At 68.3% G+C, this 57,356-nt stretch carries 49 protein-coding genes and 1 pseudogene (1 of these 50 running past the window's edge); 27 read left to right on the top strand and 23 right to left on the bottom strand.

Going from position 1 to position 57,356, the window contains the following annotated elements:
• Positions 1-302: 302 nt before the first annotated feature.
• From AMYAL_RS0110740 to ald, 4 genes are all read right to left on the bottom strand, one after another.
• Positions 303-4,025: an ABC transporter ATP-binding protein gene (locus AMYAL_RS0110740; RefSeq protein ID WP_425332186.1), complete on the bottom strand. Its 3,723-nt coding sequence runs from the start codon at positions 4,023-4,025 to the stop codon at positions 303-305.
• 249 nt (positions 4,026-4,274) lie between these two features.
• Positions 4,275-5,159 carry an ABC-2 transporter permease gene (locus AMYAL_RS0110735; RefSeq protein WP_020631309.1) on the bottom strand — a complete coding sequence of 295 codons (885 nt, stop codon included), beginning with the start codon at positions 5,157-5,159 and terminating at the stop codon, positions 4,275-4,277.
• Complete coding sequence (locus AMYAL_RS0110730; RefSeq protein ID WP_020631308.1) at positions 5,159-6,325, bottom strand: ABC transporter ATP-binding protein; 1,167 nt, start codon at positions 6,323-6,325, stop codon at positions 5,159-5,161. Before AMYAL_RS0110730 ends, AMYAL_RS0110735 begins: the two co-directional genes overlap by 1 nt.
• Before the next feature lie 556 nt (positions 6,326-6,881).
• Entirely contained in the window at positions 6,882-7,997 is a 1,116-nt protein-coding gene (gene ald, locus AMYAL_RS0110720) for an alanine dehydrogenase (protein ID WP_020631306.1), read from the bottom strand.
• 163 nt (positions 7,998-8,160) lie between these two features.
• On the opposite strand from ald, the gene AMYAL_RS0110715 reads away from it, so the two are divergent.
• The 3 genes from AMYAL_RS0110715 (at position 8,161) to AMYAL_RS0110705 (ending at position 9,866) form a co-directional block, all read left to right on the top strand.
• The gene (locus AMYAL_RS0110715) at positions 8,161-9,102 is read left to right on the top strand and encodes a zinc-binding dehydrogenase (protein ID WP_026466941.1); all 942 of its coding nucleotides are present in this window, start codon (positions 8,161-8,163) and stop codon (positions 9,100-9,102) included.
• On the top strand, positions 9,102-9,521 hold the full coding sequence (locus AMYAL_RS0110710; protein WP_020631304.1) for a pyridoxamine 5'-phosphate oxidase family protein: 420 nt from the start codon (positions 9,102-9,104) through the stop codon (positions 9,519-9,521). Before AMYAL_RS0110715 ends, AMYAL_RS0110710 begins: the two co-directional genes overlap by 1 nt.
• Positions 9,522-9,638: 117 nt before the next feature.
• On the top strand, positions 9,639-9,866 hold the full coding sequence (locus AMYAL_RS0110705; RefSeq protein ID WP_005150660.1) for a hypothetical protein: 228 nt from the start codon (positions 9,639-9,641) through the stop codon (positions 9,864-9,866).
• Between the two features lie 128 nt (positions 9,867-9,994).
• Here the strand turns inward: AMYAL_RS0110705 and AMYAL_RS0110700 are convergent, their stop codons facing one another.
• From AMYAL_RS0110700 to AMYAL_RS0110690, 3 genes are read right to left on the bottom strand one after another with little or no spacing between them, the layout of a single operon-like run.
• Positions 9,995-11,548 carry a PucR family transcriptional regulator gene (locus tag AMYAL_RS0110700; protein ID WP_026466940.1) on the bottom strand — a complete coding sequence of 518 codons (1,554 nt, stop codon included), beginning with the start codon at positions 11,546-11,548 and terminating at the stop codon, positions 9,995-9,997.
• Positions 11,549-11,584: 36 nt separating this feature from the next.
• Positions 11,585-12,022, bottom strand: coding sequence for a VOC family protein (locus tag AMYAL_RS0110695; RefSeq protein ID WP_020631302.1), 438 nt, complete (start codon positions 12,020-12,022; stop codon positions 11,585-11,587).
• Positions 12,019-12,378 (bottom strand): PadR family transcriptional regulator, encoded by a 360-nt coding sequence (locus tag AMYAL_RS0110690; protein ID WP_020631301.1) that lies wholly within the window; start codon positions 12,376-12,378, stop codon positions 12,019-12,021. Before AMYAL_RS0110690 ends, AMYAL_RS0110695 begins: the two co-directional genes overlap by 4 nt.
• Positions 12,379-12,435: 57 nt before the next feature.
• Between AMYAL_RS0110690 and AMYAL_RS0110685 the strand changes: the two genes are divergently transcribed.
• The 3 genes from AMYAL_RS0110685 (at position 12,436) to metX (ending at position 15,333) form a co-directional block, all read left to right on the top strand.
• On the top strand, positions 12,436-12,834 hold the full coding sequence (locus AMYAL_RS0110685; protein ID WP_026466939.1) for a VOC family protein: 399 nt from the start codon (positions 12,436-12,438) through the stop codon (positions 12,832-12,834).
• Positions 12,835-12,913: 79 nt separating this feature from the next.
• Entirely contained in the window at positions 12,914-14,215 is a 1,302-nt protein-coding gene (locus tag AMYAL_RS0110680; protein ID WP_020631299.1) for a bifunctional o-acetylhomoserine/o-acetylserine sulfhydrylase, read from the top strand.
• Complete coding sequence (metX, locus tag AMYAL_RS0110675; protein ID WP_020631298.1) at positions 14,212-15,333, top strand: homoserine O-acetyltransferase MetX; 1,122 nt, start codon at positions 14,212-14,214, stop codon at positions 15,331-15,333. The genes AMYAL_RS0110680 and metX overlap by 4 nt, the downstream gene beginning before the upstream one ends.
• Before the next feature lie 223 nt (positions 15,334-15,556).
• Here the strand turns inward: metX and AMYAL_RS0110670 are convergent, their stop codons facing one another.
• Positions 15,557-16,054, bottom strand: coding sequence for a hypothetical protein (locus AMYAL_RS0110670; RefSeq protein WP_020631297.1), 498 nt, complete (start codon positions 16,052-16,054; stop codon positions 15,557-15,559).
• Between the two features lie 57 nt (positions 16,055-16,111).
• Positions 16,112-16,702, bottom strand: a complete 591-nt coding sequence (locus AMYAL_RS0110665) for an SACE_7040 family transcriptional regulator (protein WP_020631296.1) — start codon at positions 16,700-16,702, stop codon at positions 16,112-16,114.
• A 151-nt stretch (positions 16,703-16,853) separates the two neighbouring features.
• On the opposite strand from AMYAL_RS0110665, the gene AMYAL_RS0110660 reads away from it, so the two are divergent.
• From AMYAL_RS0110660 to AMYAL_RS0110625, 7 genes are all read left to right on the top strand, one after another.
• Positions 16,854-17,663 (top strand): SGNH/GDSL hydrolase family protein, encoded by an 810-nt coding sequence (locus AMYAL_RS0110660; protein ID WP_051137518.1) that lies wholly within the window; start codon positions 16,854-16,856, stop codon positions 17,661-17,663.
• A gap of 152 nt (positions 17,664-17,815) precedes the next feature.
• Complete coding sequence (locus tag AMYAL_RS0110650) at positions 17,816-19,429, top strand: carboxyl transferase domain-containing protein (protein ID WP_020631294.1); 1,614 nt, start codon at positions 17,816-17,818, stop codon at positions 19,427-19,429.
• Positions 19,430-19,523: 94 nt separating this feature from the next.
• Positions 19,524-21,518: an acetyl/propionyl/methylcrotonyl-CoA carboxylase subunit alpha gene (locus tag AMYAL_RS0110645; RefSeq protein WP_020631293.1), complete on the top strand. Its 1,995-nt coding sequence runs from the start codon at positions 19,524-19,526 to the stop codon at positions 21,516-21,518.
• Positions 21,515-22,669 carry an acyl-CoA dehydrogenase family protein gene (locus AMYAL_RS0110640; protein WP_020631292.1) on the top strand — a complete coding sequence of 385 codons (1,155 nt, stop codon included), beginning with the start codon at positions 21,515-21,517 and terminating at the stop codon, positions 22,667-22,669. Before AMYAL_RS0110645 ends, AMYAL_RS0110640 begins: the two co-directional genes overlap by 4 nt.
• Before the next feature lie 107 nt (positions 22,670-22,776).
• Positions 22,777-23,283 (top strand): GNAT family N-acetyltransferase, encoded by a 507-nt coding sequence (locus AMYAL_RS0110635; RefSeq protein ID WP_020631291.1) that lies wholly within the window; start codon positions 22,777-22,779, stop codon positions 23,281-23,283.
• Positions 23,284-23,363: 80 nt separating this feature from the next.
• Positions 23,364-24,227 (top strand): SDR family oxidoreductase, encoded by an 864-nt coding sequence (locus AMYAL_RS0110630; RefSeq protein WP_020631290.1) that lies wholly within the window; start codon positions 23,364-23,366, stop codon positions 24,225-24,227.
• A 117-nt stretch (positions 24,228-24,344) separates the two neighbouring features.
• The gene (locus AMYAL_RS0110625; RefSeq protein WP_020631289.1) at positions 24,345-25,400 is read left to right on the top strand and encodes an alpha/beta fold hydrolase; all 1,056 of its coding nucleotides are present in this window, start codon (positions 24,345-24,347) and stop codon (positions 25,398-25,400) included.
• 3 nt (positions 25,401-25,403) lie between these two features.
• On the opposite strand, the gene AMYAL_RS0110620 is transcribed toward AMYAL_RS0110625, so the two are convergent.
• The 5 genes from AMYAL_RS0110620 to AMYAL_RS0110600 form a co-directional block, all read right to left on the bottom strand.
• Positions 25,404-26,402, bottom strand: a complete 999-nt coding sequence (locus AMYAL_RS0110620) for an MASE1 domain-containing protein (RefSeq protein WP_051137659.1) — start codon at positions 26,400-26,402, stop codon at positions 25,404-25,406.
• A gap of 140 nt (positions 26,403-26,542) precedes the next feature.
• On the bottom strand, positions 26,543-27,751 hold the full coding sequence (locus AMYAL_RS0110615) for an acyl-CoA dehydrogenase family protein (RefSeq protein ID WP_020631287.1): 1,209 nt from the start codon (positions 27,749-27,751) through the stop codon (positions 26,543-26,545).
• 18 nt (positions 27,752-27,769) lie between these two features.
• A complete protein-coding gene (locus AMYAL_RS0110610) occupies positions 27,770-29,065 on the bottom strand; it encodes an acyl-CoA dehydrogenase family protein (protein WP_020631286.1) in 1,296 nt (431 codons plus the stop codon).
• Positions 29,066-29,372: 307 nt separating this feature from the next.
• Positions 29,373-30,575 carry a low temperature requirement protein A gene (locus AMYAL_RS0110605; RefSeq protein ID WP_020631285.1) on the bottom strand — a complete coding sequence of 401 codons (1,203 nt, stop codon included), beginning with the start codon at positions 30,573-30,575 and terminating at the stop codon, positions 29,373-29,375.
• A gap of 35 nt (positions 30,576-30,610) precedes the next feature.
• Positions 30,611-31,804, bottom strand: a complete 1,194-nt coding sequence (locus tag AMYAL_RS0110600) for a TetR/AcrR family transcriptional regulator (protein WP_020631284.1) — start codon at positions 31,802-31,804, stop codon at positions 30,611-30,613.
• A gap of 157 nt (positions 31,805-31,961) precedes the next feature.
• On the opposite strand from AMYAL_RS0110600, the gene AMYAL_RS0110595 reads away from it, so the two are divergent.
• Positions 31,962-33,173 (top strand): acetyl-CoA C-acetyltransferase, encoded by a 1,212-nt coding sequence (locus AMYAL_RS0110595; protein ID WP_020631283.1) that lies wholly within the window; start codon positions 31,962-31,964, stop codon positions 33,171-33,173.
• Between the two features lie 10 nt (positions 33,174-33,183).
• Positions 33,184-35,355 carry a 3-hydroxyacyl-CoA dehydrogenase NAD-binding domain-containing protein gene (locus AMYAL_RS0110590; protein ID WP_020631282.1) on the top strand — a complete coding sequence of 724 codons (2,172 nt, stop codon included), beginning with the start codon at positions 33,184-33,186 and terminating at the stop codon, positions 35,353-35,355.
• A gap of 59 nt (positions 35,356-35,414) precedes the next feature.
• Here the strand turns inward: AMYAL_RS0110590 and AMYAL_RS0110585 are convergent.
• Both AMYAL_RS0110585 and AMYAL_RS51050 read right to left on the bottom strand, forming a co-directional pair.
• A pseudogene (locus AMYAL_RS0110585) lies at positions 35,415-35,978 on the bottom strand (MMPL family transporter); the annotation flags it as partial.
• Positions 35,936-36,565 carry a histidine kinase gene (locus AMYAL_RS51050; protein ID WP_020631280.1) on the bottom strand — a complete coding sequence of 210 codons (630 nt, stop codon included), beginning with the start codon at positions 36,563-36,565 and terminating at the stop codon, positions 35,936-35,938. The gene AMYAL_RS51050 and the pseudogene AMYAL_RS0110585, both read right to left, overlap by 43 nt.
• An 83-nt stretch (positions 36,566-36,648) precedes the next feature.
• Between AMYAL_RS51050 and AMYAL_RS0110575 the strand changes: the two genes are divergently transcribed.
• From AMYAL_RS0110575 to AMYAL_RS0110555, 5 genes are all read left to right on the top strand, one after another.
• On the top strand, positions 36,649-37,206 hold the full coding sequence (locus AMYAL_RS0110575; protein WP_020631279.1) for a winged helix-turn-helix domain-containing protein: 558 nt from the start codon (positions 36,649-36,651) through the stop codon (positions 37,204-37,206).
• Positions 37,199-38,080: an SRPBCC family protein gene (locus AMYAL_RS0110570; RefSeq protein ID WP_026466937.1), complete on the top strand. Its 882-nt coding sequence runs from the start codon at positions 37,199-37,201 to the stop codon at positions 38,078-38,080. Before AMYAL_RS0110575 ends, AMYAL_RS0110570 begins: the two co-directional genes overlap by 8 nt.
• 9 nt (positions 38,081-38,089) lie before the next feature.
• Positions 38,090-38,842 carry an SDR family NAD(P)-dependent oxidoreductase gene (locus tag AMYAL_RS0110565; RefSeq protein WP_020631277.1) on the top strand — a complete coding sequence of 251 codons (753 nt, stop codon included), beginning with the start codon at positions 38,090-38,092 and terminating at the stop codon, positions 38,840-38,842.
• 236 nt (positions 38,843-39,078) lie between these two features.
• A complete protein-coding gene (locus AMYAL_RS0110560; protein ID WP_167336146.1) occupies positions 39,079-39,564 on the top strand; it encodes a DUF3761 domain-containing protein in 486 nt (161 codons plus the stop codon).
• 66 nt (positions 39,565-39,630) lie between these two features.
• Positions 39,631-41,049 carry an MFS transporter gene (locus AMYAL_RS0110555; protein WP_020631275.1) on the top strand — a complete coding sequence of 473 codons (1,419 nt, stop codon included), beginning with the start codon at positions 39,631-39,633 and terminating at the stop codon, positions 41,047-41,049.
• 10 nt (positions 41,050-41,059) lie between these two features.
• Here AMYAL_RS0110555 and AMYAL_RS0110550 read toward each other — a convergent pair whose 3' ends face one another.
• Complete coding sequence (locus tag AMYAL_RS0110550; protein ID WP_020631274.1) at positions 41,060-42,613, bottom strand: acetolactate synthase large subunit; 1,554 nt, start codon at positions 42,611-42,613, stop codon at positions 41,060-41,062.
• 270 nt (positions 42,614-42,883) lie between these two features.
• Between AMYAL_RS0110550 and AMYAL_RS0110545 the strand changes: the two genes are divergently transcribed.
• Positions 42,884-43,672 (top strand): Calx-beta domain-containing protein, encoded by a 789-nt coding sequence (locus AMYAL_RS0110545; RefSeq protein WP_020631273.1) that lies wholly within the window; start codon positions 42,884-42,886, stop codon positions 43,670-43,672.
• On the opposite strand, the gene AMYAL_RS0110540 is transcribed toward AMYAL_RS0110545, so the two are convergent.
• Entirely contained in the window at positions 43,656-46,643 is a 2,988-nt protein-coding gene (locus AMYAL_RS0110540; protein ID WP_245192869.1) for a BTAD domain-containing putative transcriptional regulator, read from the bottom strand. The two genes, AMYAL_RS0110545 and AMYAL_RS0110540, sit on opposite strands and share 17 nt — an antisense overlap.
• A gap of 149 nt (positions 46,644-46,792) precedes the next feature.
• On the opposite strand from AMYAL_RS0110540, the gene AMYAL_RS0110535 reads away from it, so the two are divergent.
• Positions 46,793-47,779 carry a hypothetical protein gene (locus tag AMYAL_RS0110535; RefSeq protein WP_020631271.1) on the top strand — a complete coding sequence of 329 codons (987 nt, stop codon included), beginning with the start codon at positions 46,793-46,795 and terminating at the stop codon, positions 47,777-47,779.
• A gap of 60 nt (positions 47,780-47,839) precedes the next feature.
• Here AMYAL_RS0110535 and AMYAL_RS0110530 read toward each other — a convergent pair whose 3' ends face one another.
• Positions 47,840-48,337, bottom strand: a complete 498-nt coding sequence (locus tag AMYAL_RS0110530; protein ID WP_020631270.1) for a DUF3830 family protein — start codon at positions 48,335-48,337, stop codon at positions 47,840-47,842.
• On the bottom strand, positions 48,337-49,587 hold the full coding sequence (locus AMYAL_RS0110525) for an aspartate aminotransferase family protein (RefSeq protein WP_020631269.1): 1,251 nt from the start codon (positions 49,585-49,587) through the stop codon (positions 48,337-48,339). Before AMYAL_RS0110525 ends, AMYAL_RS0110530 begins: the two co-directional genes overlap by 1 nt.
• Positions 49,588-49,675: 88 nt before the next feature.
• Between AMYAL_RS0110525 and AMYAL_RS0110520 the strand changes: the two genes are divergently transcribed.
• From AMYAL_RS0110520 to AMYAL_RS0110510, 3 genes are all read left to right on the top strand, one after another.
• Positions 49,676-51,139, top strand: coding sequence for an NAD-dependent succinate-semialdehyde dehydrogenase (locus AMYAL_RS0110520; RefSeq protein ID WP_020631268.1), 1,464 nt, complete (start codon positions 49,676-49,678; stop codon positions 51,137-51,139).
• An 11-nt stretch (positions 51,140-51,150) separates the two neighbouring features.
• A complete protein-coding gene (locus AMYAL_RS0110515; protein ID WP_020631267.1) occupies positions 51,151-52,212 on the top strand; it encodes a tartrate dehydrogenase in 1,062 nt (353 codons plus the stop codon).
• A gap of 355 nt (positions 52,213-52,567) precedes the next feature.
• Positions 52,568-53,044, top strand: coding sequence for a DUF4262 domain-containing protein (locus tag AMYAL_RS0110510; protein ID WP_020631266.1), 477 nt, complete (start codon positions 52,568-52,570; stop codon positions 53,042-53,044).
• A gap of 4 nt (positions 53,045-53,048) precedes the next feature.
• On the opposite strand, the gene AMYAL_RS0110505 is transcribed toward AMYAL_RS0110510, so the two are convergent.
• Genes AMYAL_RS0110505 through AMYAL_RS0110495 form a run of 3 tightly spaced genes read right to left on the bottom strand, consistent with a single transcriptional unit; the run spans position 53,049 to position 55,300 of the window.
• Entirely contained in the window at positions 53,049-53,741 is a 693-nt protein-coding gene (locus tag AMYAL_RS0110505) for a GntR family transcriptional regulator (protein WP_020631265.1), read from the bottom strand.
• A gap of 3 nt (positions 53,742-53,744) precedes the next feature.
• A complete protein-coding gene (locus AMYAL_RS0110500) occupies positions 53,745-54,515 on the bottom strand; it encodes a maleate cis-trans isomerase family protein (RefSeq protein WP_020631264.1) in 771 nt (256 codons plus the stop codon).
• Positions 54,516-54,559: 44 nt separating this feature from the next.
• Positions 54,560-55,300, bottom strand: a complete 741-nt coding sequence (locus AMYAL_RS0110495; RefSeq protein WP_020631263.1) for a maleate cis-trans isomerase family protein — start codon at positions 55,298-55,300, stop codon at positions 54,560-54,562.
• Between the two features lie 99 nt (positions 55,301-55,399).
• Between AMYAL_RS0110495 and AMYAL_RS0110490 the strand changes: the two genes are divergently transcribed.
• Together AMYAL_RS0110490 and AMYAL_RS0110485 are read left to right on the top strand one after the other, a co-directional pair.
• Positions 55,400-56,389, top strand: a complete 990-nt coding sequence (locus tag AMYAL_RS0110490) for a D-2-hydroxyacid dehydrogenase (RefSeq protein ID WP_020631262.1) — start codon at positions 55,400-55,402, stop codon at positions 56,387-56,389.
• 7 nt (positions 56,390-56,396) lie between these two features.
• Positions 56,397-57,356: the 5' portion of an amidase gene (locus AMYAL_RS0110485; protein WP_020631261.1), read on the top strand. Its footprint extends 417 nt past the window's final position; only the first 960 of its 1,377 coding nucleotides appear in the window; it begins with the start codon at positions 56,397-56,399; its stop codon lies off the right edge, out of view.

The following is a 57,356-nucleotide window of genomic DNA, read 5'->3' as shown; positions in this document are numbered from 1 at the left end:
GGCATGGCGGCTGCGAACGAGAGTCCCGAGCGCCACGCTCGAGACGATGAGCGTCCCGTGCGGGGCGCTCGGGACACGCGGCACCTTGCCCTTCCCGCCCAAGCGGCGCGAAGGTGGCTTTCGCAATACCAGCTCCACCAGGCCCCAGTGGTCGTGACGCGGCAGCGAACTCGCGTGATCAGGCACGGATCTCGCGTGCTTGGACACGGATCTCGCGTGATCAGACGCCGTACACGTGAGTTCGGCGTCTGATCACGCGAGTCACGTCTCCGTCCTGGCCGCGGACCCGGCGAAAGATCCGTTCAGCCCAAGGACCACAGGCGCGCGTAGTGGCCACCGGCGGCGACCAGTTCCGCGTGGGTGCCCTGTTCGATGATCCGGCCGTGGTCCAGCACGACGATCCGGTCCGCCTTGGCGGCGGTGGCGAGGCGGTGCGCGACCACGAAAGTCGTGCGGCGTCGAGAGAGTTGTTCCGTCGCGCGCAGGACGGCGGCTTCGGTGGACGGGTCGAGTGCCGCGGTCGCCTCGTCGAGCAGGAGGACGTCCGGGTCCACGAGTTCGGCGCGGGCGAGGGCGACGAGTTGCCGCTGCCCGGCCGAAAGCGACCGTCCGCGTTCGCCGACGGGCTGGTGGAAACCGGCCGGGAGCGCGGCGACACCGTCGAGCGCGCCGACGGAACGGACCGCCTCCTCGACCTCCGCGTCGGTCGCGGAAGGCCTGCCGTAGCGCACATTGTCCGCGACGGTTCCCGAGAACAGATGTGCTTCCTGTGGTACCACGCCCATCCGTGTGCGCAAGGCGGCCAGATCGTATTCACGGATGTCGGTTCCGTCGATCCGGACCACACCGCCTGTCGCGTCGTAGAACCGCGCGACGAGCTTCACGGCCGTCGATTTCCCGGCGCCCGTCGCGCCGACCAAGGCGACGGTCTCGCCGGGCGCGACCTCCAGCGACAGTTGGGTCAGAGCGGGCTCATCCGTTGCGGTGTAAGCGAAATCGACATCCTTGAAGGAGACCTCGCCCCGTAGTCGCTCCGGGACCGCGACAGGTTTTTCCGCCTCTGGAACGGAAGTCGGCGTGCGCAGGAGATCGCCGATGCGCGACAGGCCGACCCGAGCCTGCTGGTAGCCGTCGAACACCGAGGACAGCTGCTGGATCGGCGAGAAGAACTGGCCAAGGTACAACAAGAACGCCACCAGCACACCGGCCGACAGTGTGCCAGCCGCGACCCGGTTCGCGCCGACGATCAGCACGACCACCTCGGCCAGCCCGGAAAGCATCGCGGCGAAAGGGAAGTACGTCGCGACAAGACGCTGGGCGCGAAGTCGCGAACGCCGGTACTCGTCGCTGCGGGAGGCGAACTTCTCCGCCGTGCGCTCCTCGCGCGTGTACGCCTGCGCGACCCGCAGCCCGTTCACGTTCTCCTGCATGTCCGCGTTGACGACGCTGACCCGTTCCCGTGCTTCGGTGTACGCCTTGGACGACGCCCGGCGGAAGATCACCGTCGCCACGACGAGGATCGGCAGCACCGCGAGCGCGTACGCCGCCAGCCCGATATCGGTGATCATCAACGCCGCCGCGATCCCGACCAGGGTCAACGCGCTCACCACCGCTTGCGCGACACCGGTCTGCAGGAACGTCGAGAGCGCGTCGACGTCGGTCGTCATCCGGGTCATGATCTTCCCGGACAGTTCGCGTTCGTAGAAGTCGAGCCCGAGCCGTTGCAGATGGGCGTAACTGCGGACGCGCAGCGAATACAGCACCGTCTCGCCGACCCGCGCGGTCATCTTGGTCTGGAGATAGACCACGAGCCAGTCCGCGAGGATCACCAGCGCGCCGATCCCGGCGGCCAGCCAGATCACCGCCTCCGCTCCGGCGCGCACCCCGTTGTCGATGCCGTGCTGGTACAGCGCGGGCATCGCGATGGTGGCCAGCGCGTCCGCCGCGACCAGGCCGATCACCACGGCGAGCGGGCCGCGCACCGGTTTCAGCAGGCGGCCGAGGCGGAACTTCGGTTCGGGCGCGGTGACGTCGGTGCCCGGCAGGCGCGGGACGTCCGTCGCGGGCGGCAGTTTCCGGACGCCTTCGATGAGTTCCTCGCTCGGCGGCAGGTTGACGTCCCACTCGCCGCCGGTGTCCTTCCGTTCGCCCGCCAGCTCGTCGGCCTTGTCCTGCTCCGGCCACAGGGCCGGGGTGATGCCCGCGGGACCACAGTCGAGACCTTCGCAGCGATGCGGTTCTTCGACGTCGTCACCCGGTCCCGCGACGAGCTCGCGGAACAGCGGGCAGCGCGCGAGCAGTTCTTCCTCGGTGCCGACGTCGACGACCCTGCCCTTGTCCAGCACGGCGATCCGGTCGGCGAGGGCGAGCGTGGAGCGGCGGTGCGCGATCAGCAGGGTCGTGCGGCTCGCGGTGACCGAGCGCAGAGTGTCGTGGATCGCCGCCTCGGTGACCGTGTCGATGGCGGACGTCGCGTCGTCGAGGACCAGCACACGCGGGTCGGTCATCAGCGCCCTGGCCAGGCCGAGTCGCTGCCGCTGGCCGCCCGACAGGGTGAGGCCGCGCTCGCCGACGAGCGTTTCGTAGCCCTGGGGGAGACGCTGGATGAACTCGTCCGCCTCCGCCGCCCGCGCGGCCGCGCGGATCTCCTCGTCGCTCGCGTCCGGCCTGCCGTAGGCGATGTTGTCGCGCACCGACGAGGAGAAGAGGAACGCCTCTTCGAAGACCACGCCGATCACGCTGCGCAGATCGTGTTGCCGGACGTCGCGGACGTCGAGTTCGCCGACCTGGACCGAACCGCTGTGCACGTCGTAGAACCGGGGCAGCAGCAGGGAGATCGTCGACTTGCCCGAACCGGCCGTGCCGACCAGCGCGAGTGTTTCGCCCGGCAGGGCCTCCAGGGTGAGACCGTCGAGCACGGGATCCGACCGCGTGTAGCCGAAGGAGACGTCCTCCAGCCGGACGCCGAGCGGGCCTTCGGGCAGCGGCCGCGCGTCCGGGCTGTCGACGACGTCCGGTTGCGCGTCGATCAGTTCGTTGACCCGCTCCGCGCCCGCCCTGGTCAGCTGGGCCTGGACGACGAGGCTCGAAATCATCCGCGCCGGGCCGATCAGGATGGAGAGATAGGTCGCGAAGGCCAGGAAGGTGCCGAGGCTGACTTCGCCCTTCAGCGCCAGGACACCGCCGACCGCCAGTACCGCGACCTGGCCGGCCGCGGGCAGTGCCGCTGTCGTCGCCGTGGGCAAAGAGGACAGCCTCGCCGCGCGCATGCGTTCGGCGAAGAGCTTCTTCGCCGTCTTCTCCAGCTTCGCGACTTCTCGCGCTTCCTGACCGAAGCCTTTCACGACGCGTACGCCGGTGACGGTCTCTTCGACCTGCTGTGCGACGTCGGCCGCGCGCTGCTGGGCCGCCCACGTCGCGGGGAAGAGCCGCTTCCGGCTCACCGCCATGATGATCGCGATCGCCGGGGCGACCACCATCGCGATCAGGGTCAGTGTCGGCGACATCCACAGCATCGCGCCGAGCGACAGCAGCGCGAAGATCACCGACCCCGCCGAGAGCGGCACCTGCATCAGGACCGACGTGACCAGTTGCAGGTCCGAGATCGCGCGGGAGGCGACCTGCCCGGTGCGCAGCGCGTCCTGCTTGCCGCCGTCGAGCCGGGAGACCGCGTTGAACACCTGACGGCGCAGATCGTGCTGGACGTCGAGGGCCAGCCGTCCGCCGACGTACCGGCGGGCGAAGGCGTTGCCGAAGGTCAGCACCTGCAGGACCGCCATCACGGTGGCGAGCAAGCCGAGGTTGGAGGTGTCGCCCGCGACGGCGCTGTCGAGCGCTTCCCGGATCAGCAGCGGACCGGCGGCCTGCAGCCCGACGCCGATGATCGCCGCGCCCAGCGACAGCACGACCAGCCACGGGTGCTTCCAGCACGAAGCGGCCAGACGGCGGATCCAGCCTCCAGCGGGTGCGGAGGTGGTCTCACGTGCCGGACTGGCTTGACGCGGACGAGGTGGAGCAGTAGTCACCCCGCCAGACTAGGCGTCCGCACCGACAAGATCGGCCGGGTTTCGGGGAGAAGTGGCCCACGCCCGCGACGACACGACCCACTCCTGGCCAGGACGTGACCCACTCCCGGCGGAGACTTCACCCGTCGCGCGCCCTCTTTCGGGCCGAAGGCCCCCGGAAACGTGATGAAGGGGCGCCTCCCCGCCCAACCTGAGGTTGAAGCGGGTCGACGCCCCTTCGGCACGTTTACGGAAGCGCGCGATAAAAAATCAAGTAATGTCTTTCTTCTGGTTCACGGCCCAGCCGGCGAGGAAGAAGACCATCGTCCAGCCGAAGAAGATCAGCGCCGAGGCCCACCACGAGAAGGCGCCGGGGGCACCGGCCGCGTACTGCAGCGCCCACGCCGTCTCGTCCTGCAGGCCGGGCACCTTCACCCCGGCCGCGCCGAAGGCTTCCGCGCCGATGGCGCCCACGATGCCGTTGACCGTGCCGTTCGGGAGGACCCCGCCCAGCCAGGTGATGTCCCAGGCGCCGAAGGACACGAACACCAGGACGTTCTCGACCACGAGCATCCAGATGGTCAGTGTGATGATGCTGCCGATCACGCTGCGCCAGACCGCGCCGACCCCGATACCGAACAGGGTCGCCAGGATCGTCGCGAGCACACCCGCGCCGAGCACGCCCAGCCACTGGCCCGCCGTCGGCAGACGCTCGCTGTCGACCGTGATCACGGTGCCGATGCTGGCCGCGCCCACGATGATCACACCGTAGATCGCGCCCCAGGCGACGTAGGTGATCATCTTCGCGCTCAACGCCGAAACCCGGTTCGGGGCGGTGAGGAACGTCGTCGTGATCGTCTTCTTCGTGTACTCGCCGGCGAGCGCGAAGACACCGAAGATGATCGGGATCATCGTGCCGATGTTGATGCCGTGCCCGAGGGCGAGCAGTCCGACGGGCAGTTCGCCGGTCGAGATGCCGAGCGCTTCGGTCAGCTCACGGGTGTCCGAGCGGCCGAGGAAGTCGCTGAAGTCGTTGGTGACCATGCCCCAGAACAGGGCGAACGCGAAAGCGAAGACCACCGCGGGGATCATCAGCGCCCACCACGCCTTGAGCGTGAGCGTCTTGCGGAACTCCGCCTTGATCAGGTTGCCCATCAGCCCTGGCCTCCCCAGCCCTCGTTCTGGCCCTGCTGCGGCGCCTGCTGCTGAGGCGGCGCCTGCTGGTACTGCTGCTGTTGCTGCTGCGGCTGGCCCTGCTGCTGGTACTGCTGCGGCGGCGCGAAACCGGGCGGCGGGGTGTTCTGCGGCGCGTAACCGGGAGGCGGACCCTGGTATCCGGGCGGCGCGCCCTGATAACCCGGAGGCGGACCCTGGTAACCCGGCGGCGGGCCCTGCTGGAAACCGGGCTGCGGCGCGGAGTACTGGCCCTGCGTCAGCTGGAAGAACATCCGCTCGAGATCCGCGGTCTCCTCCTGCATGCCGTAGACCGCGATGCTCGCCTTGGCGGAGATGTCACCGATCTGCTGCACCGTCGCACCGGAGACCGCGACCCGGCCGTCGGGCATCGGCGAGACCTGCGTGATGCCGGCCTCCTGCAAGGCGGCCACGAGGCCGCTCGCGTCCGCGGACTGCACCAGCACCCGCGACTGGTTGCTCTTGCGCAACTGGTCCAGCGAACCGTTGTAGCGAGTCATGCCCTGGCTGATGATCACGACCTGGTCGATCGTCTGCTCCACCTCGTTCAGAAGGTGGCTCGAGACCAGCACCGTGCGCCCCTCACGCGCGTACGCGCGCAGGAAGTTCCTCAGCCACAGGATGCCTTCGGGGTCGAGACCGTTCGTCGGCTCGTCCAGCACCAGCACCTGCGGATTCCCCAGCAACGCCGTCGCCAGCGCCAGCCGCTGCCGCATACCGAGCGAGAACCCGCCCGCCTTGCGGTCCGCCGCAGACGAAAGGCCGACCAGGCCCAGTACCTCGTCCACCCGCTGATCCGGCATCCCGATCGCCGCCGAATACACGCGAAGATGATTCCGCGCCGTACGTCCAGGGTGGAAACCCTCGTTCTCCAGCACCGAACCGACGACCCTCGCCGGAGTCCCCAGCTGGTCGTGCGGGCGCCCGTTGATGGTCGCCGTGCCGTTCGTGGGTGTCACCAGCCCGAGCAGCATCCGGAGCGTCGTGGTCTTCCCGGCCCCGTTGGGCCCCAGGAAGCCGGTCACCGAACCAGGCTCCACCGTGAAGCTCAGATTCTGGACCGCGTTGACCGCGCCGAACTGCTTGCTCAGATTCTGCACCGCGATGCGGCCACTGCCGTCGTGCATACCGTCCCCTTTTGTTGACGAAGGCCGATCACGCGACATCCTGCCTCACCGGGTGAGCCGGCACCCGCGGAAGGGGGTAAACCGCGGAAAGCGACCTTCGTCACGTTCGGCGCGGTGACGATGCCGTCCCCCAGCGCACCGGAGACTGCTCCGAATGGCCGCTGACTACCGGATATACGACCTAAGGCGCGGAAAATCACCGACCATGGAGGCGGTCTGTGAAGAAGTAATTCGGAAGACATGGCAACCCCATGCAGCGCGGCGGCGACTTATTACCTACGATGTAGGAGGCGGCCCGCTCCCAATGACCCCCAGGTTGGTTGAGCGGGCCGCCCTTAACTCCCTTCCCTCACTTTGGCCGGCGCTTCGCGCCTTCCCTCGGTGAAGGCTTCGTCGTTTCACACGACCCCCCCAAGTCCGTGAAGGCCTCCTTGAGGGACTCTGAGTCCCTCAAGGAGGCCTTCACGGACTTGGGCCACGCGCGTCAAAAGAAGGAGCGGGAGACCTTTGCACTGGGGTGGCAAAGGTCCCCCGCGTAGGAAGGTGGATCGAGGGATCAGGCCAGGACGGCGGCCAGATCCGTGGCGGGCAGGCCGTGCGCGGCCGCGACCGGGGCGTTGGTCAGCGCGCCGGCGTGCGTGTTGAGGCCCATCGCCAGCGAAGCGTCGGCCTGCAGCGCCTTGTGCCAGCCGAGGTCCGCCAGCTTGACGGCGTACGGCAGCGTCACGTTGGTCAGCCCGTAGGTCGACGTCCGGGGCACCGCGCCCGGCATGTTCGCGACGCAGTAGAACACCGACTCGTGGACCTGGTAGGTCGGCTCGTCGTGCGTGGTCGGCCGCGAGTCGGCGAAGCAGCCGCCCTGGTCGATCGCGATGTCCACCAGCACACTGCCGGGGCGCATCCGCGAAACGAGGTCGTTCGAGACCAGCTTCGGCGCCTTCGCGCCGGGCACGAGCACAGCGCCGATGACCATGTCGGCCTCCAGCACGGACTGCTCGACCGACAGCGCGTTCGAGGTCACCGTGCGGATGCGGCCGCCGAAGTCGTTGTCGATCTGGCGGAGGCGGTCGACGTTGGTGTCGAGGATCTCGACGTCCGAGCCGAGGCCGAGGGCGACCCGCGCCGCGTTGAGGCCGGCGACACCGCCGCCGATCACGACCACGCGCGCCGGGTGCACACCGGGGATGCCGCCCGGCAGCACACCGCGGCCACCGCTCGGCTTCATCAGGGAGTACGCGCCCACCTGCGGCGCCAGCCGTCCGGCGACCTCGGACATCGGCGCGAGCAGCGGCAGCGCGCGGTTCGGGGTCTGCACCGTCTCGTAGGCGATCGCGGTGGTGCCCGCGGCCAGCAGCGCGTCGGTCAGCGGCCGGTCCGCGGCGATGTGCAGGTAGGTGAACAGCACCTGGTCGGCGCGCAGCCGCGGGTACTCCTCGGCGATCGGCTCCTTGACCTTGAGCACGAGCTCGCCCTGGGACCAGGTCTCCTCGGCGGTCGCGAGGATCTTCGCGCCCGCGGCGACGTATTCGTTGTCGGTGATGGACGAGCCGACGCCGGCGCCGGTCTCGACGAAGACGTCGTGGCCGCGCCCGGTCAGCTCGTGCACGCCCGCCGGGGTGAGTGCCACCCGGTATTCATGCCTCTTGATTTCACGGGGGACGGCGATACGCACGGAGTGCCTCCTGCGGCGGGGTCTACGACAAGTGCTGACACTCACGGTGATGTACCCGGACGGCGGTGTCATCGTGTGCCCGCGACAAGATTGAGAACCGATCATGGTTTTCCCGGCACAATCGCTTGACCTCCAGTCAACTGGAGCTTGCACCTTGGGACACATGAGAGCCGTGTGGTTGACAGAGTTCGGCGGTCCCGAAGTGCTCGTCGCGGGCGAAGCCCCCGATCCGGTGCCTGCAGCGGGACAGGCCCTGGTCGAAGTGACGTTCGCCAACATCACGTTCGTCGAGACGCAGTTCCGCGCCGGCGGAGGCGGGCCGTTCCGTGCCGAACCGCCGCTGATCCCCGGCAACGGCGTCGGCGGCGTGATCAGCGCCGTCGGCGAAGGGGTCGATCCCGGTCTGGTCGGGAGGCGTGTCGTGACCTCGACAGGCGGCTCCGGGGCCTACGCGGAACGGGTCGCGGTCGCCGCCGATTCCGTTTTCGAGGTGCCGGACGGCCTGGCCCTCGACGCCGCGGTGGCGATCCTCGCCGACGGCCGCACGGCGACGGCGCTGGTGACCGCCGCGCGGATCCGGCCGGGGGAGCGCGTGCTGGTCGAGGCCGCGGCGGGCGGTGTCGGCGGCCTGATCGTCCAGCTCGCCAAGGCCGCGGGCGCGGAGGTCGTCGGCGCCGCGGGTGGCCCGGCGAAGGTGGACCACGTCCGGGAGCGCGGCGCCGATCTGGCTGTCGACTACCGCGAGCCGGACTGGGCGGCGAAGGCGGGCGAGGTCGACGTCGTGTTCGACGGGGTCGGCGGCGAGATCGGGACGACCTCGTTCGGACTGCTCAAACCGGGCGGCCGGATGCTGATCTACGGGTTGTCGAGTGGTTCGTGGGCGGAGGTGTCCGAAGAGGACGCCGAGGCCCGCGGGGTCACGGTGCTCCGGAACCTCGGCGGACCGGCCGAGATGCGGGCGTTCACCGAGTCCGCGCTCGCCGAAGCCGCCGCCGGGCGGCTGGAACCCGTGATCGGTCAACGGTTCCCGCTCGCACGGGCGGCGGACGCGCACGCGGTCATGCAGTCGCGCGGCGCGATCGGCAAAACGGTGCTCGAGGTCTGATGTTCGACGTCGACGAATTCCTCGCCGGTTCGCTGACGGCCAGGGTCGCCACGACCGGGCCGACCGTGCGCCCGACTTGGTATCTCTGGGAGGACAGGGCCTTCTGGATCCTCACCGGACCGTGGGCGAAGCTGGCCGGTCTCGTCCGAGAGTCGCCGTCGATCGCGGTGACGGTCGACGTCTGTGACGTCGGCACCGGGACGGTGCGGCAGGTGCTCGCGCGAGGCGACGCGGAGGTGCTGTCGTTCGACGTCCCACGTGGACGGCGGCTGCTGAGCAGGTATCTCGGGTCCGACGAGGACAAATGGGATGCGCGTTTTCTTTCTTACCTGCACGATGATCCCGAGGTCAAAGGAACGGTCTGGGTCCGGATGGTGCCGAAGCGATTCGTCGCCGACGACCTCGGCTATCGGGTATGACGCACGGCCGCGTTCGCTGGGGGTGAGCGCGGCCGTGCAACCTGCGAAACGGTAAATGCAGCCCGATCGAGTCAAGATGTTGATCTTACTGGCCGGTAAGCTGCCATTCTGTTCCGCATGACAAATCAGGATTGGCGGCGGGAGCGGCGTGTCCGCACCGTCGACACCGAAGGCAACCCGGCCGATGTCGTCGTCGGCCTGGTCGAAACCCCTGGACACGGCTACGAAGCCGCGCTCCGGGTCGACGGTGGCCCCGGTGTTCTTTTGCCGCTTTACCCCGGAGCGGATCTGCTCGCCGCGGTACGGCAGACCATTGAGGACGGATATCGCGCCAGCGCGCACTAATCTGTCGCATGTCAGGAAAGGGTCCTTCGAGACGGGAACCGACTCGAAAGACCCTTTCCTGACGTCTGAGCACAGTTCCATCACGCTACAAAGTGTTCATCAATGAACAGTTTCTCGTTGAATCCCGGTCAGCTCCAGCGCACGGAAACGAGTTGCGTGATCAGTGCCAGCCGGACGTCGGGATCGTCGAGATCCAGCGGGACGAGGTCGAGCAGCCGTCGCATGCGATAGCGCAAGGTGTTCGGATGAATGCGAAGTTCTTTCGCGGCCGCGCGCGGGTCTCCGGGATGCCTCAGCCATTGGTAGAGGGTGTCCACGTAGCCGCTCTCGTGGGCTTCGTCGTGCGCGCGCAGCAGGCCGAGCGGGCCGAGCTCGGCCACCTTCGCCGTACTCGCCGCCGTCGCGCCGCGGTGCAGCGAAAGGGCCGTCCACGCTTCGTCGAAGACCACGACACGGCCAGGGACCAGCTTCGCGCGAAGCAGGCTCAGCGCCTCGTCGGCCTGGGCTCGTGACGTCGCGAGCTCACCGATTTCGCGAGCCGAACCCGCGGCCGCCCTGGGTGTCCCGCCCTTCCTCGACGACGGCAGGGCTTCGAGCGCGGCCCGGAGTTCGTCCCAGCCATCGCCGTCCGGGACCACGGCGTAGAGCACGCCGCCGAGCTCGGTGGCCACTGGCCGCCTGCCGACACCCTGCGAGATCCGTTCGAGAAGAGCGAGCCGCAGCCCCTCGTCGTCGCGGCCGTCGCCGCCGGAGACCTCGATGACGATGACGCGGTGCGGCTCCTCGGAGAGGTCGAGCTCCGCGATCGCCTTGCGCGGGCTGGCTTTCCCTTCGAGGACGGCCCGCAGCAGCTCGGCGGAGACCCGGCGCTGGGAATCGGTGTGCGCGCGGCGGCGCAGCAGGTGCAGCGCGACGACGGGCGCCGCGTCGGCGAACGCGGCCGCGCGTTCGTCGGAGACCGGGCCCGCGACGACCGCCCACATCGACCCCAGCAGCTCGCCGCCCATCCGGATCGGCACGATGAGCCGGGGCAGCGTGCCGTCGCGCTGCGCGGGCACGAAGATCGTCTGCCGCCCACGGGAAAGCTCGCGGAACACCCCTCGTGACCGGAACCGCGCGAGCACGTCGTCGGGAATGCGGCGGCCCATGATCGTGGACACACGCGCCGAGTCGGTCAGGTCCTGCCGGGCCGAGTAGGCGAGCACCCGCGAGTTGGTGTCTTCGATGGTCACCGGCGCGTCGACCACCGAAGCGACCGCGTCGGCGAGCCGGAAGAGGTCGCCGGAACCGGGGCCGCCGCCGTCCTCCAGGGCGTCCGACTCGTCGGCCAGCGCGTCGAGGACCGTTCTGAGCAGCCAGACGAGCTGGGCCCACGACGTCGCCGGGCGCACCTCGATCAACGCGATGTCCGCTGTCTTCGCCGCCCGTTTCACCGAGGGTTTCGCCGCGAGCGGTGGCTTCAGCAGGACAGCGGCGGCACCCTTCGCCGCGCTGTGCTTGACGAGCTCCGCGGCTTCGGGCGTCTCCGTGATCGCGACGCCGAGGACGAGGTCACCGGCGGCGAGGGTGTTGCCGGGTTCGGCGATGACGACGTCGCCGACGGCCGGGGACTCCTCGGGGACCTGAAGCGCGTGCAGCAGTGTCGGTCCCACCCGGTCGACGACACTGCGTACGGAAACCATGAGGCGATTGTCCAGCAGGTGGGACCGGCGCACACGTCAGACCTCGCGCGGTGCCCTGGCGTCGATGTCCTCGGGGGTGAACCGCTCGCGTTTGGTGGTCAGCGCCCATCGGTGCCCGTCGGGGTCGACGATCCGGCCGTAGCGCTCGCCGAAGAACATCTCCTCGACCGGCGCCTCCACCCTGGCGCCGGCGAACACCGCGCGCCGCACGAGGTCGTCGGGGTCCTCGGTCTCCAAGGTCAGCAGCATCGGGGTGCCGCCGAGGGTCGCGGGCGCGAGCGCGTCCAGCTGCGGGATCTCCTGGCTCACCAGCAGCCGCGCGTCGCCGACGGCGAGTTCCACGAACAGCACGACCCCGTTCGGCAGCGTGTTGCGGAACAGCTCCACGGCGCCGAACGCCTTGCCGTAAAAAGAAAGCGATGTGTCGACATCCTTGACGAACAGATGAGGCACGAGGCCGAGCGCGCGGTTCACGCTGACTCCGCCCGCTTCAGCAGCCCGGACTGGCCCGCCACCGCGACGAGCCTGCTCAGGAACTCCGCCTCGCGGGCGGCGACCTCCCGGCCGGCGCGGGTCAGCCGGTAGTAGCGACGGCGCGAGTCGTGCGGCTGGGCCTCTGTCGCGTCCGGGGCCTCTTCGACCAGGCCGTCGGCGACGAGCCGGGCCAGTGTCCGGTACAGCGTGCCGGGCCCGAGCCGATCGGTTCCGCCGCTCACCTCGTCGACGAAACCCATGATCGCGTAGCCGTGCGCGCGGCCGCCCTTGCCGTTCGCCAGCGCCAGCAGGGTCTGGAACGCCGCGGGCGTGAGCTGTGGGTTGCCGTCGGCCATGCGAGGAGCATACACTCCGATCTCGTTATATCCATGTTGGATACAAAGGGGCCGGAAGTGGCGATTCAGGGCGTGCACAAGATCGTCGTCGAGGTGAGCGATCAGGAACGGGCGAAGAAGTTCTGGACCGAGGTCGTCGGATTCGAAGTCACCACCGACGCGCCGTACGGTGACGACGGCGGCCGATGGGTCGAGGTCACTTCATCCGATGGGATGACGGCTCTCGTCTTGAGCGCCATGTCGGAGTACGCCAAGAACCCCGAGGTGCGCGACGAACTCCCGACGGCCAACTTCTTCTTCTACGCCGATGACATCGAAAAGACGTACGAAGACCTTTCGGCGAAGGGGGTCGAGTTCCCCGCCCGCCCGGAGAAGCAGCCGTGGGGCTGGTGGGCGATGTTCACCGATTCGGAGGGCAATCGGTTCGCCCTTTCGGAACGGAATCCCATCTCCTGAGAGTGGTTGGGTGCTCCGTTCGGCGGAGCTAGCTTCGGGGGCAACAGCCGAAACCCCTTGAACCGCTAGGAGAATCGCGATGAGCGCGGACGGATGGTCGTTCGAAACCAAGCAGATCCACGCGGGTGCGGCGCCGGACACGGCCACCGGCGCGCGGGCGACCCCGATCTATCAGACCACCTCGTACGTGTTCCGCGACAGCCAGCACGGCGCCGACCTCTTCAGCCTCGCCGAGCCGGGCAACATCTACACGCGGATCAACAACCCCACGCAGGACGTGCTGGAGCAGCGGCTTGCCGCGCTCGAAGGCGGTGTCGCGGCGCTGGCGTTCGCTTCCGGGACCGCGGCGACGACGGCCGCCATCCTCAACCTCGCGAACGCGGGTGACCATTTCGTCTCCAGTCCGGCGCTCTACGGCGGCACCTACAACCTTTTCCACTACACGCTGCCGAAGCTCGGCATCGAGGTCTCGTTCGTCGAGGACCAGGACGACATCGAGCAGTGGAAGGCCGCGGTCCGGCCCAACACCAAGCTGTTCTTCGCCGAGACGCTGGCCAACCCCGGCAGCAACGTCCTCGACATCCGCAAGGTCGCCGACGCCGCGCACGAGGTCGGTGTCCCGCTGGTCGTGGACAACACGGTGCCGACCCCGTACCTCGTCCGCCCGATCGAGCACGGCGCCGACATCGTGGTCCACTCGGCGACCAAGTACCTCGGCGGCCACGGCACCACGGTCGCCGGTGTGCTGGTCGACGGCGGTACCTTCGACTTCGGCAAGGACCCGGCACGCTTCCCCGGCTTCAACGAGGCCGACCCGAGCTACCATGGTCTCAAGTACTGGGAGGCACTCGGCCCTGGCGCGTACGCGGCCAAGGCCCGCGTCCAGATCCTTCGCGACACCGGTGCCGCGATCGCGCCGTTGAACAGTTTCCTGATCCTGCAAGGGATCGAGACACTTTCACTGCGGCTGGAGCGGCACGTGTCCAACGCGCAGGCGCTGGCCGAGTGGCTGGAGCAGCGCGACGAGGTCGAGAAGGTGTACTACGCCGGGCTGCCGTCGAGCCCGTACCACGAGGCCGCGAAGAAGTACCTGCCGAAGGGCGCCGGGGCGGTGCTGTCGTTCGACCTGCGCGGCGGCGTCGGCGCCGGACGGGCCTTTGTGGACGGTACGGAACTGCACAGCCAGCTGGTCAACATCGGCGACGTGCGCAGCCTGATCGTGCACCCCGCCTCGACGACGCACAGCCAGCTGACGCCGGAGGAGCAGGTGTCCAGCGGGGTCACGCCGGGCCTCGTGCGGCTCGCCGTCGGTCTCGAAGGGATCGAGGACCTCAAGGCCGACCTCGAGGCGGGATTCCGGGCGGCCAAGGCGGCTTTGTGACCCAGGCTCCGGATCTCCCTCCCGCCACCGGTGCGTGGCGGGAGGGAGATCCGCCCGGCCGCCGCCGGTTCGTCACCGGTGTCCAGCCGCTCGAAACCGGACGCGAAATCCCGTTCACGCTCGCCTACGAGACCTGGGGGACGCTGAATCCCGGCGCCGGCAACGCGATCCTCGTCGAGCACGCCCTCACCGGGGACAGTCACGCGGTCGGACCGGCGGAGGACGGCCACGTCAGCCCCGGCTGGTGGGACGGCCTGATCGGACCGGGCAAGGCGATCGACACGGACGTTTTCTTCGTCGTGGTCCCGAATGTGCTCGGCGGCTGCCAGGGCTCGACCGGCCCGTCCTCGACGCATCCGGACGGAAGCCCTTGGGGCAGCAGGTTTCCCGCCGTGACCGTCCGGGACCAGGTGGCCACGGAGGCTGTCCTGGCCGACGCGCTGGGCATCGGACGGTGGGCCGCGGTGCTCGGCGGCTCCATGGGCGGGATGCGCGCGCTGGAATGGGCGGTGAGCGAACCGGACCGGGTCGCGGCACTGCTCGTGCTGGCGTCGACAGCGCAGGCGTCGGCCGACCAGATCGCCTGGGCGGCGCCGCAATTGCACGCCATCCGGTCCGATCCCGGCTGGCACGGCGGTGACTACCACGACGTCCCCGGCGGCGGCCCGCACACCGGTCTCGGCGTCGCCCGCCGGATCGCGCACGCGACCTACCGCAGCGAAGCCGAGCTGGCGCAACGCTTCGGCCGCCGGTACCAAAACGGCGAAGACCCGCTGCACGGCGGCCGGTTCGCCGTCGAGTCCTATTTGGACCATCATGCCGGGAAGCTGTCCCGCCGGTTCGACGCCGGCAGCTACGTGGTGCTCACCGAATCGATGAACACCCACGACGTCGGCCGCGGGCGGGGCGGCGTCGCGAACGCGCTCGCCCGGATCACCGCGCGCACGGTCGCCGCCGGGGTGGACAGTGACCGGCTCTACCCGCTGTACCAGTCGCGGGCGATCGCGGACGGGGTCGGCGGCGCCGAGTTCGCCGTCATCGGCTCGCCCTACGGGCACGACTCGTTCTTGATCGAGACCGAGCAGATCGCGGGGCTGGTGAAGCTCCTGCTGGGCTAGCCCCCGTCAGCCGCACGGTGCGCCATGCCGTTGTGAAAGCCACTTTCGCAACGTTGAAGGTTGCGAAAGTGGCTTTCGCAACGCGTTCCCGGCGGATCATCTGCCCAGCCGCCGCTCGGGGCTCCCGATTCGAGGAAGTGGCATGTCGCGAAAGCCACTTTCGGGACATCAGACGTCGCGGAAGTGGCTTTCGCGACACCTGGCGGCCGCGAGGTGACAGCGCCTAGTCCGCGACGGCGTCCGAGATCCAGGGCGCCACCGGCAGGTCCCGGTCCAGGCATTCCGCCGACAGCCGGATCGTCCAGCGCAGCGCCTGCAGCACCAGGCTGTCCACCTCGTCCGGCGCGGCGTTGGCCAGCGCGATCTCCACCTGCTCCTGCGCGGCCTCGCTGTTGCCGTGCACCTCGGCCAGCAGCGTGCGCACGGCGGTCCGCACGGGCGGGTCCGCCTGGTCGATCGAGACCTCTTCACCGTCCTCGTCGAACACCTGCACCTTGACCGGCGCACTTCCTCCATCACCCAGCGTCGACACCATGGCGCTGCATTCGCCGAAGAGCATCATCACGAGCTCTTTGGTCTCTTCGGAGCGGGCGCGGGGCTCGTCGGCGGTCGGCGTGAGCTCGTCGAGCGCCTCGGCGTCCTCCCCGAGGCTGATCGCCACGAGCGCACGCTGCGCCTTTTCGACGAGCCTCCGCTCGTACTCGCTCCTGTCCGGCTCCACGTGCCTATCAAACACCAGAGGACGGAAAAGTGGGGATAGGCCGAAACCCGGACGTGGTCACTTCGCGGCGTGCAGTGCACCCAGCGCGAGACGGCAGAGCATTTCGGCGAGTTCGCTGTCACCGAGATGGCGGTTGTACGGCGTCGAGTTGATCAACCCGAAGACCGCGTGCGCCGCCGAGCGTGCCTGCCGCTCGCCGATCCCCGGCACGGCGTCGCTGATCGCGCGCACCCAGACCTCGACGTACTGGCGCTGCATCGCGCGGACCTGCTTGCGGTCACTGTCGGTGAGATTGGCGAGGTTGCGCTCTTGGACGGTGATCAACGCGGGATGCGCGAGCGCGAAGTCCACGTGAAAATTCACCAGTGCTCCGAGAACCTCACCCGGCTCGTCCCGTTGGCTCGCCCTCGCCGTCCCGCCGTCGAGGAGATAGCGGCTGATCGAGTTGAGCATCTCGCCGAGGATGGCGTCCTTGCTGCGGAAATGCCGGTACAGCGCCGGGCCGGAGATGCCGACGGCCGCACCGATGTCGTCGATGCCCACGCCGTGGAATCCGTGGTGGGCGAAGAGCTCGGCGGCGGCGGCCATGATCTGTTCGCGCCTGTTCGCCTTCTCGCCGTTCACGAGTGGGGTGGGGTTCGCCGGCATCTGGCCATATTAAGGCCGCGTGTTAGCGAGCGCTAACACGCGGCCGTACTTCCAGCCTGAGCCAAGCGGGTTACCTGGGGAAATGACCCTTTTATGTGGAGCTACCACCTGGTAATGCTGTCTCTCGTTAACTTGTCACAAAGGAGTGACCATGTCCGTCCCTGCTCGGATCAAAGCTTCTTCCTTCACTCGTTTAGGTGCGGCCCTGGGGGTCGCTGTCCTGGCCACCCTCGGTCTCGCGGGCACCGCCCAAGCGGCGACCAACTACGTGGCGCTCGGTGACTCGTACTCGTCCGGTGTCGGTGCCGGCAGCTACGGGAACTCGGGTGACTGCATGCGCAGTGCCAACTCCTATCCCCAGTTGTGGGCCAACGCCCACGCCGGGACCACGTTCAAGTTCGTCGCGTGCTCGGGGGCGCGCACCGGCGACGTCTTGAACCAGATCGCGAACGTCACCTCCAGTGCCACGCTGGTGACGGTCTCGGTCGGCGGCAACGACGCCGGGTTCGCCGACGTCATGACGTCCTGCACCACCGGCAGCGACCAGACCTGCGTCAACCGGGTCAACACCGCGAAGACCTACGTGAACAACACGCTTCCCGGACTGCTGAACAACGTTTACAGCAAGATCAAGTCGAAGGCGCCCAACGCGAAGCTGGTCGTCCTCGGGTACCCGCGCTTCTACACGGTGCCGGGTTCGTGCTCGGTCGGGCTGAGCGACACCAAGCGCTCGGCGATCAACTCGGGTTCCGACGCGCTGGCGTCGGTGCTCTCGGCCCGCGCGTCCGCGAACGGCGCGAAGTTCGTCGACGTGCGGAGTGCCTTCACCGGGCACAACATCTGCTCGTCGGCCGACGACTACCTGCACAGCCTCACCTGGCCGATCGTGAACTCGTACCACCCGACGGCCACCGGCCAGCGCGGTGGCTACTACAACCCGCTGGTCTCCGCCATCGGCTGATCCCGCTCCAAGTACATGAAGGCCCCCTTCCCTGCGCCTAGGTGCAGGAAGGGGGCCTTCATGTACTTGAGCGGCACCTGTGGACAAGCGAGGTTAGTGGACGTTAACCTGGCGGTGTGAGTTAACGACGGCTAACTTGGCGACGAGGAGCCATGGACACACCCGTACTGAGCACTTCCGCCGATCCCGGCAGCGACGAATACGCCCGCGGCGTCACCTCCCACGCCGAACTGGTCGAGGACCTGCGCAAGCGCCTCGCCGATGCCCGGCTCGGGGGCCCCGAAAAGTCCCGCACCCGGCACGTCGAGCGGGGAAAGCTCCTGCCGCGCGACCGGGTCGACACCCTCCTCGACCCTGGTTCGCCGTTCCTGGAGCTGTCCCCGCTGGCCGCCACCGGACTGTACGACGACGAGGCGCCGTCGGCCGGGATCATCACCGGGATCGGGCGGGTCTCGGGCCGCGAATGCGTGATCGTCGCCAACGACGCGACGGTCAAGGGCGGCACGTACTACCCGATGACCGTCAAGAAGCACCTGCGCGCGCAAGAGGTCGCGCTGCACAACAACCTGCCGTGCATCTACCTGGTGGACTCCGGTGGCGCGTTCCTGCCGAGGCAGGACGAGGTCTTCCCGGATCGTGAGCACTTCGGCCGGATCTTCTACAACCAGGCCACGATGTCCGCGCGCGGCATCCCGCAGATCGCCGCGGTGCTCGGCTCGTGCACGGCTGGCGGCGCGTATGTCCCGGCGATGAGCGACGAAGCGGTCATCGTGCGCAATCAGGGCACGATCTTCCTCGGCGGCCCGCCGCTGGTGAAGGCTGCGACCGGCGAGGTCGTCACGGCCGAGGAGCTCGGCGGCGGCGACGTCCACTCGCGTCAGTCCGGCGTCACCGACCATCTGGCCGAGGACGACGCGGACGCCCTCCGCATCGTTCGCTCGATCGTGTCTACTTTGGGCCCGCGCGCGCCGCGCCCGTGGGACGTCCTCCCGACCGAGGCGCCCGCCGCCGACCCGAGCGAGCTCTACGGCGTCGTCCCGACCGACCCGCGCGTGCCCTACGACGTCCGCGAGGTCATCGCCAGGATCGTCGACGGGAGCCGGTTCGGCGAGTTCAAGAAGGAGTACGGCTCGACGCTGGTCACCGGGTTCGCCCGGATCCACGGCCATCCCGTCGGCATCATCGCGAACAACGGCGTGCTGTTCGCCGAGTCCGCGATGAAGGGCGCGCACTTCATCGAGCTGTGCGACAAACGCTCGATCCCGCTGCTGTTCCTGCAGAACATCACCGGGTTCATGGTCGGCCGCGCCTACGAGGCGGGCGGCATCGCCAAGCACGGCGCGAAGATGGTCACCGCGGTGGCCTGCGCCCGCGTGCCGAAGCTGACCGTCGTCATCGGCGGCTCGTTCGGCGCGGGCAACTACTCGATGTGCGGCCGCGCGTACTCGCCCCGGTTCCTGTGGATGTGGCCGAACGCGCGGATCTCGGTGATGGGCGGCGAGCAGGCGGCGTCGGTGCTCTCGACCGTCCGGCGTGACGCCATCGAGGCGCGCGGCGGCGAATGGTCGGCGGAGGACGAAGAGACCTTCAAGGACCCGATCCGCGACCAGTACGAGGCGCAGGGCAGCCCGTACTACTCGACGGCGCGGCTGTGGGACGACGGCGTCATCGACCCGGCGGACACCCGCACGGTGCTCGGCCTCGCGCTGTCCGCGGCGGCCAACGCGCCCTTGTCCGATGTCAACTACGGCGTCTTCAGGATGTGAGCGCGTCGATGCAGAGGATCGCCCGACTTGGCCGAAGCCGGCGCGCTGCGTGCGACAGAAACCCACGCGCCGCCGGAAAACACAGGATGTGAGCATGTTCGACACGGTTCTGGTCGCCAACCGCGGTGAGATCGCCGTCCGGGTGATCCGTTCGCTGCAGGGGCTCGGCATCCGCTCGGTCGCGGTGTACAGCGACGCGGACGCCGACGCCCGGCACGTCCGCGAGGCGCATACGGCTGTCCGTATCGGCCCCGCCGAAGCGGCGAAAAGCTATCTGTCCATTCCCGCGATCGTCCAGGCGGCGCTCGACACGGGCGCGCAGGCTGTCCACCCCGGCTACGGTTTCCTCGCGGAGAACGCGGAATTCGCCCGCGCCTGCGCCGAGGCCGGGCTGGTCTTCATCGGCCCGCCGGTCGAAGCGATCGACGCCATGGGCGACAAGATCCGCGCGAAGGCGACCGTGTCGTCGGCCGGGGTCCCGGTCGTACCCGGCGCGTCCGATGTGGACATTCCCGAGGGCGGGTTCGCCGCCGCGGCCGAGAAGGTCGGGTTCCCGCTGCTGCTCAAGCCGTCCGCCGGTGGTGGCGGCAAGGGGATGCGGCTGGTCACCGAACTGTCCGAATTGGACGCCGCGATCGAGTCCGCCCGCCGTGAGGCCAAGGGTTCCTTCGGCGACGACACGCTGCTCATGGAGCGGTTCGTCACGACACCGCGCCACATCGAGATCCAGGTGCTCGCCGACACCCACGGCAACGTGATCCACCTCGGCGAGCGCGAATGCAGTCTGCAACGACGGCACCAGAAGATCATCGAAGAGGCGCCTTCGGTCCTGCTGGACGAAGCCACCCGCGCCAAGATGGGCGCTTCCGCCGTCGAGGCCGCGCGCTCGGTGGGCTACGTCGGCGCGGGAACGGTCGAGTTCATCGTGTCGGCCAAGGCGCCGGACGAGTTCTTCTTCATGGAGATGAACACGCGTCTCCAGGTCGAGCATCCGGTGACCGAGCTGGTGACCGGACTCGATCTCGTCGAATGGCAGGTCAAGATCGCGGCCGGTGACGTGCTCACCGTTTCGCAGGACGACGTCCGGCTGGACGGGCACGCCGTCGAAGCCCGTGTCTACGCCGAAGATCCCGCTCGCGGATTCATCCCGACGGGCGGGACCGTGCTCGCGGTCCACGAACCGTCCGGCGAGGGCGTGCGCGTCGATTCGTGGATGAGCGAGGGCGCTGTCATCGGATCGAACTACGACCCGATGCTGGCCAAGGTCATCGCCTGGGGACCGGACCGCGCGGCCGCGCTGCACCGGCTCGACCTGGCGCTCGCCGACACCGCGCTGCTCGGCCTCGGTACGAACGTCGCTTTCCTGCGCGGACTCCTGTCGGACACCGATGTCCGGAACGGCAAGCTCGACACCGGTCTCGTCGACCGGCAGCTGTCCACTTTGGTCTCCGAAGAGGTTCCGCCGGAATTCTTCGTCGCCGCCGCGCTCGACAGGCTGCTTTCCTTGCAGCCGCAGGGAGCGGTCATCGATCCGTGGGACGTTCCCGACGGCTGGCGGCTCGGCGCGTCCGGCGGGATCGACTTCGCTTTGAAGTCGGGAAGTTCCGAAGCCGTCGTGCGTGTGCAGGGCACTCCGGCGAACGCGCTCGTCAGCGTTCTCAACGTCGACGGCGCCGAAGCCGTCCGTGTCTCCGCGCGGCGCGAGGGTGATCTGCTGGAAGTCCGGCATCCCAACGGTTTCCACCGGTACCGGCACGCCGCCGGGAGCGGGAAGACCGTGTGGCTCGCGCGTGACGGTCACAGCTTCGCGATCGGCGAGCGCGAAAAGCTGCGGTCGGCCGCCGGTGCCGCGGGCGGCGCCGGACCGGTCACCAGCCCGATGCCGGGCACCGTGCTCGTGGTCAAGGCCGCGGCGGGCGACGTGGTGAGCGCCGGGACGCCGCTCGTGGTCGTCGAGGCGATGAAGATGGAACACACGATCACCGCGCCGATCGACGGCGTGGTCAGCGAACTCCCCGTCCGGGCGGGCCAACAGGTCGCGCTGGACGAGACGGTAGCCGTTGTGACACCCCAAAAGGATGACTCATGATCGACTTTCGGCTGGATGACGAGTACGAGGCGCTGCGCAAGACGGTCGAGGAATTCGCGCGCTCCGAGGTCGCCCCGGTCATCGGAGACCTGTATGAGCGGGAAGAGTTCCCGTACGAGATCGTCGCGAAGATGGCCGACATGGGCCTGTTCGGCCTGCCCTTCCCCGAGGAGTACGGCGGCATGGGCGGCGACTACTTCGCGTTGTGCCTGACGCTGGAGGAACTCGCGCGGGTCGACTCGTCGGTCGCGATCACCGTCGAGGCCGGGGTTTCCCTCGGTGCCATGCCGATCTACCGGTTCGGCACCGCGGAACAGAAGGAAAAGTGGCTTCCCGAGCTGTGCGCGGGTACCGCCCTCGGCGCTTTCGGGCTCACCGAACCCGGCGGCGGCTCGGACGCGGGCGCCACCCGCACGCGCGCGAAACTCGACGGTGACACCTGGGTGATCAACGGCAGCAAGTCGTTCATCACCAACTCCGGCACCGACATCACGAAACTGGTCACGGTCACCGCCGTCACCGATGTGAAGGAGAACGGGCGCAAGGAGATCTCGGCGATCATCGTGCCGTCCGGCACGCCGGGCTTCGCCGTCGCGCCGAAGTACTCCAAGGTCGGCTGGAACTGCTCGGACACACACGAGCTCTCGTTCGACGACGTCCGTGTCCCGGCCGAGAACCTGGTCGGCGAACGCGGCCGCGGCTACGCCCAGTTCCTGTCCATTTTGGACGAAGGCCGGGTCGCGATCGCCGCGCTGAGCGTCGGGCTGGCGCAGGGCTGTGTCGACGAATGCCTGAAGTACGTGAAGGAACGTGAGGCGTTCGGGCACAAGATCGGCGAGTATCAGGCGATCCAGTTCAAGATCGCCGACATGGAGGTGCGCACGCACACCGCGCGGCTGGCGTACTACGCGGCGGCGTCGAAGATGCTGCGCGGCGAGCCGTTCAAGAAGGAGGCGTCGATCGCGAAGCTCGTCGCGTCGAACGCCGCCATGGACAACTCGCGGGACGCGACGCAGATCTTCGGCGGGTACGGCTTCATGAACGAATTCCCGGTGAGCCGGTTCTACCGGGACGCGAAGATCCTGGAGATCGGCGAGGGGACCTCGGAGGTGCAGCGGATGCTGATCGCGCGGCACCTCGGCGTCGCCTGACGCGCCGCAGAAGTACATGAAGGCCCCCTTCCTTGCGCCTAGGTACCGGAAGGGGGCATTCATGTACTTGAACCCCGCGTGTGCTCACGATGTTGTAGAACGGAAGCATGAGCGATTTCGTCATCCGCGAGGGTGGTTCTGGGGACTTTCAACCGCTGCTGGACATGTTCGACGAGGTCGTCGCGTGGCTGGCGAGCCGGGGTAGCGAGGGGCAGTGGGGGGCCGAGCCGTGGTCCACGATCCCGAAGCGGGTCGAGCGGGTCCGCGGGATGGCCGACGGGCCGGGGCTGTACATCGCCGAGGTGGACGGCGAAGCGGCCGGGGCGATCATCCTCGGTGACCGGTTTCCGCACGTTTCGCCGGTCGAGGAGCCTGAGATCTACCTCGGCCTGCTGCTGACGTCGCGGCGCTTCACCGGGCACCGGGTCGGCTCGCGGCTCATCGAGTTCGCGCTGGCCGAGGCGCGGGAACGCGGTATCGGCCTGGTGCGGGTCGACTGCTGGGCCGGCGGCGACGGTGATCTGCAGCGCTACTACGAGAGCCAGGGCTTCAAGCCGACAGAGCGTTTCGACGTCAACGGCTGGATCGGGCAGGTCTTCGAGCAGCGTCCGTAGGACTGGCGTCCGCGCGGCTTCGGGTGCACCATAGTTGACAGGTTGCCAACAGTGCCCCGCGAAGTCGCAGAGGAGCTCCCATGGCCAAACGTGAACGTTCCCTGGCAGGCAAGGTCGTCGTGATCACCGGAGCGGCGCAGGGCATCGGCGCCAGTACCGCGACGGCGCTCTCCCGGCTCGGCGCGAAGGTGGTCATCGGCGACCTGGACCAGGTCCTCGCGGAGAAGACCGCGGCCGGACTGGGTGCGGAGGCGCTGCCGCTCGACGTCACCGACACGAAGGGTTTCACCGAGTTCCTCGACGAGGTCGAGCGGCGCGTCGGCCCGATCGACGTGCTGATCAACAACGCGGGCATCATGCCGCTCGCGCCGCTCGACGAAGAGGAGGACGCGGCGACCCGCAGGCTGCTTGAGATCAACCTCCACGCGGTCATCCACGGCACCAGGGAAGCCGTGAAGCGGATGCGCCCGCGTGGCACCGGCCACATCGTCAACATCGCCTCGATGGCGGGGAAGGCGGGCTTCCCCGGCGCCGCCACTTATTGCGCCACGAAACACGCCGTCGTCGGTTTGTCGGAATCGGTGCATCTGGAATTGCATGGAACCGGTGTGCTGGTGTCGTGCGTGATGCCTGCCGTGGTGCGCACGGAACTGGCGAGCGGGCTCGGCGAAGCCAGGTTCTTCAAGTCGGTGCAGCCAGAAGATGTGGCGCGGGCCATTGTCGATGCGTTGCGCCGTCCCAAGTTCGACGTCTTCGTTCCCGCATCGCTGGACGCCATGGGCAGGATCACACGGCTGCTCCCGCGCCGCCTCGGCGAAGGGCTGCTTCGCGCGCTCGGAGGCGACAAGATTTTGTCCTCCGCAACGCATTCCAGTGCTCGCGCGGAGTACGAATCGCGTGCCGCGCGCAGTGCTCCGGCGGCGGAGAAAGACGCTGATTCTTAACTCGTACGGCCTAGCCACTGTCCGAAATGGACGGCCTGTGACGGCCGCGGTGTTGAGTCACGCGACCGCACGCGGCAAGATTGCGTCTTACCGCGTTGATTCCTCAGGAGGCACCTCATGGCCACACCCCCGGCACGGCTCGCCGCCGCCGCGTCGAACGTCGTCGGGAAGGTGCTGCACGGTGGTGTCGCCGATCTCCGCCCGGTTCCGCGTGTCCTGATCGACCAGGGTCCCAACCGGTCGGTCTACCGGCTGCGCACCAGCGGGAAGCCGGTGGACGGCCCGCCGGTGCTCCTGGTGCCGCCACTGGCCGCGCCGGCGCTGTGCTTCGACCTGCGCCGCGGCTGCAGCCTCGCCGAGCACCTGGTCGAAGGCGGCCGCAACACCTACCTGGTCGACTACGGGAACGTCGCCTTCTCGGACCGGCGTCTCGGCATCGAGCACTGGATCGAAGAGGTCCTCCCGCGGGCGATCCGCAAGGTCAGCGAGGATTCCGGCGGCCAGGGCGTGCACGTCGTCGCCTGGTGCCTCGGCGGGATCTTCTCCCTGCTGACCACCGCCGACCAGCCCGATCTGCCGATCGAGTCGATCGCCACCATCGCTTCGCCGTTCGACTTCACCGCGATCCCGCTGATCGCCCCGTTCCGCCCGCTGGTGGACCTCACCGGCGGTCACCTGCTGACCCCGATCTATCGCGTGCTCGGCGGCGCGCCGTCCTATTTGGTCAGCCGTGTCTTCCGCGCGACCGGGATCAGCAAGGAGATCACCAAACCCCTCGCGATCCTGAAGAATCTCGACGACCGGGACTACCTGGCGCAGATCGAGGCCGTCGACCACTTCATGGACAACATGATCGCCTATCCGGGGCGGACGTTCGGCCAGATCTACCATCGGTTCTTCCGCGCGAACGACCTCGCCGAGGGCACGGTCGACCTCAACGGCCGCATCATCGCGCTGTCCGGGGTCAAGGTGCCGACCTTGATCATCGCCGGGCAGAACGACACGATCGCCCCGCGCGCGGCCGTCGAACGGCTCACCGGCCTGCTGGACAACTCGCCGTCGGTGACTTTCGAGACCGCGCCGGGCGGGCACCTGGGCGTCCTCACCGGCCGGAAGGCGCGCGGGACCACGTGGCGCTACCTCGACAGCTTCCTCGACGAGCAGGCCGCCTGAGCCTCAGTCTGCGATTTCGTCGTTCTTGCGCTCGGTGTTCATCGCGCTCCGCAGGGACTGGCGTGGCGCGATCATGTCCACCATTTCGGTGATCTGGCGCCAGGCGTCGGTGATCTCGGCGGTCGCGCGGTCGCGTTGCAGGACGACCGTGGACAACGCGAGCGCCGTCATCCCGACGGTGGCGTCGAAGGCCTGTACGTGCAGCATCCGGGTGACCAGTTCGTAGGAACCGTAGGGGCCGTACCCGCGTACAGCGGCGAAGACCGTGAAGGTGCAGACGCACAAGGAACACAGCAGCGCCCCGGCCTGCCGGAAGCGCAACGCCGCCCAGACGAGCACAGGGAAGACCAGGAACAGCTTGGACGTACTGGCGGCCGCGACGATCGCCGTACCGAGCCCGCAGAACGCGAGCGCCACACCCTCACCCCACCGGGCGAGGGGAACCTGTGCCGGCAGGCGGAACCTCGGTGCCAGGAGCAGCAGAGGCGTGATCGTCAGGACACCCATCGCGTCGCCGGTCCACCACACGAGCGCCGTCGCCCAGAAGCTGCCGGGGCTCAGCGCGCCGCTGAAGACCAGCACGCCGGTGCCCAGCACGGCGCTGACAGCCGTGCCCGCGGCCGCCCCGACCGCCACCAGGAGAACGGCGTCGGGAAGCCTGTCGAGCTCGTTGCGGAAACCCAGCCTTCGCATCACCGCGTAGGCCAGCATCGGCCCGATCGTGTTCCCCGACGAGATCACCAGGACCGTGACCAGCGAGGGGCCGAGGGCGATGTTCGTCAGGAGGGCGCCGAGGAAGATCCCCGGCCAGAACCGCCGTCCCAGCAGCATCGGCACGGCCAGCGCCACCCCGGCCGCCGGCCACAGTGGTGAGATCTGCTCCCGCACGATCGCCCACTGGATACCGATCTGTCCCGCCACGAAGTAGCCGACCGTGACGCCGAGGACGATGAGGCCCCAGTGCGCGGCGGGGGACAGCTGCTGTCGAGCGGCGAGCCTCATCGCGACTCCGGCCTTGGCGGTCACAGGAAGGTTCGAGAGTACCTCTGTCCGGCCGCCCCGGCGGTTCACTTGATGGTGTTGTCATTCTGTTGGGAATAAACAAAAAAGGGGCCCGTGCAGCTGCACGGGCCCCTTCACGGCTACTTGAGTTCGGCGGACGTCTTGCCCAGGATCCGGCGCGCCACGATCAGCTGCTGGATCTGTTGCGTGCCCTCGAAGATGTCGAGGATCTTCGCGTCGCGGCTCCACTTCTCCAGCAGCGATTCCTCGGTGTAGCCCAAGGTCCCGGCCAGCTCGACACACTTCAGCGTGATCTCGACGACCGACCGCCCCGCCTTCGCCTTGGCCATCGAGGCCTGCAGCGAGTTCGGCTTGCGGTTGTCGGCCATCCACGCCGATTCCATGGTCAGCAGGTACGCCGCTTCGTAGTCGGCCTCCAGCTGCAGGAACGTGGCGGCCGCCGCGTGCTGACTGTGGACAGGCTTGTCGTAGTCGATGCTCACCCCGGCGCCGGTCAGGATCTTCCGGGTCTCCTCCAGCGCCGCGCGGGCGACGCCGATGGCCATCGCGGCGACCAGCGGACGGGTGTTGTCGAAGGTCTGCATGACCCCGGCGAAACCCTTGGCCGTGTCGATCTCCGGCGTGCCGAGCAGGTTCTCCTTGGGCACACGGACGTTCTCGAAGCGCAGCACAGCGGTGTCGGAGGCGCGGATGCCGAGTTTGTGCTCGACACGCACCACCTCGAAGCCGGGCGTGCCCTTCTCGACGACGAACGACTTGATCGCCGCACGGCCCTTCGTCTTGTCCAGAGTGGCCCAGACGACGACGGCGTCGGCGCGCTCACCGGCGGTCACGAAGATCTTCTCGCCGTTGATCACGTACTCGTCGCCGTCCAGGCGCGCGGTGGCGGTGATCGCGGCCGAGTCCGAACCGCAGTCCGGTTCGGTGATCGCCATCGCGGCCCACAGCCCGGAGAACTTCTTGAGCTGCTCGTCCGTGGCGACCGAGCCGATCGCGGCGTTGCCGAGACCCTGGCGCGGCATGGACAGCAGCAGTCCGACGTCGCCCCAGCACATCTCGATCGTGCCGAGCACGATGTTCAGATTGGACCCGTTGCGGTTGCCCGGTTTCTCGTTCTTCTCGGACCGGCGGACACCCGCCGCGCCCGCGCCGCCCTCACCGGAGGAGTTCAGCCCGTCCAGCAGCGCGGCGAACATGTCCAGTTCGGCCGGATAGGTGTGCTCGGCGCGGTCGTACTTGCGCGAGATCGGCCGGAACACCTCGGCCGCGGCCTGGTACGCCTGGTTGATCAGCGTGCCGGCCTTCTTCGGAACCTCAAGGTTGATCATGATTGCCTTTCGAAAGTCCTAGAGAAGGACGGCGCCTTCCATCACGCCGATGGCACGGAGGTCGCGGTACCAGCGTTCGACCGGGTGCTCCTTGACGAAGCCGTGCCCGCCGAGCAGCTGCACCCCGGCGCTGCCGATCTGCATTCCCTTGTCGGCGGCCAGCTTCCTGGCCAGCGCGACCTCGCGGGCGTACGGCTTGCCCTGTTCGGCGCGGGCGGCGGCGCGCAACGCGACCAGCCGCAGTCCTTCCAGCTCGATGGCGATGTCGGCCACCGAGAACGCGACAGCCTGCCGGTGGCTCACCGGTTCGCCGAAAGCCTTGCGCTCGTTGACGTACGGCACCACGTAGTCGAGGACGGCCTTCGCGGTACCGGCGGCCAGCGCGGCCCAGCCGAGCCGCGAGAGCCGGACGACCTCGGTGAAGACCTCGGCCTTGCCGCCGCCGAGCAGCGCTCCGGCGGGCAGGGCGACCTTCTCCAGGTGCAGTTTCCCGGTCGCCGCGCCGCGCAGGCCCATCGCCGGTTCGGTCTCGATGGTGACGCCCGAGTTGGACGACTCCACCAGGAACAATGCGGGGCCGCGTCCTTCAAGGTCGGCCGAAACGATGAAGAGTTCGGCGTCCGCGGCCCTCGGGACCAGCGACTTCACGCCGTCGAGCTGGTAGCCCTTCGGCGTGCGGCGAGCCTTGGTGGCAGGCTTGAACGGGTCGAACAACGCCGTGCGCTCCTGCAGCGCGAGCGCCGCGGCCGGGACGTTCTCCCCGACGAACGCGGGCAGGTAGTCCGCCTGCTGCTGCTCGTCGCCGTAGGCCACCAGCGCGGTGCTGACCGCGGACGGCGCGAGCACCGCGACCGCCAGCCCGAGGTCGCCGTGCGCGAGAGCCTCGGCGACCAGCGCGTTCGTGACGACCGACCGCTCGGTGCCGACGCCGCCCAGATCTTCGGGGATGCCGACGAGCGAGATGCCGAGTTCGGCGGCGCGGCTCAGCAGGCCTTCGGGGGCCTGGAGTTTCGCGTCGGCGTCGGCCGCGGCGGGCCGCAGCTGTTCGGCCGCGAACTCCGTCACGGTCTCGACGATGAGCTGCTGATCCTCACTCGGGGTGAGATCGAACAGTCCGGTGTCCTCGGCCGGCGCGAGCCGCGCGGGCTTGCCGAGCTTCTGGGCGGATTTGAACGTCCGTCCCGCCGCGCCCGCGACCCGGAAGCCGTTGCGCGTCCCGGCACTGACCAGGTTCTGCACGGGCTTCCGAAGTCCGGCCCGTTCAATGACCTTGCTCCCGGCCAGCCGGGTGAGCGCGGACAGGCCAAGGCCCATCGCGTCTCGTTTCCTAGGCGCACCCACGGTGAGTCTCCCTGCCTCGCTTACCTACTCGTGAGTAGGTTAACTCCCTTCAGGAGGATGCGCCACCACGGGGGAGGCGAACGTCACGCTCGTGAGTGATTTGGCTCGTCAGAACGACCCGAATCACTCACGACCTTGCGCCTCCTGGCGAGCCGGCGGCGACTGCCGGACCGAACGCTCGCTTGCCTCCGCCGACGTCGCGAAAGCCACTTTCGGGACGTCAGGTGTCCCGAAAGTGGCTTTCGCGACGCTTCCGAGCCCGTGGTAACCGGCCTGCCACTCACGAGCCGGCGGCTAGCGGCCTCACGACCTTGCGTCGCTCGAAGGTCACCAGCCCTACCGCGGCCACCGCCACGATGCCCACCAGCACGATCGCCGGCACCAGTTCCAGCAACGGCGTCGCGGCCAGCAGGAGCACCCCGAGCACCAGCCGCTGCACGTTCCACGCGCCCAGGTTCCGCCGCCGCAGCCCGCTCAACGCGATCAGGTACAGCGCGAGCCCGCCGGTCAGCGCCCAGATCGGCGTCCCGTGCAGGCCGTCGGAGAGGCTGTGGTGTTCGGTGTCGGACACGTACAGCAGCGACTTCTTCAGTCCGAGCGCCACGAGCACGATCCCGGCGATGAGCGGGAGGTGCAGGAACGTGTAGGTGTCCGTCCCGATCTGTACCCGCTCCACACCCTCCGCGCGCTTCAGGTTGTGCTCGGAGACATGCGCGACGACGGCGAAGTACACCCACCACATCGCGGACGCCAGCACGAGCCCGAAGACGGCGGCCAGCGTGATCGGCCACGACATCGGATACGAGCTGATCCCAATGCCGATCGCCACGATCGACTCGCCGAGCGCGATGATCACGATCAGCCCGAACCGCTCGGCGAAGTGGCCGGGCTGGTGCAGCCGCCAGTCCGAGGACCGGGTCCGGAAGACGTTCAGGTAGTCGATCAGCAGGGCGATGGCCCAGATGCCGAGTTGCACCCAGCCGGAGAAGAACGCGGCGACCGTCAGGAGCGTGACGCTCGGCAGCAGTCCGACGAACATCTTCAGCAGTACCTTGCGCAGCGCCGGATCGTGTCGTGCGGCGCCGAAGTAGGCGATCAGGTGCAGCAGCCGCACGAGGAAGTAGCAGCCGATGAACATCAGCGGCGCGTACAGGCCGCCGGGCAGGTCGGTGAACGCCTCCGGGATGGTCAGCGAGACCAGGAACATCGTCCCCATCGCGGCGAACATCACCAGCTGCGTGACACCCCGGTCGACGTGGATGGTGTTGGCCAGCCAGGCGTAGGAGCACCAGCACCACCACAGCACGGCGATCATGGCCACGCCCTGCCCGATGCCGAGCGGGGTGAGGTGATCGGCCATCAGCTGCGTGGTCTGGGTGATGGCGTAGACGAAGACCAGGTCGAAGAAGAGCTCCAGCGTGGTGACCTTGTGGTCTTCTTCCCTGGTCACCAGATGCGGGCCGCGTTTCGTGGGCACGCGCATATCGTGCACCGCCCGCCTTTGCGGGACCCCCGAGTTTACTGAGAGCTGACCTTCAGGACGGCGTGCATCAGCGTCGTCAGCTCGGCTTCGATGCCGGGCCTGCCGTTGACGCGGCGGGTGCGCGCGAGGTCGTTCGCGACCGTCAGTGCCGCGTGCACGGTGATCTTCACTTCGCGCAGGCTCAGTTCCGGGCGGACTTCCGAGGCCAGCGCGATCCAACGCGCGACGTAGTCCCGCTGGACCCGGATCAGATCCGCCTTGTCGCGTTCCGGCAGCTCCATGGGGCTGCCGGAAAAGGACACCAGCAGCTCGGGCGTGTGCAGCAGGGTGTGCACATAGGACGCGGCCAGCCTGCGCAGCGCGTCACGCTCGTCGTCGGTCCGCAACGCGCGTTCCGCGGCGATCGCCAGCCTGTCGGCCGCGCGATGCCCGATCGCCACCATCAGCGCGGCCTTGCTGGGGAAGTGCCGGTACACGCTGGGCCCGGCGATCCCGGCCGCAGCGCCGATCTCCTCCATGCTCACCGCGCGGAAGCCGCGTTGCCCGAACAGCTCCGTCGCGGCCGCGAGGATCTGTTCGCGGCGGGACGGCTCGCCGAGCGCGATCGACGACGCCTCTTCCGGCGGCTCGGCGGGCTCGGGCAGTGTGACATGCAGCACCGACTCCGCCAGCTGCACGAGGATCTGCGCGAAGCGTTTCTTCGCCACGGACGTGTGATGGACGGACACGCTGCCGAAGACGCTCAGTCCCGCCCAGCACAGCAGTTCGGCGTCGTCGGGGGTCAGTTCGGGACGCAGCGCGAGCAGCGCCTTGGACCACGCTTCGAGCACCGCGCCGGACCGGCGGCGGATCTCCCTGCGGCCTTCCCTGGGCAGGTGCCTGCCCTCCCAGCGCCACAGCGCGGCGACCTCGCGCCGCTCCACAGCCTGTGCGGCGAGGGTGCCCAACAGGGCGTTGACCTGGGCGGGAGCCGGAAGGTCGACGTCGGACAGCGTCTCGGTGGTCGCCCTCTCCATGTCGTCGATGCCGGACAGCACGACGTAGGACAGCACCGCCTGCTTGTCCGCGAAATGCCGGTAGAGCGCGGGTCCGGTGATCCCGGCCGCGGCGGCGATGTCGTTGATGCCGACGCCGTGGAACCCGCGGGCGCGAAAGAGCTCCGCGGCGAGGCCTGCCAGCTGGGCCTTACGGTCGCGCGGTCGCGGGGAACGCTCGGTCGGGTGATCCATAGGTGAACACACGATAGCGCCGGTTGCGTGCATCGCAACCCATTGACACCATGGGGTTATCGCGGTTTATGTTAATGACCATTAGCATGGTTACTGGCCGGTACGATCCGGCTGTGTGCATCTCTGAGACAGCGCCGTACTGCGGAGGAGTTTTTCTGTGAGTAGCGAGGCCTACATCTACGAGGCGATCCGTACGCCTCGCGGCAAGAACAAGGGCGGTGCCCTCCACGGCACCAAGCCGGTCGATCTCGTGGTCGGCCTCATCGAGGAACTGAAGGTCCGGCACCCGAACCTCGACCCCGCCGTGATCGACGACATCGTCCTCGGCGTGGTGTCCCCGGTCGGTGAGCAGGGCGCCGTGATCGCGCGCACCGCGGCCTTGAACGCGGGTCTTCCCGAATCCGTCGCGGGCGTACAGCTGAACCGCTTCTGCGCCTCCGGCCTCGAAGCCACCAACACCGCCGCTCAGAAGGTGCGTTCCGGCTGGGACCAGCTGATCATCGCCGGCGGTGTCGAGTCGATGTCGCGCGTGCCGATGGGCTCCGACGGCGGCGCGCTGTTCATGGACCCCGCCACCGCGTACGACAACTACATCGTCCCGCAGGGCACCGGCGCCGACCTGATCGCGACCATCGAGGGCTTCTCCCGCGAGGACGTCGACGCGTGGGCCGTGCGTTCGCAGGAGAAGGCCGAAGCGGCCTGGTCCGGCGGCTACTTCGCGAAGTCCGTCGTCCCGGTGAAGGACATCAACGGCGTCACGATCCTCGACCACGACGAGCACCGCCGCCCCGGCAGCACCGTCGAGGGCCTCGGCAAGCTCAAGCCCGCCTTCGCCGGCATCGGTGAGCTGGGCGGCTTCGACGCTGTCGCGCTGCAGAAGTACCACTCGGTCGAGCGCATCAACCACGTCCACACCGGCGGCAACTCGTCCGGCATCGTCGACGGCGCCGCCGTCGTCCTGGTCGGCAACGAGCAGATCGGCAAGGACTTCGGCCTGACCCCGCGCGCCCGCATCGTGGCCACCGCGACCGTCGGCTCCGAGCCCACGATCATGCTCACCGGCCCGACCCCGGCCACCGAGAAGGTCCTCAAGATCGCCGGTCTCACCCCGGACGACATCGACCTGTGGGAGCTGAACGAGGCCTTCGCCTCGGTCGTCCTCAAGTGGATCAAGGACCTGCACCTCGACGAGGAGAAGGTCAACGTCAACGGTGGCGCCATCGCGATGGGGCACCCGCTGGGCGCCACCGGCGCGATGCTGGTCGGCACCGTCGTCGACGAGCTGGAGCGTCGTCAGGCGCGCCGCGCCCTGGTCACCCTGTGCATCGGCGGCGGCATGGGCGTCGCGACCATCATCGAGCGGGTCTGAGGAAGAGACAATGACTGAAGCGAAGACCATCCGCTGGGAGCAGGACTCCGACGGCATCGTCGTGCTCACCCTGGACGACCCGAAGCAGTCCGCCAACACGATGAACGCCGACTTCCGCGAGTCGCTCGGCGTGGTCGTGGACCGCCTGGAAGCGGAGAAGGACAGCATCACCGGTGTCGTCCTCACCTCGGCCAAGAAGACCTTCTTCGCCGGTGGTGACCTCAACGACCTGATCAAGGCCAAGCCGGAGAACGCGGCCGAGATCACCGAGAGCAGCGGCCTGATGAAGGGCCAGATGCGGCGGCTCGAGCAGCTGGGCAAGCCGGTCGTGGCCGCCATCAACGGCGCCGCGCTCGGCGGCGGCCTCGAAATCGCGCTCGCGACGCACCACCGCATCGCGGCCGACGTCAAGGGCAGCCAGATCGGTCTCCCCGAGGTCACTCTCGGCCTGCTTCCCGGCGGCGGTGGCGTGGTCCGCACCGTGCGCCTGCTGGGCATCCAGAGCGCGCTGCTGAACGTGCTGCTGCAGGGCCAGCGGCACCGCCCGGCCAAGGCGCTCGAGCTCGGTCTGGTGCACGAGCTCGTCGGCACCGTCGAGGAACTGGTCCCGGCCGCGAAGGCGTGGATCAAGGCCAACCCCGAGGGCGGCGTGCAGCCGTGGGACGTCAAGGGCTTCAAGATCCCCGGCGGCACCCCGTCGAACCCGAGCTTCGCGGCGAACCTGCCCGCGTTCCCGGCGAACCTGCGCAAGCAGATCAAGGGCGCGAACATGCCGGCCCCGCGGGCGATCCTGGCCGCGGCCATCGAGGGTTCGACCGTCGACTTCGACACCGCGATCACCGTCGAGACGCGCTACTTCATCAGCCTCGCCACCGGCCAGGTCTCGAAGAACATGACGAAGGCGTTCTTCTTCGACCTGCAGAGCATCAACTCCGGCGGTTCGCGGCCCGACGGCTTCGAGAAGTACACGGCCAAGAAGGTCGGCGTCGTCGGCGCGGGCATGATGGGCGCCGCGATCGCGTACGTCTCGGCGAAGGCCGGCATCGACGTCGTGCTCAAGGACGTCACGCTCGAAGGCGCCGAAAAGGGCAAGGGCTACGCGGTCAAGCTGGAGGAGAAGGCTCTCTCCCGCGGCAAGACCACGCAGGAGAAGTCCGACGCGCTGCTCGCCAAGATCAAGCCGACCGACAAGGCGGAGGACTTCGCCGGCGTCGACTTCGTGATCGAGGCGGTCTTCGAGAGCGTCGAGCTGAAGCACAAGGTGTTCCAGGAGATCGAGGGCTTCGTCAACCCGGACGCCGTGCTGGGCTCGAACACCTCCACGCTGCCGATCACCTCGCTCGCCGAGGGCGTGCAGCGGACCGAGGACTTCATCGGGATCCACTTCTTCTCGCCGGTGGACAAGATGCCGCTGGTCGAGATCATCTGCGGTGAGAAGACCTCGCCCGCCACGCTGGCGAAGGTCTTCGACTACACGCTGCAGATCAAGAAGACCCCGATCGTCGTCAACGACAGCCGCGGCTTCTTCACCTCGCGCGTCATCGGCACCTTCATCAACGAGGCCGTCGCCGCGCTGGGCGAGGGTGTCGAGCCCGCGTCGATCGAGCAGGCCGGTGCGCAGGCCGGATACCCGGCCCCGCCGCTGCAGCTGATGGACGAGCTGACCCTGACGCTGCCGCGCAAGATCCGCAAGGAGACCCGCGAAGCGATCGAGGCGGCCGGTGGCACCTGGACGCCGCACGCGTCCGAGGCTGTCATCGACAAGATGCTCGACGAGCACGACCGCAAGGGCCGCTCCACCGGTTCGGGCTTCTACGACTACGACGAGGCCGGCAAGCGGACCGGTCTGTGGCCGGGCCTGCGCGACGCGTTCAAGTCGGGCAGCGCCGAGGTCCCGTTCGAGGACCTCAAGGAGCGGATGCTGTTCGCCGAGGCGCTCGAGACCGTGAAGTGCTTCGACGAGGGCGTGCTCACCACCGTCGCCGACGCCAACATCGGCTCGATCTTCGGTATCGGTTTCCCGGCGTGGACCGGTGGTGTCATCCAGTACATCAACCAGTACGAGGGTGGCCTGCAGGGCTTCGTCGACCGCTCGCGTCAGCTGGCCGAGCGCTACGGCGACCACTTCACCCCGCCCGCTTCGCTGGTCGAGAAGGCCGCGAAGGGCGAGATCTACGAATAAGCGCGTGACAGGAAAGGCCCCTTCATCCGCGATGAAGGGGCCTTTCCTGTCGTCCGGGGTCAGCGGGACGACGGTTCCAGCGCCACGTGCGGCAACCGCCGGTCCAGCCAGCGCGGCAGCCACCACGCGCGTTCCCCGAGCAGCCGCATCACCGCGGGCACCACGAGACAGCGGATCACGAACGCGTCCACCAGCACCGCGACAGCCAGCCCGAGACCGAATTGCGCCAGCATCCGATCGGGGTTGAGCAGGAACGCCCCGAACACCACGATCATGATCGCCGCCGCGGCCGTGATCACCCCGCCGGTGGAGGCGAGTCCTTGGCGGACGGCGTGGCGCGCGTCGCCGGTGCGTCGCCATTCCTCGTGCATCCGGGACACCAGGAACACCTCGTAGTCCATGGAAAGCCCGAACACGATCGCGAAGATCAGCACCGGTACGAACGCCTCGATCGGTCCCGGTTGCGCGCCGAACAGGCCGTCGCCGAACACCGCGGTCATCACGCCGAGCGCGGCGCCGATGCTCAGCAGGTTCAGCACGGCCGCCTTGAGCGGGATCAGGATCGAGCGGAACACGACCATCAGCAGCAACGCCGACAACCCGACGACCACCAGCACGAACAGTGCAGTGCCGCGCCCGCCTGGACGTTGATGAGCGTCAGGTTGTGGCCGAGGGCGTCGTGCAGTTCACGCGCGATCCGGAGCCTTTCGTCCGCGGCCCTTCGCTGTGCCTCGGCCTCCTTGGTGCGCTCGGCCTCGCGGCGGTAGTGCGTCACGGCTCCGACCGCGACCAGCGCGATGAACCAGCCCGTCATCAGCAGGAAGGCGAAATTGTCCACCTGCCGCGCGGCGCCTGCCTGCGCCTCGCCGACCGCGACGCCGCCCATCGCGGCCGCGGCGACGACCGCCGAACTGCGGATCCGTCCGGTCGAGGCGTTGTTGTACAGCGCGAAGGCGAACGCGAGCAGCACGAAGCCGTCGGGATCGGTGCGCGGGTAGTAGATCGCGCAGCACACCGCGGTGAAGATCGCGACGGGGAGCGGATGACGGCGGCGCAGGAACAGCGCGGCGCAGGTGAGTACCGCGCAGACCCAGCCGAGGACGGCGTTGCGCGGCGGTTCCGCGCTTTCGCCGAGTGAGACCGCGACGGAGCTCGCGAGCACCGTCAGGGTGATCGCGAGCTCCGCCGCGTACCGCCGAAGGATCGCCACGGGTCGAGCGTAGCGCGATCCAGCCGATTGACAGAATTCATTTTTACGTTCAAACTGATTTTTGTGATCGAGGATGTGGCGCCATGAAGAATGTGGAGTACCTGGAGCGGCTCGAGCAGGCGGAGGCGCTGCTGAAGCCGCAGCGGGTGGACGTCCTGCGGCAGCTGGCGGAGCCGCGGTCCTGCACCGAGGTGGCGGCGGTGCTGGACCAGACGCCGCAGCGGGTCTATTACCACGTGAAACGCCTGGTGGAAGCCGGGCTCGTGAAGCAGGTGTCGGAGCGGAAGGTGCGCGCCGTCAGTGAGGGCGTGTACCAGGCGAGCGCGCGTTCGTACTGGCTGTCGCCAGGGCTGGTCGGCAGGATCGGCCCGCGTGCGGCGCGAGACGAACTGAGTCTCGGCTATCTGGTGGATCTCATGGAGGAGGTCCAGTCGGACGTCGCCGCGCTCGACAGGGCCGCGCCGGAGCTGCCGTCGATCGGCGTCTCCGGCGAGATCCGGGTGGAACCGGAGCGGCGCCAAGAGTTCCTCGACGAACTGAAGACGACTTTGCAGGATCTGTTCACTCGCTACGGCGGAGCGGAAGGCGACGCCTTCAAACTCGCCGTGGCCTGCTACCCGAAGGGAGATGCCCGTGACTGAACCGACGATATTCCAAGTGCGCGTACGCGCGCCGATCGACAAGGTCTGGCACGCGCTGCTCGACCCCGGTGCGCTGCGCACCTGGCTCTCCGAGCACGCGGAAGTCGACCTGCCGTCCCGGTACGAGTTCTGGGGCCGGTACACGCCGGCGGGCGATCGTCAGCGGCTGTTACTGGCCGAGGACAACGTCCTGCGGTTCGCTTGGACCGTCGAAGAGACGGAGACCGTCGTCGAGATCGCGCTGACGGAAGACGGGGACGCCACCTCCCTGTCGTTCAGCCAGACCGGTCTGCCTGCCTACGACGCGATGCTCGCCGACCCGGATTCACCGCTCGGCATGATGTACACGTTTTGGGCGTTGTCCGTGGCGAACCTCGCCGATCACGTCGAGGGACGTCCGCTCACGGCCCGCTGCGACCTCACTTCCCCGCTGATGAGCGAAGAAGTGCGGATCAACGCACCGCGAGGGGAGGTCTACGCCTCGATCGCCGATCCCGCCGTGTTCACGCGCTGGTTCGGCGCCCGGATCGAGGCGGAGAACCACGTCGGCGGACGCTGGGCGATGGGTTCGCTGGAAAAGGACCTGTATCCGGCGAAGATCGTCGATCTGGTGCCCGACTCCAGGATGTCTCTCGCGTACCAGGACGGCGTCGTCGCAACCTGGGAACTCGAAGACTCCGGTGGCGGGACGAAGCTGACCTTCGTCCAAAGTGGATTCTCTGAGGAGAAGCCGCCCTATGGCTCGTGGATGGGCTGGCTCAGCGGTTTGGCGGAACTGCGTCGATTCCACGAGATCGACAGCTGGCTCCCGCTGTGGGTCGACGTCCATCTGGACGGAATGCCTGAAGGGCTCATCACACTGGACGGGAAGTAGGAGGATCCGATGTTGCTCGAAAGCAGGAACGCGATCATCTACGGCGCCGCGGGCGGGATCGGAAGCGCGGTGGCCCGCGGATTCGCCAGGGAGGGTGCGACAGTCCACCTCGTCGGCCGAACGCTGAAGAAACTCGACGCGCTGGCCGACGAAATCCGGGAGTCGGGCGGGAAGGCGGGAACAGCGGAGTTCGACGCGCTCGACGAAGCGGCCATCGACGAGCATGCCGCTTCAGTGGCTGCCTCGGCGGGCAGCGTCGACATCTCGATGAACGTCATCACGCACAACGACGTCCAGGGCACCCCGCTGGTCGAAATGTCGTTGGCGGACTTCGAAAGCCCGGTGCGCACGGCGGTTCAGACGAATTTCCTGACCGCGCGGGCGGCCGCCCGGCACATGATCGAGCAGGGGTCCGGAGTGATCCTGATGTTCGGCGGCGACGGCGATCCATTGCCGGGATATCACCTCGGTGGGCTGCAGGTCGCCTTCAGCGCGATGGAGGCGTTGCGACGAGGGCTGGCGTGCGAGCTCGGACCGCACGGCATCCGTGTCGTGACCCTGCGTACCGGCGGGATCCCGGAGACGATCCCGGCAGGCGCCGGACTCGACGACGCGATCCGTGACATGGTCGATGCGACGATGCTCAAGCGGACGGCATCACTCGAAGACGTCGCCCGTGTCGCCGCCTTCGCCGCGTCGGACCATGCACGCAGCATGACCGCGACGGCACTGAACATCAGTTGCGGCACAATGGTCGACTAGGGCGTGTTTCGCAAGTCAGGTTCGCGGTCTTCGCGCCCAGGCGGTCCCTGACGGCACGGGCGGATACGCCCGAGTGCGACCCGGTACGAGGGCGATCCGCCCGTGCTGCCAGGAACCACCTGGATCACGAAGCCCATCGAACAGACTTGCGAAACACGCCCTAGTTCTCTTCCGGCGGTAACACCGGCGAACGATCTCCCGACTACGCGGCACTACCACGTGCCGGGGAGGCCGTTATGTCGAAGAGAACAACGAAGCTGGGCATGGCACTGGCGATCGGGCTTCTGGTCGCCGGAGGCTGCGGGGTGGAGACCGCGCCCGCCGGACGGGTCACGTCAGAGAGCAGCCTGCCGACGTCATCGGCGCCGACCAGTAGCTGGGCACCGCCGACGCCGACCACGACCACGGCCACGCCGACGCCGACGCCGACACTTCAGCAGTTCGTGCCGCCGACCACGACCGCGGTCGACGTGCCGAAGCAGGTCGATCCGGTGCCGTCGAAAACACGGCCAAAGACGACACCCACGGCGAAAGCGCCGAATCTGGCGGAATGCGGAAGCGACCACTACCGCAACACCGACGGTGTCTGTGTCCATCGGCCGGCGAGCGGACCTGGTGCGGCAGACGGTGCGACAGCCCTCTGCAAGGACGGTTCCTATAGCTACAGCCAGAATCGCCGCGGTACCTGTTCCGGGCACGGTGGGGTTCGCACCTGGTTGTGATCCCGTCGGTCAATCATTCACTCAGGAGGGTGGTGCTGTGTAAGGTCGGATCATGGGACGCGCAAGGTGAAACCGGTCGGACGGGCACCTTCGCCCAGGATCTTCGTCGTCGTGCTCGCCACCTGTGGCTTGGTGGCGTCATTCATGCAAACGCTGGTCGTACCGCTCATTCCGTCGTTTCCGCGGCTGCTCAACGCGACCCCGTCCGACGCGTCGTGGGTGGTGACGGTGACCCTGGTCGCCGGGGCCGTGGTGATGCCGGTGAGCGGCAGGCTCGGCGACCTCTACGGTAAACGCAGGTTGCTGCTGATCAGCCTGGGCTTCCTGGTCGTCGGCTCGGTGGTGTCCGCGCTGACCAGTTCGCTCGCACTGATGGTCGTCGGCCGGGGTCTGCAGGGCTGTGCGATGGGCGCGATCCCGCTGGGGATCAGCATCATGCGCGACGAGCTCGCCCCGGAACGTGTCGGAGCCGCGATCTCGGTGATGAGTTCGACGCTCGGCGTCGGCGGCGCCATCGGGCTCCCGGTGTCGGCGCTGGTCGCGCAGAACGCAGACTGGCACGTCCTCTTCTGGGCGTCGGCGGGGCTCGGGCTCGTCTGTGGCCTGCTGATCCTGTTCGTGGTGCCGGAGTCGCCGCTGAAGACACCCGCGCCGTTCGACTACCTCGGCGCTTTGGGGCTGACAGCCGGACTCGTCTGCCTGCTGCTGCCGATCGTCAAGGGCGGCGAATGGGGCTGGGGCAGCGGTCGTACCCTCGGCTTCGCCGGGATCGCGGTGGTGATCCTGCTGGTCTGGGGTGCCTACCAGTTGCGGCGCCGAGATCCACTCGTGGATCTGCGCGTGTCCGCGCGGCGTCCGGTGCTGTTCACCAACCTCGCGTCGATCATGATCGGGTTCGCGCTGTACTCGATGGCGTTGTCGTTCCCGCAGTTGCTGCAGGCGCCAGGGTCGACCGGCTACGGCCTCGGCCTGACGATGGTGGAGGCCGGGCTCTGCCTGGCGCCGAACGGGCTGGTCATGTTCATGCTGTCGCCGGTTTCGGCCCGGCTCATCGAGCGTTACGGCCCGCGTACGACGCTGATGGTCGGCGCCACCACCATCGCGACCGGGTACATCTTCGCGACCGCGTTGATGGACAACGCTTTCGAGCTGATCACGGCGTCGATCATCATCGGTGGTGGCGTCGGCATCGCCTACGCGGCCATGCCCGCGCTGATCATGGGGTCGGTCCCGGTCACCGAAACCGCGTCTGCGAACGGGTTGAACTCGCTGATGCGCTCCGTCGGCACGTCGACGTCCAGCGCGGTGATGGCGACCATGCTCGCGTCGCTGGCGATCACCGTCGGCGGGGTCTCCGTTCCGTCCGCGGCGGGGTTCAGGCTTAGCTTCGTGGTCGCCGCCGGTGCGGCACTCCTGGGTCTCGTCTTGACCGCCTTCGTCCCGAAGCAACGCCAGCCCGAACCGCTGGTCGCGTCGGTCCGCTAGCGCGCCCGGCTCAGAACAGCGTCGGAACGATCGCGTCGATCAGGTGCGGTCCCGGTTCGGCGATCGCGCGCTGGAACTGCTCGGCCAGCTCCTCCGCGGTCGTCGCCCGTGTCGCCGGGACACCCATGCCCTCGGCGATCTTGACGAAGTCCATGTCCGGCCGTGAGAGGTCGAGCAGTTCGTTCGCCTTGGGGCCGCTGGCGTCCGCGCCGACGCGTTGCAACTCCAGCCGCAGGATCGCGTACGCGCGGTTGTTCAGCAGGACCGTGGTGACGTCGAGGTTCTCCCGCGCCTGCGTCCACAACGCGGAAATCGTGTACAGCGCGCTGCCGTCGGACTGCAGGTTGATCACCGGCCGGTCCGGCGCGGCGACGGCCGCTCCGGTCGCGACGGGCATGCCGTAACCGATCGCGCCACCGGTCAGCGTCAGCACGTCGTGCCGCGGCGCACCCGCGGTCGCGGCGGGCAGCAGCAGACCGGAAGTGTTCGCCTCGTCCGCGATGATCGCGCGCTCCGGAAGCAGCGCGCCGATCACCTCGACCCAGTTCTGCGGCGTCAGCGGGCCGGACGGCAATGCGGGCCGCGAGGCCTCTTGCAGTACCGGTTCCGTCTCGGCGGCGACCAGGTCCGCGACGTCGTTCAGGGCGCGCGGGACGTCCTGCCCGACTTCGGCCAGCACGTGGACCTGTGCGCCTTCGGGCACCAGGTCGCTCGCCTTGCCGGGATAGGCGAAGAACGACACGGGCGCCTTCGTCCCAGCGACGATCACGTGCTTGATCCCGTCGAGCTGGTACTCGACCTGCTCGGCGAGATAGCCCAGCCGCTCGATCGTCGGCAGGCCTTCGCCACGCTCAAGCCGGGCAGGGAATGTTTCGACGAACGCCTTCACCCCGGTCGCGGCGGCGATCCGGCTGGTCGCGCGCAGACCGGCCTCGCGGCAGCCGCTGCCACCGACGAGCAGCGCGACCGGCTCATCGCCGGCCAGCAGTTCGGCGATGGTCTTCACCTTCGTCGTGTCGACGACCTGCGGGATCCGCGGCGGGATGGGCGCGCAGGTCTCGCCGCCCTCGCCCCAGGACGCGTCGGCGGGGAGGATCAGCGTCGCCACCTGTCCGGGGGAGTCCTGGGAGGCCGCGACCGCCGCGGCGGCGTCGGCACCGACGTCCTTCGTGTGCTCGGAGCGGCGGATCCAGCCTTCGAGCGAACCGGCGACGGCTTCGATGTCCGATTCGAGCGGGGCGTCGTACTGCTTGTGGTAGGTCGCGTGATCACCGATCACGTTGACGATCGGGGTGTGCGCACGACGCGCGTTGTGCAGATTCGCCAGCCCGTTCCCGAGGCCGGGGCCCAGGTGCAGCAGTGTGGCCGCCGGTTTGCCTGCGATCCGCGCGTAGCCGTCCGCGGCGCCGGTGACGACGCCTTCGAACAGGCCGAGCACACCGCGCATCTCGGGCACGGTGTCGAGCGCGGCGACGAAGTGCATCTCCGAGGTGCCAGGGTTGGAGAAACAGACGTCCACACCGGCGTCGACGAGCGTGCGGATCAGGGACTGCGCGCCGTTCATTTTACTCACTTTCAAGCCCTCTCAGCGAAAAGACGCCGGGGTTGAGGAACCCGGCAGGGTCGAAGCCTTCCTTGACCCATCGACTGCCTTTCCTCACGCGTCTTTGCCTGGTTACCGAAGCGTAGTACGTCACGATCGAAGGTGACCATGAATCATTTTCACGTTAGCTTTCCGGTGGTCACAACCTCGCGACAACCTCACTCGGCTACCCATGTCGCAGCGGGCCACGGCGGCCCGCCGGAAGGGGTGGGACGCTCGATGGGACCAAGAATGAGACGGATCACGACGCTGGGGGCGGCGCTCGCGGTCGCGTTCGGGCTCGCGGTACCGGCGGCCGAAGGCGGGGAAGCGGCCTGCACGGCGCCCGTGGTGAACGTCGGCGGAGTCAGCCAGGGCGAAGGGACGAACGCCGGGTACACCACCTTTCTCTTCACCGTTTCCGTCGACGACGGCGGCTGCGCGCCCCAGGGCTCGGTCGAGTACCGGACGATCGACGGCAACGGGTCGCCGGTCGATCCGGCATTCACCGCCAAGGAAGGGATCGACTACCTGCCTGCCGCGGGCACGCTGACGTGGTCCGGGACGGCGGACACATACACCGTCCCGGTCAAGGTCCGCGCCGACTCCGTCGTGGAGAACGACGAACTGTTCTCCCTGCGCCTGTACGGCGAGAAGGGGCTGCGGATCGGGCACAGCGTCGGCGTGGCCTGGGTGGCCGACGACGACGCGACGAAGACCGCGCCGGTGGCCACCACCCAGGACGGTGAGATCTGCTGGTCGATCCCGCCCAACTTCGCACAGGGCAAGAGCTGCAAGGTGCCCGTCGTGCTCTCCCGGCCGTGGCCGGGGCCGCTCACGATCCGCTACCGCACCGAAGGCTCCGGGCATGTGCCGGTGAAGGACGGTGTCGTCACCTTCCAACGCGGTGAGACCAGGGGATACGCCGAAATCACTCCCTTGCCGGGGCAAACGGGGAAGGCGCGGGTCGAGTTCTTCGAGCCCTCGCAGGGCAAGCTCGTGTACGCGACCTCGACCGTGGTGATCAGCCCCGCCCGGTGACGAGATCGGCGTCGGCCGTCGCGTTCGCCCGCCGGTACAGCTCGATCGCTCGAGCCCAGTGGGCGGCCGCGGCGGCCGTGATGCCACAGCGTGCCTCGAGATCGCCGAGGTCGCGATGCAGATGAGCCTCCTCGTACGGGTCCGGGACACCTTCCCTGACCGCGAGACCGCGCTCGAGGTTCTCCCGCGCCGCCGCCAGGTCACCGAGTCCGAGATGGGCACGGCCGAGCCGGTCGAGCGCGGCCGCTTCACTGTGCCGGTTCCCGACGTCCCGGCTGATCAGGAGTGCCTGGTCGAAATCGTCCAGCGCGGCCCGGAAATCGCGGCGGGCGAGATGGACCTGGCCGGCGTGGAGCAGCGATTCCCACTCCTGCCACCGGTCGCCGATCGCACGGGACGCGGCCAGCGCCTTACCGAGATGGTCCAGCGCGACGTCGTGATCGCCGAGCTCCTCGTATGCCTCGCCCAGGGTGTCCAGAGTGGCGGCTTCCAACCGGGCGTTGCCGAGTTCGCGGAACGTCTCCAGCGCCGCCGTCAGCGGGCTGAGCCCGTCCATCGGCTGGCCTCGGCGGATGTAGGCATGGCCTAGGTTGCGCTGGGACAGCGCACGCCCGAGCCGGTTGCCCGCCGAAGTGCACCGCTCCACCGCGAGCCGGTACGCGGTGATCGCCTCGTCGAACCGGCGCAGCGCGGCGTAGGCGTTCGCGGTGTTGTTGTAGATATGCCCTTCGCCTCCGAGGTCTCCCGCCGCACGGGCGGCCTTCAACGCGCGGGCGTTGGTTTCGAGCGCGTCCGTCAGCCTGCGGGTCATGAAGTAGGCCGCCCCGAGCGCACGCAGCATCTCCGCTTCCGCCAAAGGATCGTCGAGCTCGGAGGCCGCCGCGGCCCCTTCCCGGCAGAGCCCGATCCGCTCGTTCCAGCCACCCAGGGTGTCGTAGAAACTGGTCAGCAGATAGGTGAGCTGCCAGGCGGCGGTGTTGCGGCCGTGCTCCCGCGCGAACCGCACCACAGGCAGCAGGTTCGCGCGCTCGGCACCCAGGAACGCCAGCGCCGCCCGCCTTTCGGCCGGGAAGGGCCGCTCGGGCAGAGGGTGGCGCAGCGCCGGGGTGACCAGATCGCGGTTCGGGTCGATGACCCGGTTCGCCTCGGCGGCGACGTACAGGTACCAGTCGATCAGCCGGTCCGCCGCCTCGGCGCGGCTCGACGTGGTCTCGTCGGCGCGGGCGCACGCGACGGCGAACTCACGGATCAGATCGTGGAGGCGATAGCGATCCGGACCCGACGGGGTGATCAGGTGAGCGGCGGACAGCGCGGCGATCGCGGCCCGGCCCGCTTCGGCGGGCACCCCGCACAACGCGCTGCCGAGGGCCGGGCCGAACGACGCCCCCGGTATCAGCCCGGACAGCCGGAACAGCTGTGCCGGGGCGTGGTCCAACGGCAGGTAGGCGCTCGCCAGCACGGTTTTGACGGTCCGGGAATCCCCTTGTACCGCAAGGGTCTCCAGTCGCCCGACACCGGTCAGCTCACGGGTGAGTTCCGCGATCGGCCTGCCTGGTTCGCCGCTCAAGCGCGCGGCGGCGATCCGCAGCGCCAGCGGCATCCCGTCGCACAGCCTGGCCAGCCGCGCGGCCTGCGCGGGTTCACGGGCGACCCGGTCGGCGCCCAGCACCCTGGTGAGCAGGGTCATCGAGTCCGGATCGGCCAGCGCGTCGAGAGCGAACACGCGGACGGCGTGCCTGCTGCCGAGGGCGGCCAGGGTCTGCCTGCTGGTCACGATCAGCAGTGCCTTCGCCGTCCCCGGCACCAGAGGAAGGATCTGATCCACACTGCCCGCGTTGTCGGCGACGATCACGCAACGCCTGCCGTGCAGCAGCGAACGGTAGAGCGCCGCGCGTTCGGCCGTCGAATCGGGCAGCCGATCATCGGGGAGGCCGAGCCCGCGCGACAGATGCGCGAGCGCGTCGCCCGGCGAGATCGCTTCGTGCGGGTCGTGCCCGGCGAGGTCGAGGAAGAGCTGACCGTCGGGGAAGCGGTCCGCGATGCGGTGCGCCCACTGCACGGCGAGCGCGGACTTCCCCATCCCCGCCGCGCCGGAGATGACCACGACCGGCGGCTCGGGTTCGTCGAGGAGCCTGTCGAGCGAAGCGAGCTCCTGCTGCCGCCCGGTGAAATGCCCGACCCTGGCGGGGAGCTGTGCGGGCGCCGTGCCCCGCACCGGCGCGTCGAGTTCGGGGGCGCGGCGCAGGATCGCCGTATGCAGTTCGACCAGTTCAGGACCGGGATCGACGCCGAACTCGTCGGCCAGTCCCCGGCGCACGGCCTGGAACGTCTCCAGCGCCTCGGCATGCCTTCCGCAGCGATGCAGGGCGAGCATGTGCAGCGCGGCGAGCCGCTCGCGGTACGGCTGCCCGGCCCGGTGCCGCGGAAGTTCCCGGAGGACCTCCTCGTGTTCGCCGAGCCTGAGCTCCGCGTCCCAAAGTTCTTCCCAGGCGGACAGCCGCAGTTCCTGGAGCCGCTCGACTTCGCGTAGCCCCCAGCCGTCGAGTTCGGCGTCCGCGAACGCTTCGCCGTGCCAGAGCCGCAACGCCTCGCGCAACGCCGTCACCGCTTGGCCCGGATCGCTCCGCTTGGCGGCACGGAGTTCCTCTTCGAAGCGAAGAGCGTCGACTGAGGACGGTGTGACCGTCAGGACATACCCCGGTTTGCGGGTCAGCAGAACCGGCGGGAACCCGCAATCCTCCAGCGCCTGCCGGATCCTGGCGACGTGGCTGTGCAGGGTCTTCACCGCGGTGCGGGGCGGATCTTCACCCCAGAGCACGTCGACCAGCCGGGGTATCGGGACGACAGAGCCCGCGTGCAGGGCGAGAACGCCGAGCACGGCTCGCTGGCGGGCGCCGTGCAGCTCCGCCCGCCCGGTGGGACCGATCGCTTCGACCGGGCCCAGCACCCGTAATTCCCCTGGTCCGGGCACCCCGCTCCCTCCGGCATGTGACCTCGGTGAGCGTATCCGGGCGGAGACTCACCGAAATCGGCCAATTAGGGCACACGATCTCTACAACCCCGTCACAACCGGGTTGATCGACGGTCAACGAGTCGAATGTTTCGCCCAAGGAGGGAAACATGATCAGCAGGAATCCGCGGCGTCGCCGAACGCTGCTCGCCTCGGCCGTCTTGGCCGTCGCGACGTTGTTCGCGGGGGTCGCACCGGCGGTGCAGGCCTCGACGCAGGCTCGTAGCGACGTCTTCATCCGGGACAACGGATCCGATTACGGATATGAGGCGTCGTCCGGCTCGCTCTACTCCAGCCCCGACGTCCGGGTGTGTTTCTCGGCGACGGTCCTGTGCGCCACCGACGACCCGATCGTCCAGGGTGGCAACGCCTTCATCCACGTCACACTCAACCGTCCCGGTCCGTACGGGGACGGGCTTGAGAAGGGAAACCTGCAGGTCTGGTACACCAAGCAGGGCACCGTGGCCCAGTGGCCGAACCAGTGGAACTACATCGGCTCGGCCGCCAACGTGGACGTGCCCTACGGCACCAAGACGGTCGTCATCCCGTGGAAGGTCCCGATCGGCTCGCACTTCTGCCTGCTGGCCCGGTGGCTCTCGCCGACCGACCTGCCGACGGAAGGCGTCAGCACGTCCCTCAACACACGGAACAACAACAACATCGCGTGGCACAACGTGAACGCCGTCCCGTTCAAGATCAAGGTGCCGGTGATCCGGCCGATCGTGTTCGGCTGGCACGGTCCCGACCCCACGGCGGTCGGCGACATCGTCTTCACCCAGCCGGGCAAGCCGTTCACCGGCCCCGGACGGATCACCATCGACCTCGGCCCCGACCTCGCCGCGCGCTGGCGGGCAGGCGGCGCGAAGGGTGAGGGCATCGAACGGGTCGGCGAGACCGAGCTGGCCATCGTGAACCCGCAGCGGGCCCGGATCAGCGGACTGGCGTTCAAGGCGGGCGAACAGATCGACGCCAAGCTGAGCTTCACCGCCGGAGCCGAGGCGGCCGGTGGGCAGTACACCGTCCACGTGACCCAGGTCGACCAGCGCGGCGAAGAGGTCGGTGGCGTCGAATACCGGCTCGCGGCCGAACGGCAGTAGCCAGGGAGGGGTGCCGGCCCGTGGGCGGTGAGGGTGGGGAACCCTCACTGCCCACGGGTTTCACGCGCGTGCGAACGAAAGCGTCTCGCCCTCGACCCCTCGCAGCCAGAGGTCCTGCGCGGCTTCCGCCATTTCGGCCAGTCCCTCTTCGATCGTCGCGAACACGTTGCCCGGCACCCAGCCCGCGTCACCGTTGATCAGCAGGTTGTTGCGGCCGTAGAAGATCGCGAGGTCCGTCGCGCCCTGGTCGCTGTGCGCCTCACTGCCCTCGTCGTAGCCGTACGCCGGGTTCCCGATCTCCCACGCCTCGAACCCGAAGTACACGACATCCCCCGGAATCGGCGTCACCGTGGGGTTTTCGCGGCCCGGTTTCGGTTCGGCGAAGGGCGGCACAAGGGTGTAGACCTCGTTCCGCGCGTATTTCGCGTGGTAGGCCGAACCGCTCTGCGGCAACGAGTCCCAGACCGCGCGGCAGGTCCGCGGGGCTTCGGCGTCGAGCAACCGGGCCCGGCAGGAGACCCCGCGCTTGTCGAGCGTGATCGTGATGTAGCGGGCCATCACTCGACCCCCGCCACGACGTCGCCCCAGATCCGCAGGGCTTCGTCGACCTGCCCGGTGTCGACGATCAGCGGCGGCACCATCCGGACGACGTTCATGTACGCCCCGCACGTCAGCAGCAGCAACCCGCCGGCGGACGCGGCTTTCTGGGCGGCCTGGGCCTTCGCGGTGTCCGGCTCCCCGTCCGGTGTGGTGAATTCGGAGCCGACCAGCAGCCCCAGCCCGCGGACATCGCCGATCGACGGCGACTTGTCCGCGATCACCCGGACACCTTCAAGCAACTGGCGTCCGCGTTCGGCGGCGTTCTCGACGAGCCCTTCCCGCTGGATCACCTCGAGCGTGGCGATCGCGGCCGCGCAGGCCACCGCGTTGCCGCCGTAGGTCCCGCCCTGGGAGCCGGGGAGCGCTTTCGCCATCAACTCCTCCGACGCGGCGATACCCGAGATCGGGAACCCGCTCGCGAGTCCTTTCGCGATGAGCACGATGTCCGGGCGCACGCCGAAGTGCTCGTGTCCCCAGAACCTGCCCGTCCGCCCGAAACCGGTCTGGATCTCGTCCATCACCAGCAGGATCCCGTGCTTGTCGGCACGCTCCCGCAACCCGGCCAGGAACGCGGGGTTCGCCGGGACGTACCCGCCTTCACCGAGTACCGGTTCGATGAAGAACGCGGCGGTCTCGTTCGGCGCGCAGACGGTCGCGAACAGGTAGTCGAGCTCGCGCAGGGCGAACTTCGTCGCGGTCTCCTCGTCCCAGCCGTAGTGGAAGGCGTACGGGAAGGGCGCGACGTGCACACCGGACATGAGCGGCGAGATCCCGGCGCTGAACCGGGTGCCCGACGTCGTCATCGTCGCCGCCGCGACGGTCCGGCCGTGGAACCCGCCCTGGAAGACGATGACGTTGGGCCGTTTGGTCGCCTGCCGCGACAGCCGGAGCGCCGCCTCGACCGCCTCGCTGCCCGAGTTCGCGTAGAAGAGTGAATCCAGGCCTTCCGGCAGGACACCACCCAGCTTCTGGGTCAGCTCCAGCATCGGCTTGTGCATGACCGTCGTGTACTGCCCGTGGATGAGTTTGCCGATCTGTTCCCGCGCGGCGCTCACCACGTGCGGGTGACAGTGGCCGGTGCTGGTCACGCCGATACCGGCGGTGAAATCCAGGTGACGTTTGCCATCGGTGTCGTAGAGGTACACCCCTTCACCGTGGTCGACCACGACCGGCGTTGCCTGCTTGAGCAGCGGTGATAGCTGGGCCATGGACTGCGCTCCTAGGTCGGCTGAGCTGTTGTCGATTGTTGACAATATCCATAGCATGGCGTTCGGGACAACATGGAGGAGCGTTGGGATGAGCTCGATCAGTGAGGCCGGCGTAGTCAAGGCGGTCGACAAGGAACTGTTCATCGGCGGCAAGTGGGTGTCCGCCACGGGCGGGAAGACCTTCCCGGTTCTCGACCCCTCGACAGGTGAAGCACTGTGCGAAGTGGCCGACGCGTCACCGGCGGACGGGGTCAGCGCTCTCGACGCCGCCGTCGCCGCACAGGCCGACTGGGCGAACGTCGCCCCGCGCGAACGCGGCGAGATCCTGCGCCGCGCCTACGAACTGCTCATCAAGCGCGCCGACGAGCTCGCGCTGCTGATGACCCTCGAGATGGGCAAGCCGCTCGCGGAGTCCAAGGGCGAGATCACCTACGCGGCCGAGTTCTTCCGCTGGTTCGCGGAGGAGGCAGTCCGGATCGATGGTGGTTATGCCGTCGCTCCCAACGGGGCGGGCCGGTTCCTGGTGACGAAGCAGCCTGTCGGGCCGTGCCTGCTGATCACGCCGTGGAACTTCCCCATGGCGATGGGCACCCGCAAGATCGGGCCCGCGGTAGCGGCAGGCTGCACGATGATCATCAAGCCCGCTGCTCAAACCCCCCTTTCGATGTTGGCTCTCGCGGCGATCCTCGCCGAGGCGGGATTGCCGGAAGGTGTGCTGAACGTGCTCACGACGTCGGACTCCGGCGGCGTGATGGAGCCGCTGATCCGGGACGGCCGTGCCCGGAAGCTGTCCTTCACCGGTTCGACCGGCGTCGGGCGGAAGCTGCTGGAGCAGTGCGCGGACAAGGTGCTCCGCACCTCGATGGAACTCGGTGGCAACGCTCCCTTCGTCGTCTTCGAAGACGCAGACCTCGACGCGGCCGTCGACGGCGCGATGACCGCGAAGATGCGCAACATCGGTGAGGCCTGCACGGCCGCGAACCGCTTCTATGTCCAGCGAGGCATCGTCGACGAGTTCTCCCGGCGCCTCACCGAGCGCATGGAGGCCCTGCCGATGGGGCGCGGCACCGAGGACGGTGTCGTCGTCGGCCCCCTCATCGACGAAGCCGCCGTCGAGAAGGTCAGTGGCCTGGTCTCCGACGCCACCGAGCGAGGAGCTCGCGTCCTCACCGGCGGGTCGGCTGTGGACGGTCCGGGCAACTTCTATCAGGCCACGGTGCTCACCGACGTGCCCAAGGGCGCCAGGCTGGCTTCGGAAGAGATCTTCGGGCCGGTCGCCCCGATCACTTCGTTCGACAGCGAGGACGAGGCCATCGCGGCGGCGAACGACACCGAGTTCGGTCTCGTGTCCTATGTGTACACCTCCGATCTCAAGCGGGCGTTGCGGGTTTCCGAACGGCTGGAAGTCGGCATGATCGGCCTCAACCAAGGGCTGGTGTCGAACCCGGCCGCGCCGTTCGGCGGGATCAAGCAGTCCGGGCTCGGCCGTGAAGGCGGCACCGTCGGCATCGACGAGTTCCTCGAGACCAAGTACATCGCGGTGGCCCTGTGACACCTCGAGCAGTGACCTCTTCTTATCGGATCGCCAGCATTCCCGGCGACGGAATCGGTGTCGACGTGACGGTCGAGGCCCGCAAGGTCCTCGACCGCGCGGCGGCATCGCATGGCTTTTCCTTGTCCTGGCAGGAGTTCGACTGGAGCTGTGAGCGGTACACCAAGACCGGCTCGATGATGCCGGACGACGGTATCGAGCAGCTTTCCCGGTTCGACGGGATCTTCCTGGGTGCCGTCGGCTTTCCCGGCGTCCCGGATCATGTTTCGTTGTGGGGTCTCCTCATTCCGGTGCGGCGCGCGTTCACGCAGTACGTCAACCTCCGGCCCGTCCGGCTGCTGCCGGGGACGACATCGGCACTGTCGGGCAGGAGTGCCGATGAACTGGAGATGGTGATCGTCCGGGAGAACTCCGAGGGCGAGTACTCGGAGATCGGTGGCAGGCACAATCGTGGCCAGGGAAACGAGTTCGTCTTACAGGAATCCGTGTTCACGCGGGTCGGGGTGGAGCGGATCATCCGCTACGCCTTCGAACTGGCGAAGACGCGGACGGGGCGGGTCTGCTCGGCGACCAAGTCCAACGGGCTCATTCACTCGATGCCGTTCTGGGACGAGATCTTCGCCGAGATCTCTTCGGAGTATCCGGACGTGCACGCCGAACAGTGCCATGTCGACGCGCTCGCCGCGCGGATGGTGCAGGCGCCGGACCGGCTCGACGTCGTGGTCGGTTCCAATCTCTTCGGCGACATCCTGAGCGACCTGGCGGCGGCCGTGACGGGCGGGCTCGGAATGGCGCCTTCGGGCAACATCAATCCAACAGGTGAGTTCCCTTCCATGTTCGAGGCTGTGCACGGCAGCGCTCCCGACATCGCCGGACAGGGCATCGCGAATCCGGTGGCGCAGATCCTGGCGGGGGCGATGCTGCTCGACCATCTCGGTGAAACCGTTGCGGCACAAGATGTTCACGCTGCGGTGGAAAAGGTTCTCGGGGAGGGGGCCGTGCAGACCCCTGATCTCGGCGGGAAGTCCACCACCGCCGAACTCGGGTCCGCGGTGGTCGCCGCTCTATCTTGAACCATCCGCATAGTGGCTTGTCAAGTCCCGCGAAGTCATGAACGGTCCATTCATGAATTCGGGGTGGCGTGTAAGTGCGTGAAGGCCCCTTCCTTGCATCAGGAGCAAGGAAGGGGCCTTCGCGTACTTACGCCGAGATGGGCGTTCTGGGTGTGGACGGGAAATGCGGGCTGCGCGTTCGCCCGGTCACGACCTGCCCGAATTTTTCGGAGAAAAGTGTAAAACGTTGCGATGAAAGGGAAAAACTCGCGATGAAAGGGCGCCGTCATCGCCTCCGCGTGCCTGGCCCGTGAGTTCTTGTCGGTGCCCCGGTGCACAGTGTCGATCATCGAATTCGACTACTGGAGGAGTGCCGATGTGCTGGCATTGCGACAACCCTGGGAAGACCCGCAACGACTACCTCATCGAGGAAGTCCGTCCGCTGATCCGGAAGTACGGCTGGATGGTGCAGGCGGTCGATAGCGGAGGCGCTCAACCCAGCTTCGCGTACACCGTCGGGCTCACCGACGCAGGGCTGCCGGAACTCGTCGTCACCGGCCTCAGAGAGCGAAGATCCAGTCAGCTGCTGAACTATTTCGCCCAGCAAGTGGTCCGGTCGGGGCCGCCTGAATCGGGTGAGGTGCTGCCCGCCGCGGTGGGATGGCCCGCGTTCGAGGTCGTCCCGCTCAGTTCGCCGTCGGCTCACCTGGTCACCGCCGTCCTCATGTACGGCGAAGAGTTCCGCGCCCTGCAACTGGTTTACGAGGACGAGCACGGCAATTGGCCGTGGGAAAGGGAGTTCCGCGGCGGCACGGGCGGGCAGCCGGTGCTGGGGGCGCGGCACCGTGGCTGAATCCCTAAGGCACGGCGGGAGCTTCGCCCTCTCGCAGGCTGGTTCCAGGGGCCAGTCGCTGGACCGCGTCCTCCATATGGGCTTCCAGCAGCGACAGCGCGGTTTCTTCGTCACCGGCCCGCAGGGCCTCGATGATCCTGGTGTGTTCGGTGACCCGTTCTTCGACCCGCTGGTAGGTCCCCTGCAGTGCGGTGAGGCACATCCTGGTCTCGATCAGCAGGGTCCGGGCCATCCGCACGAGCCGTTTGCTGCCGGAAGCGGCGATCAGCGCCTCGTGGAAGCGGAGGTCCGCCCAGGAGAGCGCGGTCGGATCGTCGTCGTCCGCGGCGGTGGCCATGGCGGTCACGGCCTGTTCGAGTTCGGTGGCCACCCGTTCCCGGTCGCCGCGCAGTGCTCGCAGCATCGCGGCGCGCTCGATGGCCGAGCGCGCCGAGTAGATGTCGTAGACGTCGCCGGGTTCGAGGTCGATCACGAACAACCCGCGGTGGCGCTCGCTGCGCAGGAGCCCTTCGGAAACGAGGTGCTGCATCGCCTCTCGCAGAGGTCCCCGCGAAACCTGGAACCGGGAGGCCAGATCCGTTTCACCGAGCTGGGTGCCAGGAGGAAGCGCGCCGGTCATGATCGCGTCCCGCAACTGGCGCGCGATGATCCCGGCGGTCGATTCCCGGCTGACCGGCTCGATATCCGGCAAGGACATGGTTCAGTTGCCCCTCTGCCCGAACAGCGCGCCCAGCGTCCGGACGAGCGGAGACCTCCCGGTGAGCCGCAGGCCCTCCCAGACGGTGACCTGGTTGGCGGTCAGCACCGGTTTGCCGAGTCTGGTCTCGAGCGTGTTGATCTCGCCGAGCGTCCGCATGGCGGTGTCGGGGACGAGCAGCGCGTCGGCGGCCGGGTGATCGCCGCTCGCCGCGAGCTCGACGACGGCTTCCGGGCTGAGTTCGCCGACTTCGGCGGCGGTGTCGATGTCCGCACTGCCCATCGAGACCACTTCGATCCCGCCCGCGCCGAGGAACTCGACGAACAGCCGGGCGACGTCGTCCGGGTAGCTGGCGGCGACCGCGACCCGCCGGACGCGGAGGGCGTGGGCCGCGTGGACGAAGGCGAAGGAGGTGCTCGACGCCGGGACGCCGGCGACGGCGGCCAGCCGGTCGGCCTGGTCGCGGGCGCCTTCCCAGCCGTAGACGAAGCTGCCGCTGGTGCAGGCCCACATCACCGCGTCCGGTTCGTGCTTGGCCAGCAGCGCGGCACCGTCGGCGAGGCGGCTTTCGCTGCCGAGGTCCAGGAGTTCGGGTACGGCGTGCAGATCGGTCCCGTAGATGTGCTCGACCGGCAGCTTGATCCCCGCCATGTCGCCGCCGAGGAGCTGCTCCGCGAGCGGGTAGTCGTCTTCGGCCGCGTGATCGGGGTAGATGAAACCGATCGTGGTCGTCTCGGACGGCGGTTCGGGTGGGGTGAGCGGGCTGATGGGCACGGGACCTCCGGAGGACAGATTGTCGACAATCGTAAGGGAAGAGGTCAGTCGACCTCCCGGAGCCACTTGCCGGGCCCGACGATCGGCAGGTTCATCCGCCGGAGGCAGGCCCACATCGTGAGCTGGTTCGCGGTGAGGACGGGTTTGCCGAGCGCGCTTTCGAGCGGCTCGATCAGATCGTAAGTGGGGAGGTTGGTGCAACTGACGAAGATAGCGTCGGCGTCGGCGTGGTCGGCGGCGAGGATGCGTTCGGCGATGGTCCGGTAGCTGACCTTCCAGATGCCACCGCCGAGGCCGAGGTGGTCGCTCGAGACTGTGCGCACGCCGAGTTCGGCCAGGAAGTCGTGCAGCTTCCCGGTCAGGTCGCCGTCGTAGGGCGTCAGCACCGAGACCTGGTGGAGGTCGAGCTGGTGCAGGACCTCGGCAAGAGCGCCGGAGGTGGTGACGGCGTCCGGCGCGCCCGCGTCGCAGATCGCCTTGGTCAGAGAGCGTTCGTAGTCCACACCGTTGACGAAACTTCCGGAGGTGCAGAGGTAGGCGACCACTTCGGGCTCCACGTGGAGCACATCTCTCGTGGCGGTGGCGAGATGCCTGCTGTCGCTGACGAGCTGGGCCATCTCCATGCTGACGGGCACTGGCTCGTACGGCGTCCGAGCCAGATGGAGGGAGACCTCCATGGGCACCCAGCGCCACAGCTCACGTTCCAGGGCAAGGTCGAAGGGAGCGATCACGCCGATACCGCGCTGCGCCAAAGGGCCTTCGAACTCCAGTAAGTCGAAATCCAAGTCTCAGCCTCCGGAAAGCTTCTGCTGCCACAGGTCCGGTGCTCCGGGGTCGTTCCTCGGATTGTTGACAATCATACGAGCCACTTTTACGGTGTCAACGTGATCGCTTCGGAGACCCCGGTGCTGGCCGTGCTCTGCGGAGACACGCGCCCACCGGACATGCGCGCTATCGAAGCTGAAGCGGTGGTTCGTTACACCGACGAGGCGGGCTTGGCCGACGCGTTATCCGGAGCGGACGCGTTCTTCGTCTACGACTTCCTCTCGACCGCCGTTCCTGGTGCCTGGCACGCGGCCGACCGGCTGCGCTGGCTGCACATCGCCAGCGCGGGCGTCGACCCAGTGCTCTTCCCAGGGGTGCAGCAGAGTGACGTCGTGCTCACGAACTCGCGTGGCGTGTTCGACGGGGCGATAGCCGAGTACGTCCTCGGGGTCGTCCTCGCGTTCGCCAAGGATTTCGCCCGTTCGTGGGACCTGCAGCGACAGAAGCGGTGGAAGCACCGGGAGAGCGAACGGATCTCGGGCAGGCGGGTCCTCGTGGTGGGCACCGGGCCGATCGGCCGGTCGATCGCGAGGATGCTGCGGGCGGCCGGGATGTCGGTGGCGGGTGTCGGACGCCGTCCTCGTGAGGGCGATCCCGACTTCGGAGCGGTGTACGCCTCTTCGGACTTGGGCAGTCACCTTCCCGAGGCGGACTACGTCGTCGCGGTCGCACCGCTGACCGAGCAGACGAAGGGCATGTTCGATGCCGAGGCCTTCGCCGCGATGAAGCCCGGCGCGCGGTTCGTCAACGTCGGCCGTGGCGAACTGGTGGTCACTTCGGACTTGGTCGGCGCACTGCGGGACGGGTCGCTCGGGGGCGCGGCGCTCGACGTCTTCGACACCGAGCCGCTGCCACCCGAAAGTCCTTTGTGGACTATGGAGAACGTGCTGATCTCGCCGCATATGTCGGGCGACTTCGTCGGCTGGCGTAATACTCTGGTAGAGGTGTTCGCGGACAACTTCCGTCGCTGGCGTGCGGGGGAGCCGCTGCGCAACGTCGTGGACAAGCAGCTCGGATACGTGCCGTCGGAGACGCTTCGCCAAGGTTAGGGGCCGGATGAACGACATCAAGTTGACCGCTAGCGAGCTCGTCGCCGCGTATGCCACCGGAGAGCTGTCGCCGGTCGAGGCCACCCAGAACGCGTTGCGTGTCATCGAAGAACGAGACGACGAGATCAACGCCTATTGCCTTGTCGACGCCGAAGGCGCGATCGAACAGGCGAAGGCTTCCGAGGTCCGTTGGCGGGACGGTAATCCGATCGGCTGGCTCGACGGTGTCCCGGCTTCGATCAAGGACATGTTCCTGACGCAGGGCTGGCCGACGCTGCGTGGTTCGCGGTGCATCGACCCCGATCAGCCGTGGGACGTCGACAGCCCGGTCACCGCCAGGCTGCGTGAGAACGGCTTGGTACTGCTGGGAAAGACCACGACACCGGAACTCGCGTGGAAGGGCGTCACCGACAACACGCTGACCGGGATCACCCGCAACCCGCACGACCTGTCGACGACGGCAGGCGGGTCCAGCGGGGGAAGCGCCGCGGCCGTCGCGGCGGGGATGGGCGAACTGTCCGTCGGCACCGATGGCGGGGGCTCGATCCGGATTCCGGCTTCGTTCTGTGGAATCGTCGGTCTCAAACCGACACACGGCCGGATCCCGCTGTTCCCGGCGAGCCCGTTCGGGCCGCTCTCGCACGCCGGGCCGATGGCGCGTTCGGTGGACGACACAGCGCTGCTTCTCGACGTCCTCGCCATGCCCGACTACCGGGACCCGGCGGCGCTCGCCCCGCCGGTGTCGACCTTCCGCGAAGCCGTCCGCCGGGACGTACGCGGGCTGAACGCCGCCTACTCGCCGACGCTCGGCTACGTCGATGTCGACCCGGAGGTCGCGGCGATCGTCAAGTCGGCCGTCCAGTCGCTGGGCGATGCGGGCCTGTACATCGAAGAGACCGACCCCGGCTTCACCGATCCAAAGCCGGCCTTCGACATCCTGTGGTCGACGGGGGCGGCCAAGTGGCTG

Source organism: Amycolatopsis alba DSM 44262, assembly GCF_000384215.1.
Classification (GTDB): Bacteria; Actinomycetota; Actinomycetes; order Mycobacteriales; family Pseudonocardiaceae; genus Amycolatopsis; species Amycolatopsis alba.
Note: the sequence above shows the minus strand (reverse complement) of the source record. Positions and strands in the feature narration are given on the sequence as shown.

Bases quoted from the DNA above. Each gene is read 5' to 3' on its own strand.
- AMYAL_RS0110525 (WP_020631269.1), bottom strand. From the start codon at position 49,587: ATGGCCCAGCTATCACCGCTGCTCAAGCAGGCAACGCCGGTCGTGGTC.
- AMYAL_RS0110660 (WP_051137518.1), top strand. From the start codon at position 16,854: ATGTCCGTCCCTGCTCGGATCAAAGCTTCTTCCTTCACTCGTTTAGGT.
- AMYAL_RS0110610 (WP_020631286.1), bottom strand. From the start codon at position 29,065: ATGGGCCTTGGCCTGTCCGCGCTCACCCGGCTGGCCGGGAGCAAGGTC.
- AMYAL_RS0110565 (WP_020631277.1), top strand. From the start codon at position 38,090: ATGTTGCTCGAAAGCAGGAACGCGATCATCTACGGCGCCGCGGGCGGG.
- AMYAL_RS0110705 (WP_005150660.1), top strand. From the start codon at position 9,639: ATGACAAATCAGGATTGGCGGCGGGAGCGGCGTGTCCGCACCGTCGAC.
- AMYAL_RS0110545 (WP_020631273.1), top strand. From the start codon at position 42,884: ATGAGACGGATCACGACGCTGGGGGCGGCGCTCGCGGTCGCGTTCGGG.
- AMYAL_RS0110680 (WP_020631299.1), top strand. From the start codon at position 12,914: ATGAGCGCGGACGGATGGTCGTTCGAAACCAAGCAGATCCACGCGGGT.
- AMYAL_RS0110600 (WP_020631284.1), bottom strand. From the start codon at position 31,804: ATGGATCACCCGACCGAGCGTTCCCCGCGACCGCGCGACCGTAAGGCC.
- AMYAL_RS0110530 (WP_020631270.1), bottom strand. From the start codon at position 48,337: ATGGCCCGCTACATCACGATCACGCTCGACAAGCGCGGGGTCTCCTGC.
- AMYAL_RS0110710 (WP_020631304.1), top strand. From the start codon at position 9,102: ATGTTCGACGTCGACGAATTCCTCGCCGGTTCGCTGACGGCCAGGGTC.
- AMYAL_RS0110645 (WP_020631293.1), top strand. From the start codon at position 19,524: ATGTTCGACACGGTTCTGGTCGCCAACCGCGGTGAGATCGCCGTCCGG.
- AMYAL_RS0110735 (WP_020631309.1), bottom strand. From the start codon at position 5,159: ATGGGCAACCTGATCAAGGCGGAGTTCCGCAAGACGCTCACGCTCAAG.
- AMYAL_RS0110640 (WP_020631292.1), top strand. From the start codon at position 21,515: ATGATCGACTTTCGGCTGGATGACGAGTACGAGGCGCTGCGCAAGACG.
- AMYAL_RS0110615 (WP_020631287.1), bottom strand. From the start codon at position 27,751: ATGATCAACCTTGAGGTTCCGAAGAAGGCCGGCACGCTGATCAACCAG.
- AMYAL_RS0110635 (WP_020631291.1), top strand. From the start codon at position 22,777: ATGAGCGATTTCGTCATCCGCGAGGGTGGTTCTGGGGACTTTCAACCG.
- AMYAL_RS0110700 (WP_026466940.1), bottom strand. From the start codon at position 11,548: ATGGTTTCCGTACGCAGTGTCGTCGACCGGGTGGGACCGACACTGCTG.
- AMYAL_RS0110520 (WP_020631268.1), top strand. From the start codon at position 49,676: ATGAGCTCGATCAGTGAGGCCGGCGTAGTCAAGGCGGTCGACAAGGAA.
- AMYAL_RS0110550 (WP_020631274.1), bottom strand. From the start codon at position 42,613: ATGAACGGCGCGCAGTCCCTGATCCGCACGCTCGTCGACGCCGGTGTG.
- AMYAL_RS0110690 (WP_020631301.1), bottom strand. From the start codon at position 12,378: ATGGCCGACGGCAACCCACAGCTCACGCCCGCGGCGTTCCAGACCCTG.
- AMYAL_RS0110715 (WP_026466941.1), top strand. From the start codon at position 8,161: ATGAGAGCCGTGTGGTTGACAGAGTTCGGCGGTCCCGAAGTGCTCGTC.
- AMYAL_RS0110560 (WP_167336146.1), top strand. From the start codon at position 39,079: ATGTCGAAGAGAACAACGAAGCTGGGCATGGCACTGGCGATCGGGCTT.
- AMYAL_RS0110625 (WP_020631289.1), top strand. From the start codon at position 24,345: ATGGCCACACCCCCGGCACGGCTCGCCGCCGCCGCGTCGAACGTCGTC.
- AMYAL_RS0110730 (WP_020631308.1), bottom strand. From the start codon at position 6,325: ATGCACGACGGCAGTGGCCGCATCGCGGTGCAGAATCTGAGCAAGCAG.
- AMYAL_RS0110620 (WP_051137659.1), bottom strand. From the start codon at position 26,402: ATGAGGCTCGCCGCTCGACAGCAGCTGTCCCCCGCCGCGCACTGGGGC.
- AMYAL_RS0110590 (WP_020631282.1), top strand. From the start codon at position 33,184: ATGACTGAAGCGAAGACCATCCGCTGGGAGCAGGACTCCGACGGCATC.
- AMYAL_RS0110510 (WP_020631266.1), top strand. From the start codon at position 52,568: ATGTGCTGGCATTGCGACAACCCTGGGAAGACCCGCAACGACTACCTC.
- AMYAL_RS0110605 (WP_020631285.1), bottom strand. From the start codon at position 30,575: ATGCGCGTGCCCACGAAACGCGGCCCGCATCTGGTGACCAGGGAAGAA.
- AMYAL_RS0110665 (WP_020631296.1), bottom strand. From the start codon at position 16,702: ATGCCGGCGAACCCCACCCCACTCGTGAACGGCGAGAAGGCGAACAGG.
- AMYAL_RS0110575 (WP_020631279.1), top strand. From the start codon at position 36,649: ATGAAGAATGTGGAGTACCTGGAGCGGCTCGAGCAGGCGGAGGCGCTG.
- AMYAL_RS0110630 (WP_020631290.1), top strand. From the start codon at position 23,364: ATGGCCAAACGTGAACGTTCCCTGGCAGGCAAGGTCGTCGTGATCACC.
- AMYAL_RS0110535 (WP_020631271.1), top strand. From the start codon at position 46,793: ATGATCAGCAGGAATCCGCGGCGTCGCCGAACGCTGCTCGCCTCGGCC.
- AMYAL_RS0110505 (WP_020631265.1), bottom strand. From the start codon at position 53,741: ATGTCCTTGCCGGATATCGAGCCGGTCAGCCGGGAATCGACCGCCGGG.
- AMYAL_RS0110650 (WP_020631294.1), top strand. From the start codon at position 17,816: ATGGACACACCCGTACTGAGCACTTCCGCCGATCCCGGCAGCGACGAA.